The organism is Pseudomonas parafulva, from assembly GCF_000800255.1.
Classification (GTDB): Bacteria; Pseudomonadota; Gammaproteobacteria; order Pseudomonadales; family Pseudomonadaceae; genus Aquipseudomonas; species Aquipseudomonas boreofloridensis.
Window position 1 is genome coordinate 4,109,270 of sequence record NZ_CP009747.1, and the last position, 55,571, is coordinate 4,164,840.

General features: G+C 60.4%; 56 protein-coding genes (2 of these 56 running past the window's edge). 16 read left to right on the top strand and 40 right to left on the bottom strand.

Translation table 11 applies throughout. The annotated features are described in order from the left end of the window. Positions 1 to 13, top strand: partial view of a beta family protein gene (locus tag NJ69_RS17925; RefSeq protein WP_039581786.1) — the end only. It extends 1,052 nt beyond the left edge of the window; only the last 13 of its 1,065 coding nucleotides appear in the window; its start codon lies off the left edge, out of view; the stop codon is at positions 11 to 13. Here NJ69_RS17925 and NJ69_RS17930 read toward each other — a convergent pair. Continuing rightward, complete coding sequence (locus NJ69_RS17930) at positions 10 to 555, bottom strand: sce7726 family protein (RefSeq protein WP_039581789.1); 546 nt, start codon at positions 553 to 555, stop codon at positions 10 to 12. The two genes, NJ69_RS17925 and NJ69_RS17930, sit on opposite strands and share 4 nt — an antisense overlap. Before the next feature lie 392 nt (positions 556 to 947). Between NJ69_RS17930 and NJ69_RS17935 the strand changes: the two genes are divergently transcribed. Both NJ69_RS17935 and NJ69_RS17940 read left to right on the top strand, forming a co-directional pair. Next, a complete protein-coding gene (locus NJ69_RS17935) occupies positions 948 to 2,546 on the top strand; it encodes an ATP-dependent nuclease (protein ID WP_039581791.1) in 1,599 nt (532 codons plus the stop codon). Beyond that, positions 2,539 to 3,636 carry a UvrD-helicase domain-containing protein gene (locus NJ69_RS17940; protein ID WP_039581794.1) on the top strand — a complete coding sequence of 366 codons (1,098 nt, stop codon included), beginning with the start codon at positions 2,539 to 2,541 and terminating at the stop codon, positions 3,634 to 3,636. The genes NJ69_RS17935 and NJ69_RS17940 overlap by 8 nt, the downstream gene beginning before the upstream one ends. Before the next feature lie 171 nt (positions 3,637 to 3,807). Here NJ69_RS17940 and NJ69_RS17945 read toward each other — a convergent pair whose 3' ends face one another. Then, positions 3,808 to 4,473 (bottom strand): hypothetical protein, encoded by a 666-nt coding sequence (locus NJ69_RS17945; RefSeq protein ID WP_052192141.1) that lies wholly within the window; start codon positions 4,471 to 4,473, stop codon positions 3,808 to 3,810. Between the two features lie 199 nt (positions 4,474 to 4,672). On the opposite strand from NJ69_RS17945, the gene NJ69_RS17950 reads away from it, so the two are divergent. From NJ69_RS17950 to NJ69_RS17960, 3 genes are all read left to right on the top strand, one after another. Then, complete coding sequence (locus tag NJ69_RS17950) at positions 4,673 to 4,939, top strand: hypothetical protein (protein ID WP_039581796.1); 267 nt, start codon at positions 4,673 to 4,675, stop codon at positions 4,937 to 4,939. After that, the gene (locus NJ69_RS17955; protein ID WP_039581799.1) at positions 4,936 to 5,115 is read left to right on the top strand and encodes a hypothetical protein; all 180 of its coding nucleotides are present in this window, start codon (positions 4,936 to 4,938) and stop codon (positions 5,113 to 5,115) included. Before NJ69_RS17950 ends, NJ69_RS17955 begins: the two co-directional genes overlap by 4 nt. Positions 5,116 to 5,348: 233 nt before the next feature. After that, positions 5,349 to 5,879 (top strand): hypothetical protein, encoded by a 531-nt coding sequence (locus NJ69_RS17960; RefSeq protein ID WP_052192143.1) that lies wholly within the window; start codon positions 5,349 to 5,351, stop codon positions 5,877 to 5,879. Positions 5,880 to 6,271: 392 nt separating this feature from the next. On the opposite strand, the gene NJ69_RS17965 is transcribed toward NJ69_RS17960, so the two are convergent. The 4 genes from NJ69_RS17965 to NJ69_RS17985 form a co-directional block, all read right to left on the bottom strand. Continuing rightward, positions 6,272 to 6,985 (bottom strand): hypothetical protein, encoded by a 714-nt coding sequence (locus NJ69_RS17965; RefSeq protein WP_039581801.1) that lies wholly within the window; start codon positions 6,983 to 6,985, stop codon positions 6,272 to 6,274. Positions 6,986 to 7,523: 538 nt separating this feature from the next. After that, positions 7,524 to 8,081 (bottom strand): phosphoribosyltransferase, encoded by a 558-nt coding sequence (locus NJ69_RS17970; RefSeq protein ID WP_245219475.1) that lies wholly within the window; start codon positions 8,079 to 8,081, stop codon positions 7,524 to 7,526. Between the two features lie 419 nt (positions 8,082 to 8,500). After that, entirely contained in the window at positions 8,501 to 9,307 is an 807-nt protein-coding gene (locus tag NJ69_RS17980) for an AbiJ-NTD4 domain-containing protein (protein WP_039581808.1), read from the bottom strand. A gap of 187 nt (positions 9,308 to 9,494) precedes the next feature. Beyond that, positions 9,495 to 10,619 carry an HNH endonuclease gene (locus tag NJ69_RS17985; protein WP_155290547.1) on the bottom strand — a complete coding sequence of 375 codons (1,125 nt, stop codon included), beginning with the start codon at positions 10,617 to 10,619 and terminating at the stop codon, positions 9,495 to 9,497. 265 nt (positions 10,620 to 10,884) lie between these two features. Between NJ69_RS17985 and NJ69_RS17990 the strand changes: the two genes are divergently transcribed. Then, positions 10,885 to 11,748: a hypothetical protein gene (locus NJ69_RS17990; protein WP_039581815.1), complete on the top strand. Its 864-nt coding sequence runs from the start codon at positions 10,885 to 10,887 to the stop codon at positions 11,746 to 11,748. A gap of 1,388 nt (positions 11,749 to 13,136) precedes the next feature. Here the strand turns inward: NJ69_RS17990 and NJ69_RS17995 are convergent. From NJ69_RS17995 to NJ69_RS18010, 4 genes are all read right to left on the bottom strand, one after another. Then, positions 13,137 to 13,766 carry an HAD family hydrolase gene (locus tag NJ69_RS17995; RefSeq protein ID WP_039581820.1) on the bottom strand — a complete coding sequence of 210 codons (630 nt, stop codon included), beginning with the start codon at positions 13,764 to 13,766 and terminating at the stop codon, positions 13,137 to 13,139. A gap of 80 nt (positions 13,767 to 13,846) precedes the next feature. Next, positions 13,847 to 14,344 carry a hypothetical protein gene (locus tag NJ69_RS18000; RefSeq protein WP_039581823.1) on the bottom strand — a complete coding sequence of 166 codons (498 nt, stop codon included), beginning with the start codon at positions 14,342 to 14,344 and terminating at the stop codon, positions 13,847 to 13,849. Positions 14,345 to 14,443: 99 nt separating this feature from the next. Continuing rightward, positions 14,444 to 14,761: a hypothetical protein gene (locus NJ69_RS18005; RefSeq protein ID WP_052192144.1), complete on the bottom strand. Its 318-nt coding sequence runs from the start codon at positions 14,759 to 14,761 to the stop codon at positions 14,444 to 14,446. 76 nt (positions 14,762 to 14,837) lie between these two features. Further along, a complete protein-coding gene (locus NJ69_RS18010; RefSeq protein ID WP_039581825.1) occupies positions 14,838 to 15,572 on the bottom strand; it encodes a metallophosphoesterase in 735 nt (244 codons plus the stop codon). Positions 15,573 to 15,749: 177 nt separating this feature from the next. Here NJ69_RS18010 and NJ69_RS18015 point away from each other — a divergent pair, with 177 nt between their 5' ends. Continuing rightward, entirely contained in the window at positions 15,750 to 16,220 is a 471-nt protein-coding gene (locus NJ69_RS18015) for a helix-turn-helix domain-containing protein (protein WP_039581827.1), read from the top strand. A 50-nt stretch (positions 16,221 to 16,270) separates the two neighbouring features. Here the strand turns inward: NJ69_RS18015 and NJ69_RS22955 are convergent, their stop codons facing one another. The 9 genes from NJ69_RS22955 to NJ69_RS18060 form a co-directional block, all read right to left on the bottom strand. Then, a complete protein-coding gene (locus tag NJ69_RS22955; RefSeq protein ID WP_245219478.1) occupies positions 16,271 to 17,467 on the bottom strand; it encodes a hypothetical protein in 1,197 nt (398 codons plus the stop codon). A 133-nt stretch (positions 17,468 to 17,600) separates the two neighbouring features. Next, complete coding sequence (locus NJ69_RS18025; RefSeq protein ID WP_039581828.1) at positions 17,601 to 18,434, bottom strand: thymidylate synthase; 834 nt, start codon at positions 18,432 to 18,434, stop codon at positions 17,601 to 17,603. Beyond that, positions 18,431 to 18,937, bottom strand: a complete 507-nt coding sequence (locus tag NJ69_RS18030; protein ID WP_039581832.1) for a hypothetical protein — start codon at positions 18,935 to 18,937, stop codon at positions 18,431 to 18,433. Before NJ69_RS18030 ends, NJ69_RS18025 begins: the two co-directional genes overlap by 4 nt. Continuing rightward, on the bottom strand, positions 18,934 to 21,015 hold the full coding sequence (locus NJ69_RS18035) for a tyrosine-type recombinase/integrase (RefSeq protein ID WP_039581838.1): 2,082 nt from the start codon (positions 21,013 to 21,015) through the stop codon (positions 18,934 to 18,936). Before NJ69_RS18035 ends, NJ69_RS18030 begins: the two co-directional genes overlap by 4 nt. Continuing rightward, the gene (locus tag NJ69_RS18040) at positions 21,012 to 23,360 is read right to left on the bottom strand and encodes a site-specific integrase (RefSeq protein WP_039581839.1); all 2,349 of its coding nucleotides are present in this window, start codon (positions 23,358 to 23,360) and stop codon (positions 21,012 to 21,014) included. The genes NJ69_RS18035 and NJ69_RS18040 overlap by 4 nt, the downstream gene beginning before the upstream one ends. Further along, complete coding sequence (locus tag NJ69_RS18045) at positions 23,357 to 24,508, bottom strand: tyrosine-type recombinase/integrase (protein ID WP_226303270.1); 1,152 nt, start codon at positions 24,506 to 24,508, stop codon at positions 23,357 to 23,359. The genes NJ69_RS18040 and NJ69_RS18045 overlap by 4 nt, the downstream gene beginning before the upstream one ends. 185 nt (positions 24,509 to 24,693) lie before the next feature. Next, positions 24,694 to 25,398 (bottom strand): thymidylate synthase, encoded by a 705-nt coding sequence (gene thyA / locus NJ69_RS18050; RefSeq protein WP_080754775.1) that lies wholly within the window; start codon positions 25,396 to 25,398, stop codon positions 24,694 to 24,696. Positions 25,399 to 25,447: 49 nt separating this feature from the next. Beyond that, positions 25,448 to 26,257, bottom strand: coding sequence for a prolipoprotein diacylglyceryl transferase (gene lgt / locus NJ69_RS18055; RefSeq protein ID WP_039581842.1), 810 nt, complete (start codon positions 26,255 to 26,257; stop codon positions 25,448 to 25,450). Positions 26,258 to 26,267: 10 nt separating this feature from the next. Next, positions 26,268 to 27,050, bottom strand: a complete 783-nt coding sequence (locus NJ69_RS18060) for a sulfite exporter TauE/SafE family protein (RefSeq protein WP_039581843.1) — start codon at positions 27,048 to 27,050, stop codon at positions 26,268 to 26,270. Positions 27,051 to 27,181: 131 nt separating this feature from the next. Between NJ69_RS18060 and NJ69_RS18065 the strand changes: the two genes are divergently transcribed. Then, positions 27,182 to 27,928, top strand: a complete 747-nt coding sequence (locus tag NJ69_RS18065; RefSeq protein WP_039581844.1) for an NRDE family protein — start codon at positions 27,182 to 27,184, stop codon at positions 27,926 to 27,928. A gap of 39 nt (positions 27,929 to 27,967) precedes the next feature. Here NJ69_RS18065 and ptsP read toward each other — a convergent pair whose 3' ends face one another. Together ptsP and NJ69_RS18075 are read right to left on the bottom strand one after the other, a co-directional pair. Then, positions 27,968 to 30,241 carry a phosphoenolpyruvate--protein phosphotransferase gene (gene ptsP / locus NJ69_RS18070; protein WP_029614756.1) on the bottom strand — a complete coding sequence of 758 codons (2,274 nt, stop codon included), beginning with the start codon at positions 30,239 to 30,241 and terminating at the stop codon, positions 27,968 to 27,970. A gap of 22 nt (positions 30,242 to 30,263) precedes the next feature. Continuing rightward, complete coding sequence (locus tag NJ69_RS18075; RefSeq protein WP_029614755.1) at positions 30,264 to 30,743, bottom strand: RNA pyrophosphohydrolase; 480 nt, start codon at positions 30,741 to 30,743, stop codon at positions 30,264 to 30,266. A gap of 145 nt (positions 30,744 to 30,888) precedes the next feature. On the opposite strand from NJ69_RS18075, the gene NJ69_RS18080 reads away from it, so the two are divergent. Next, a complete protein-coding gene (locus tag NJ69_RS18080) occupies positions 30,889 to 31,545 on the top strand; it encodes an HAD family hydrolase (protein ID WP_029614754.1) in 657 nt (218 codons plus the stop codon). Between the two features lie 7 nt (positions 31,546 to 31,552). On the opposite strand, the gene NJ69_RS18085 is transcribed toward NJ69_RS18080, so the two are convergent. Together NJ69_RS18085 and ilvA are read right to left on the bottom strand one after the other, a co-directional pair. Beyond that, entirely contained in the window at positions 31,553 to 31,978 is a 426-nt protein-coding gene (locus tag NJ69_RS18085) for a DUF2269 family protein (RefSeq protein WP_039581848.1), read from the bottom strand. Positions 31,979 to 32,063: 85 nt separating this feature from the next. Beyond that, positions 32,064 to 33,578, bottom strand: a complete 1,515-nt coding sequence (ilvA, locus tag NJ69_RS18090; RefSeq protein ID WP_039581850.1) for a threonine ammonia-lyase, biosynthetic — start codon at positions 33,576 to 33,578, stop codon at positions 32,064 to 32,066. A 133-nt stretch (positions 33,579 to 33,711) separates the two neighbouring features. Between ilvA and rpiA the strand changes: the two genes are divergently transcribed. Next, entirely contained in the window at positions 33,712 to 34,386 is a 675-nt protein-coding gene (gene rpiA, locus NJ69_RS18095) for a ribose-5-phosphate isomerase RpiA (RefSeq protein ID WP_039581854.1), read from the top strand. An 11-nt stretch (positions 34,387 to 34,397) separates the two neighbouring features. Here rpiA and NJ69_RS18100 read toward each other — a convergent pair whose 3' ends face one another. The 4 genes from NJ69_RS18100 to NJ69_RS18115 form a co-directional block, all read right to left on the bottom strand. Beyond that, positions 34,398 to 35,303, bottom strand: coding sequence for an SdiA-regulated domain-containing protein (locus tag NJ69_RS18100; RefSeq protein WP_039581857.1), 906 nt, complete (start codon positions 35,301 to 35,303; stop codon positions 34,398 to 34,400). Positions 35,304 to 35,386: 83 nt separating this feature from the next. Continuing rightward, positions 35,387 to 36,307, bottom strand: a complete 921-nt coding sequence (locus tag NJ69_RS18105; protein WP_039581859.1) for an SdiA-regulated domain-containing protein — start codon at positions 36,305 to 36,307, stop codon at positions 35,387 to 35,389. A gap of 120 nt (positions 36,308 to 36,427) precedes the next feature. Next, positions 36,428 to 37,093 carry a fumarylacetoacetate hydrolase family protein gene (locus NJ69_RS18110; protein ID WP_029614749.1) on the bottom strand — a complete coding sequence of 222 codons (666 nt, stop codon included), beginning with the start codon at positions 37,091 to 37,093 and terminating at the stop codon, positions 36,428 to 36,430. A gap of 23 nt (positions 37,094 to 37,116) precedes the next feature. Beyond that, positions 37,117 to 38,514, bottom strand: a complete 1,398-nt coding sequence (locus NJ69_RS18115) for an FAD-binding oxidoreductase (protein ID WP_039581862.1) — start codon at positions 38,512 to 38,514, stop codon at positions 37,117 to 37,119. A 184-nt stretch (positions 38,515 to 38,698) separates the two neighbouring features. Here NJ69_RS18115 and serA point away from each other — a divergent pair, with 184 nt between their 5' ends. Beyond that, a complete protein-coding gene (serA, locus tag NJ69_RS18120; RefSeq protein ID WP_039581865.1) occupies positions 38,699 to 39,928 on the top strand; it encodes a phosphoglycerate dehydrogenase in 1,230 nt (409 codons plus the stop codon). 205 nt (positions 39,929 to 40,133) lie between these two features. Further along, entirely contained in the window at positions 40,134 to 40,667 is a 534-nt protein-coding gene (locus NJ69_RS18125) for a substrate-binding periplasmic protein (protein ID WP_052192146.1), read from the top strand. On the opposite strand, the gene NJ69_RS18130 is transcribed toward NJ69_RS18125, so the two are convergent. Then, a complete protein-coding gene (locus NJ69_RS18130; protein ID WP_039581868.1) occupies positions 40,624 to 41,115 on the bottom strand; it encodes a DUF523 domain-containing protein in 492 nt (163 codons plus the stop codon). The genes NJ69_RS18125 and NJ69_RS18130 overlap by 44 nt on opposite strands. Continuing rightward, a complete protein-coding gene (locus NJ69_RS18135) occupies positions 41,102 to 41,734 on the bottom strand; it encodes a 2OG-Fe(II) oxygenase (RefSeq protein WP_039583307.1) in 633 nt (210 codons plus the stop codon). The genes NJ69_RS18130 and NJ69_RS18135 overlap by 14 nt, the downstream gene beginning before the upstream one ends. 112 nt (positions 41,735 to 41,846) lie before the next feature. On the opposite strand from NJ69_RS18135, the gene NJ69_RS18140 reads away from it, so the two are divergent. Continuing rightward, complete coding sequence (locus NJ69_RS18140; protein WP_039581871.1) at positions 41,847 to 42,599, top strand: DUF2059 domain-containing protein; 753 nt, start codon at positions 41,847 to 41,849, stop codon at positions 42,597 to 42,599. Here the strand turns inward: NJ69_RS18140 and NJ69_RS18145 are convergent. Further along, a complete protein-coding gene (locus tag NJ69_RS18145) occupies positions 42,592 to 43,521 on the bottom strand; it encodes an alpha/beta hydrolase (protein ID WP_039581872.1) in 930 nt (309 codons plus the stop codon). The two genes, NJ69_RS18140 and NJ69_RS18145, sit on opposite strands and share 8 nt — an antisense overlap. 122 nt (positions 43,522 to 43,643) lie before the next feature. On the opposite strand from NJ69_RS18145, the gene NJ69_RS18150 reads away from it, so the two are divergent. Beyond that, positions 43,644 to 44,198, top strand: a complete 555-nt coding sequence (locus NJ69_RS18150) for a DUF6436 domain-containing protein (protein WP_039581874.1) — start codon at positions 43,644 to 43,646, stop codon at positions 44,196 to 44,198. Here NJ69_RS18150 and NJ69_RS18155 read toward each other — a convergent pair whose 3' ends face one another. Then, a complete protein-coding gene (locus tag NJ69_RS18155) occupies positions 44,199 to 44,750 on the bottom strand; it encodes a sugar O-acetyltransferase (RefSeq protein WP_039581876.1) in 552 nt (183 codons plus the stop codon). A gap of 86 nt (positions 44,751 to 44,836) precedes the next feature. Here NJ69_RS18155 and NJ69_RS18160 point away from each other — a divergent pair, with 86 nt between their 5' ends. Next, positions 44,837 to 47,200, top strand: coding sequence for a penicillin acylase family protein (locus NJ69_RS18160; RefSeq protein ID WP_039581877.1), 2,364 nt, complete (start codon positions 44,837 to 44,839; stop codon positions 47,198 to 47,200). A gap of 16 nt (positions 47,201 to 47,216) precedes the next feature. Here the strand turns inward: NJ69_RS18160 and NJ69_RS18165 are convergent, their stop codons facing one another. From NJ69_RS18165 to amaB, 9 genes are all read right to left on the bottom strand, one after another. After that, complete coding sequence (locus tag NJ69_RS18165) at positions 47,217 to 48,089, bottom strand: transporter substrate-binding domain-containing protein (RefSeq protein ID WP_039581880.1); 873 nt, start codon at positions 48,087 to 48,089, stop codon at positions 47,217 to 47,219. After that, positions 48,086 to 48,859: an amino acid ABC transporter ATP-binding protein gene (locus NJ69_RS18170; RefSeq protein ID WP_029614741.1), complete on the bottom strand. Its 774-nt coding sequence runs from the start codon at positions 48,857 to 48,859 to the stop codon at positions 48,086 to 48,088. Before NJ69_RS18170 ends, NJ69_RS18165 begins: the two co-directional genes overlap by 4 nt. After that, positions 48,856 to 49,515, bottom strand: a complete 660-nt coding sequence (locus NJ69_RS18175; RefSeq protein ID WP_029614740.1) for an amino acid ABC transporter permease — start codon at positions 49,513 to 49,515, stop codon at positions 48,856 to 48,858. The genes NJ69_RS18170 and NJ69_RS18175 overlap by 4 nt, the downstream gene beginning before the upstream one ends. Then, positions 49,496 to 50,161 carry an amino acid ABC transporter permease gene (locus NJ69_RS18180; protein ID WP_039581882.1) on the bottom strand — a complete coding sequence of 222 codons (666 nt, stop codon included), beginning with the start codon at positions 50,159 to 50,161 and terminating at the stop codon, positions 49,496 to 49,498. The genes NJ69_RS18175 and NJ69_RS18180 overlap by 20 nt, the downstream gene beginning before the upstream one ends. A gap of 447 nt (positions 50,162 to 50,608) precedes the next feature. Continuing rightward, entirely contained in the window at positions 50,609 to 51,394 is a 786-nt protein-coding gene (locus NJ69_RS18185; protein WP_029614738.1) for a MetQ/NlpA family ABC transporter substrate-binding protein, read from the bottom strand. A gap of 184 nt (positions 51,395 to 51,578) precedes the next feature. Next, on the bottom strand, positions 51,579 to 52,526 hold the full coding sequence (locus NJ69_RS18190; protein ID WP_039581885.1) for a sigma 54-interacting transcriptional regulator: 948 nt from the start codon (positions 52,524 to 52,526) through the stop codon (positions 51,579 to 51,581). Between the two features lie 47 nt (positions 52,527 to 52,573). Further along, entirely contained in the window at positions 52,574 to 53,155 is a 582-nt protein-coding gene (locus NJ69_RS18195; RefSeq protein ID WP_039581886.1) for an alpha/beta hydrolase, read from the bottom strand. Positions 53,156 to 53,263: 108 nt separating this feature from the next. Next, positions 53,264 to 54,550 (bottom strand): L-pipecolate oxidase, encoded by a 1,287-nt coding sequence (gene amaA, locus NJ69_RS18200; protein WP_039581890.1) that lies wholly within the window; start codon positions 54,548 to 54,550, stop codon positions 53,264 to 53,266. Positions 54,551 to 54,628: 78 nt separating this feature from the next. Then, positions 54,629 to 55,571, bottom strand: the 3' portion of a protein-coding gene (gene amaB, locus NJ69_RS18205) for an L-piperidine-6-carboxylate dehydrogenase (RefSeq protein ID WP_039581893.1). The gene runs 548 nt beyond the window's last position; only the last 943 of its 1,491 coding nucleotides appear in the window; its start codon lies beyond the right edge, outside the window; the stop codon is at positions 54,629 to 54,631.

Genomic DNA, 55,571 nt, shown 5'->3' on the forward strand with positions numbered 1-55,571 from the left:
TGACTTACTCTAACGATAACGTTGTTTCAGGCTGACCAATACATGTGACCTGATCACATCCATGGGAAGGGCGTCGCTGAGCTGGCGGCGCACTTCTTTTATGAGGTCGCGACTTTTCGTTGGCACCCCATGCTGGTTAGCGAGTGCATCCAACTCACTACGCCACAAAAATCCCGTAAGGTGGAATTTATCCTGGAGCTTGTTGGGCTTCGCCTTTCGAATCATCGCCATGCCGGAATAGTCATCGACGACGAGTACGCCAACATGCGGAAGACATGACTCAAGAGCCTTCATTAAGTGCTTTGAATGGCAGCATAGCCAGACTTCGTCAAAGCACGCCATATAGGCCTGCTGCTGACCCTCCCAGCGAGTCAACGTGTCAGCATGGGACTTGATTTCGAAAGCGGTCAGCTTCCCATTGGCGTGAACGAGATCGGCGCGTCTGGCCTTATCGATGAAGCACAGCTCCTCGATGAAGACGTCACTCTCTTCATGGGACATCGCTTTCGCGACCCACTGCTTGAGGATTGGGCGGATTTCGGTTGGATTCAACATGCGCGGATTATAGACAGACAGTTGACGCTTCTCACGCTAAAAAAGCGCCCAGTCGTCGACGACCACAGAGTCCGTACCTGCATGATAAATATGTTGCACGAGGCTGGTGGTACGCCCGATAGCAGCTTGGGCCAAGGTTTCCTGTCCTCACCTGCTCATCCCTGGCCGACCTCATTCCGTGATGCTGCGCCCGGCGAGGCATGGGACGTTCGCGCAGACCTATAGTGCGGACGATCGTTTATCCCAGCGATCGTAGCCGAAACTGCTGGCTTCATAGCGGCCATTGATTCGAAATTATCTGCCATCATAATGGCACTGCCTCCGGGAGCAGCTCAGAGGCCTGCTTTTACTTGCTGTTGTGCCCGCCATCTACCCACACCTAAGGACAGCAGATGATCACGAAGATCAAAATCCAGGGCTATCGGATCTACGGCGATTTCACGCTGCTGCCCAACAAGGATCTGAACATCCTTGTGGGCGGTAACGACGCGGGGAAGTCGACCCTGATGGAGGCAATTGGTCTCGCGCTCAACGGGCGTATCGGTGGTCGCTCCGCTCAGGAGGAACTGAACCCGTATTGGTTCAACAAACAGCTGGTTAATCAATTTCTGGAAGACTGCGACTGGGATGAAAAACCAGCGCTACCAGAGATCCTGATTGAGCTATTTCTAGAAAATCGGCCAGAGCTGCAGTTTCTCTGCGGAGCGATCAACAGCGATAGGAAGACGAATGCCTGCCCTGGCATCTCGTTCAAGGTCATCCCCAATCCTGAGTATGACGAGGAGTTGACCCAATGGCGTACCAAACCCAGCGCACTGATACCCGTTGAGTACTACAAGATTGAATGGCGTACTTTTGGGGATGAGGTACTGACTCGACGCCCCCGTCAGCTTGCCGTTGCGACTATCGATTCCCGTACCGTCCGCTCGACGTCAGGCATCGACTATCACCTTCGCCAAATCCTCAGTGACCATTTGGAGCCGGTCGAGAAAGCCAAGATCTCCCAGCATTACCGCGAGATCAAAGAGTCCATGACCTCTAACTCCCTGGGAGACGTGAACAAACGCTTGAAGGATATTCGAGCGCCACTGGATAACCAGGTGATGGCCTTGGCCATGGATCAAAGCGCTCAATCCTCCTGGGAGGGGTCGGTTACGCCACATGTGGATCATGTGCCTTTTGCGTTGGCAGGCCAAGGGCAACAGGCTTCGATCAAGATTTCGCTGGCCATGCAGCGCCTGTCCGAGCACACCAGCATCGTGATGATTGAAGAGCCAGAGAATCATCTGTCCCATACGAGCTTGACCACGCTGCTGTCGCGCATCGAGGAAGCTGCAGGCGAGCGTCAGCTGTTCATCTCCACTCACAGCGCCTATGTGCTGAATCGCCTAGGCCTGAGCTCCTTGCTCCTCCTGCATCGCGGCAAGGCATCTCACATCGAGACGCTTGATCCGGACACGGTCGGCTATTTCCAAAAGCTCCCAGGCTTCGACACGTTGCGGATGGTGCTGGCTCACAAGCTCGTCCTGGTGGAAGGCCCTTCGGACGAGATCTTGTTTGAGCGCTTCTTCAAAGACCTCTACGGTAAGCACCCGATGGAGCTGGGGATTGATGTGATGAGCATGCACGGGCTGACGTTGAGGCGCTGCCTGGAACTATGTACTGCCATCGATCGCCCAGTTGCAGTTCTTCGAGACAACGACGGGGAAGACCCAGACACCCTTAAGGAAACTGTCAGCGAACTGCTCGAAACAGGAAAGCGCGAGCTCTTCATTGGTGCAAAGGAAGCGGGCAGGACATTGGAGCCACAATTGAGGGCGTGCAACAACGAAGAGTCTCTGCGCAAGATTCTCGGGGCCACTGATCGGGCCAGCCTTGAGAAATGGATGTCGAGAGAGAAAACGGAAGCAGCACTTCTCATCGCCAAATCCAAGGAGGCTGTCACACCGCCACCGTATATGGCTGCAGCTGCGGCGTTCATTCATGGCTAACAATTACCTGACCCTGGCGGTTGCGGGCGCTCGCAAGACACAAGGCCTGGTGGAGCATTGCAAGGCGTTACCAGCCGATCGCAAAGTTCTGCTCATCACCTTCGCACAGGCGAACCAAATCGAGCTGCGCGAGCGTGTAAGGCGGTATGCCGGTGACCGACCCGGCTTGGAGGTCTCTGGCTGGTTCAGCTTCCTACTACGTCATTTCGTCAAACCCTTCGTCCCGTTCGCGTTCCCCGACAAGCGCTGCAGGGGCTTCAATTTCGAAGGTGATCCAGGACGATATGCCAGCGGTGAGAATCGATTTTTCGATTCGTCGGACAGTGTGTATGCGAAGGAGTTGGCACGCTTGGCCCACCAACTGATTGGCCAAAGCGGCGGGGCTTTGATTCAACGCCTCGAATGCCTCTACGACGAAATACTCATCGACGAGGTACAGGATCTTTCGGGTTACGACTGGGACATTCTGGAAGCTCTGTTCGGCACACGCATAGAGATACGGCTCGTTGGGGACGTCCGTCAGGCCGTCTTGTCCACCAATCCTCGTGGCCAAATGAAGAAGGCCTTCGCCTACTCGAAATCCATTGCATGGTTCAAAAAACAGCAGAAAGCTGGCCGGCTGGAAATCAACTTCAGCTCTGTCACGTGGAGGTGCTGCCAGACAATCGCTACCTTTTCCGACACTATCTTCGAGGCGAGCTGGGAGTTTCCGGAAACGACCTCACAGAATCACGTGATCACACCCCACGACGGCGTTTTCCTCGTGAGAAAGACTCACGTTCGTCAGTACGTTGAGACATTCCAACCTCAGTGCCTGCGCAATAGCATCAGCTCGGGCAAGGAGTTCGATCTCGACTACATGAACTTCGGGGTGTCCAAAGGACAGACCTTCAACCGCGTGCTGATTTATCCGACCGAGCCCATCGGCAAGTTCATCAGCAAAGGGGAGTATCTCCTGCCCCTTTCCGCAGCCGATTTCTATGTGGCGGTCACACGGGCCGAGCAAAGTGTAGCGATTGTCCTGGATAAGCCAGGGGCCTCACAGATCCCCTATTGGCACCCCGCTGTCACCACTTCACCGCCAGATTGATGCCCAGCTGTATAGCAAATGAACTTAGCTGGTGTCGGCGTCCTGTAGATTAAGGGTGGCCATACGCAGCCTCTTGCAGGGGCGCTTAACACACTAGGGAGACTCAATGCATCCTTGGCACGGGTACAAGCACGGCGCTGGCCAGGGACTTCTCGCGACACCAAACGACATCTAGCCTAAAGCCATCATCTGATCGAGGGTGCTTTCGTCGCGAAAACTCATCATCTCGTTGAACAGCTCCTCTGGCAGTACCCGAGACGCTGGAAGATGATCGATGAGGTAAAGCCGGATAGTCTGGGTAAAGTGAGAGGTAACCGCTGAGCGAATTCGATCTTCTAGCTCCTCTGCTTTGTACCCGCTGCCATAGTCGAATATGGCAGCTCTCCATCGGCTTTTGAGGAGATGGAAGCTCAGGACATTTCTTGAGGCCTTGGCGCTCGTTCTATGGTGGGGCTCTGCCGTGACTCTGTGGAAATAGGCTGAGTCGATGCGGAACATCTCCTTCAATCCCGACCCTGAGTCATCCCAAAACTCTGGGATGACAAAAATGAGCCGCTGCAAGAAATCGTCCGATAGCTCGCGGGGAGGGGTTACCGTCACCAGCATATTCCCGATGTGCTCAGGAAAAGCAACGTCACGCTCCTTCCATCGAAAATCGAAGCTGATATGAAATTTCTTCATGTCGGCTCTTTCCGCTTGCTGCAGCTTCTCCGTCACCAGGTAGCGAAGGCCGTCGCTCACGGCTACCCCCGCATCTTCGACCATAGCTGAGTAATTCGCATACTCCACTGGATCGAATCGGACGCTGATTGCCTTTTTGACCTTGCTTTCAGACACGTTTACACACCTCATTACGTTTACTTTTAAAAACAGGTGACAGATCCATGAGCAGCGATTATGGTTGCTTCACCCGCCGATGTCGAGCCCACGCCGCAAACGTGTCGCCGCACTGGCAGGGCACGCGAGCCAAGCTCCCATGGATTGGCTCACCCATTCAGCGAAAAACTGGGCCAAGCCCACATACAGGACTTCACGAATGACGACATTCAACCCCCACATCGCTGCAGATCCAGCAGCACAACAGGCAGCAGCGCCTGCCCCCGCTGCCGGCGAATACTCAGAGCAGTACACGATGAAGCGCCAGCAACGCCTGTCACTCACCCAGGAGGAAGCCGATTCGGTAAATCACCAACTTGATTTGATCGAGCGATGCACCGGCAAACGTATTTCCGTGAACAAGCTCATTAAGCAGGCGACTTTGCAGAAAGCAGAGCAGGTTTTGGAACAGGGGAAAAATGAATGAGCCGCAAATCCCCTCCACGCGCCATCGCTGGCAAACCCATTTTGGTTACCTTTGGGGTCAACCAGACCGACAAGGTCAACAAAGCGGCCAACATGCTGAATAAGACTCCGCGCCAATTCATACTCGACTCGACGATGGAGGCTTGCGAGTCAGCCCGCAAAGTACCTAAGCCTTAATGGCTATCGTGCTAGCACTGCTCGGCGGCCTCTGAGGTGTCCTCCCCTTGAGCCGTCGAGCCACCTGCACGATTCTACGGATCACCCCGGCTCAGCTTCTCCATCCGGAATACTCGCCGCAGACGCCCAATGACCATCGGCATCACTAAATTCTGTAAAATGAGAAAGTGCGGTTCTGACACGGCCAGTCGTGACGTGAGAATGGAGCCATCAGGTAGTTAAGGATTGCTGGCATGTCACGTTTCAAGGCGCCACCGCCTCAGGCGATACCGGTCGAATTCGACCATCACGAAGATTTCAACATTGCTCATCCCTCCACAGGCCTGGAATCCTGGGGATTGGTAAAGGTCACCAGCCAGTTGTTACAGCAGCCTGGCGGGAATATTTACCTCAGGGCGGGCAAGCACATCGGGCCCCATAAAGGCTTCGGTGTACGCCACATCTGGCAAGAGCGCGGCCATGACCTGGTAAAATGGGGCTACCCAACGGTCTATGACGTACCGCGATTTGTGTCCGACATCATCGTGCATGGCACGAACATCGTTTGTGAGTTCGACTCGATGAAGGGGAATGAGCGCTTGATCGTGCTTCGGGGTCGCAAGGGTTGCGCAGTATTGGCGGCTTGGCCTAGTGGCGATGACCAGCTCTATTACAGCGTGGTGACGGCTTATCGCAACCGTACGCCGAACGGGAAGGCCGTGGGCGTGATCGAGGGTTTTCAAATCCCAGAAACGCCAAAGGCGCCAGAGGGCGCCCTTGACTAAAGAAGATACGCGGGATGGTAGTCGCAGCGCTTGCTTAGCTAACCCCGAAGGGCTGGGTCACATGCCAACAGACCGAAGTCTGATGCCGCTACCACACGGATGGCGTCTCCGTGCAATCCACACTCCAGATCCAATTTCGCCTGATGATCTCGGAGCCCTGCTCTTATTTTCCCGCACACCCACTATAGCGTCACGACCTGCGTTACACAAGGTGAAATCCCATTATGGGAAGTGAGGACTGGCTATTTCAGATGAAGCGTATGCCAACAAAACAGAGACAAAACCACTTCAGTTGAGGCTCGAATCCCCTAGTGCTCCCGGCCCAAGCAGACCTGGTACGCGAGCGATTGCTCACATCGGCCAAAGCATCCTAGGCTGATGCTTGCTCGAATTTAGGGTGCCGGCCTCTCGGGCTGCCAAAAATTACAGCTGAAGTTATTCAGGCCCCCGCCGTAGGGACTAGGCCTCACCGCAAACACCTCTGGCACCGCATCACCATCGCCGCCATCGCGGAAAAACTCTCTCATAGAGAAGAGCGCCTGAGCCTTCAAGCGCTCCCATTCTCGGTAAAGGCTGTCTTCAAGATCCCTGGCTGCCTGCGCCGCGCTGGGCTTGCGCTTGGGCATCGGCAAGGTATAGCTGGGCTGAGGGGAGAATTCGTAGACGAATGTCAGGTGCCCGTGCTTCCAGTCCGAAGACGGTGACGCTCGCCAGCGGAACGACACGGGAACTGATAGTCGCTTGCTGAGAGAGAAAGGCGCCCTGATCTGATCATCGATGAAGAACAGCTCCCCCTCTTGGCGCTCAGTTTCGAGCCGGCCCTTCATTTGCTGCACCGCATGGATGAGGTCATTCCCAGCATACAGCGCATCCTGGCGAGTACGTTCGCGCTTGGCATGGGCCTTGGCCTTGCTGTACTCGGCGATCGCTTGTTGAAACGCATGAAGCTTGGCGCCCACGTAAGGGCCACAGTCATTGAGCCCAAGGCCATGAATCGGCCCTATACGCTCTTCATCCAGGCACTTGTGCACTGCTGCCCGGAGCACCGTCTCGTCGACGTCGCTGATTGCAGCTTGCTGATGACTGGGCAGGTTAATGTAGGTCATGACCAAAACTATCCTTGTGTAATGGGCCTTGCTACCGCCTTATCCAGGCCGACCCTGCTGGCAGGATGACACCATATAGCATGACTGAAGGACGTGGCGAAGCCCCTTTTTGAAAGGGGTCGCCAGTAGCTCGCGCCATACGCCGTGCAGGTAGATGAGTGTGACTGGCGCAGCCTTCTGCACGCCGGACGTAGGGCAGCGGAGCGCCAGCAGTCGAGCTCAAAACTTGATTTCGTGAGAGGTCGGACGGGCCTGGTAGAGTCCACATCTCAGGGCAACGTAGGTCTGAAGGCGCGTGTATAACGCCCAAGAAAAAGCCGAGCATGAGCTCGGCTTTGAAAGAGGTAGGGCCGGAGCCCTATGACGCTTCAACAACCTAGAAGGTTGAGGGGTTAGCCGCTGCCTAACCATCCCATTACTTGCCCTTTACGGACTGACCCTGGGAGGTGCTACGCGGGCCTCATCTGGATTTAACGAGCGGGGAGGCTCATGCACACTCGTAATTCATATTAGCGAAGGGGATATCCCTTGTAAAGCATCACACGTCGCTGAACAGACACACGGCTTCCACCGAAGTAACGCCATTCATCGCCTGGACGATCTCTTTGGCCACCGTGAGCGTTCGCCCCGTGGCCAGAAGGTCGTCAACCAATACGACGCGTCCGGTAACATTACCACGAAAAGCTGGGTTGAGTTGGAGCGGCGTGAACAAATGCCGATACTCCACCGGGATCACCTTGAGAGGAAAGCCGTCAGCCGTCTTCAGCCTGAACTGAAGCTTTTTGCGTTCTTCGACACTGATATCGCCGTTGTCCTCGGCTTTTCGGATCATGTCGAAGGCTTCTATTTTGGTCGACTTTACGAAGACATCATGGGCCAATTCAGCATTGAGCACCGAGGCGCAACGCGACGCTACGATGCGGCTCAAACTGTAGCCCGACGGCATATATACCACCGTGTCGGCTTGGGTTTGTGCGGCAATCACCGCCAGGATCTCGGTACCGCTCTGCGCCAGGCGCTTGATGGAAGTGATATTGGTCGTGAGGCCGTCTTTGCCTTTGAGGGCGTACAGGAGCGGGCAGTTATCGCCGATCACGCTAGCTTTCCGATCCCGACTCCTCTTTGCAGAGGATTTGATCCGCGTAAAGAGAGAAGTGACCTTTAGCCCGCACTCCCGAATGTCCGTTTTTGGGTTGCCATCCACAGTGGTGATCAAATGCTCCCTGACGGCGTGGTCAACCGTGACCAGGTTTTGCGTGACGACAAGTCCCAAAGGTCTACCCCGAACAAATGAACAGATGTTGGCGGCAAAGCCTGCCATCATAATGCCAGGCCAGCCTTGCAGCTAGCACGCAATGGCTTCGATCAATTGAGACGCCTGGCCCCTGGCCACCGCCTTTGCAACCGATGCTGGTCTTGCGGCGACGGTAAAAAATCGCGGCCACCTCCACCCAACATCCCCTCGATTCCGCCCAACTCGCTAGCGCCACCTGCCAGCAAGCCAAATGCCCAATCCTATGACTTCGATTTCTTGATCAGGTAGCTACTGACCGAGGCGCATAGGCCAACGACGAGCTCTGCGTCTTCGAAAGACGGCTCACGCCCTTCCTGGATGTGCCGCCCGAACTCCGAGGCATAAGCCCAGGTTTTGATGACAGCTTGATCCAATGGCGCAGGAATCAGCGCTCGCGAATCATTCATGATCTTCCCAAGAGTCGCTTGTTGGTCACCAGTAACCTGCCGAGCGACGCACTCCAGAGAGGCCATAGCGTGCTGTATGGCTCCCGTTGAGTCTGGCGAAGGTCGGCGTGAAAGATCAGTAATCGCCTGGTGCAATTCCTTGCTGGCCGTGACGTGCCCGTGTTGATGCTCAGTATCTTTCGCCGAGGTCAGAACCTGCTCAAAGGATTCAGAGCCACGCATTTCAATGCGGCCATCTAGCAGCTTCCAGCCAATGCCATGCTCGATGAAAAACTCATTCAGCTCAGTGGTGAAGTGCTCATACACGTCGCCATCGTAATTGTGGTTGCCGAAGTGCTCATCGAGTCGCTCGATGACGTCATACACCTTGAACCACTTGCACTGCTCAAGCCGCTGGACGTTCTCCTCATGGATATTGGGCGTCTCGCTCCAGTTTCGCTTGTCAGGCAACACCTTCAAGGTCTGGCAGATGATTTGGCGTAGGCCTGAGGGCTTGAGACCACATTCGTAGCTCAGCTGAATCAGGTATTCCTGCAGCGCTTGCGGCGCATCTTCTCGTACGGTGATTTCGGCCTCATCGGCCTGCGAGAAACCGTGACGCCTTGAAAATGAATCCTTCATCCTGATCCTCCGCCTGACCTATTCCACTGGCACATCGCCATAGCGAGCTAGCTCGATAATGCCTGACATTCCGGGCCTGAGATAGGACAGAGGCTTCGACACCTGGCCTGATCTGAAGCCAGCATGTTCAACTCGCAGCGATCGACTCAAGTCACAAGGGAAGGAGTGGACTCAGGTCATACCCGAGCTACGAGTAGAGGAAGTCGTCGTGTCTACCATCCTCATCGTTATCAGACCCGGAGCCTTCCAAGTCGTCGTCCTCAACCTCATGACCTATCAGGCCGCTTTGATAAAGGCCAATCTCATACATCCTCGACTTCAACTCTTCATGAGCGCTGCGAATCGCCAAGACGGTAGCCCCGAGATGCAACACACCGTTGAGATCCCGCTGTAGCTTGTTTACGCGCAACAGACAGCCCAAGGTATGCACGCCAAGAAGCCACTCGGTACGTGCTGAGCCGGACGTTCCTTCATTCCTATCGAAGACGAACGTGATTTCGACTTTGTTGACGCGTCGTCGCCCCCGAACCATGTCCGCGCCTGAGCCGTCAGGAGGCAAATCCGAGAAATGATAGGAGCCCTGTACGAACACCAAGTCACCAGGAGTGACCAGAATATCGAGCGTGCTCCGATCCAGGTCATCCGAGATATTCCTGACACAGGCATGATCCATGGCGGCCCGCAACATGTTGCTCATGTAACGGTGAAGGCTGTGCGATGGCGCCTGACCGACGTACAAAAGCCCCTCTCTGGTGCAAAGGTAACCGTCCTCGTCGCAAACCCCATTGCGCAGAGCCGCTTGATATCCTTGAAGCTTCGTAACATCCACTTCGACGTGTTCGGCAATTTCGAAAACCCGGAGGTGATTGAAGTACCACCACTGGCAACTCATTAGCTGAGTGGCTTTGAATATGGCCAAAGGATCGAGCCGGCTCACCTCCTGTTCCCACGCCGCCTTTTCCGCCTTGAGCCGATCAGCGGTGAGCGTAAGCTCCAGAGCGTGCGTGGAGTGCGCCTCACCATGATGGATAGAGCAGAGGACTGCGAGGTTGGACGGCGAGTGGTCTCGGCTTTCCGCCCATGATTTGATGTGGTGAACGATGACCGGGCGCTCAGCGTTTCGACAGACACAGCAAACCCAGCGATTGTCGTAAAGGGTCTTGATGAGAATATCCAGTGGTATCGGCGGCCTGCCTTTCCCGAGGATCTTTGGCACGACCGATTCACTGAGCCCCAGCTCCAGCAGTTTCTCCGGACGCTGCAATTGAAGCTTCGCGAGTGTCCATTTCTCTTCCCTCAGCTTCCTGGCCAACCCACTGTCTACCCCTCGTGCCATGAGGGCCCGTTCAACTGGATTTCTAGTCACGAGCTCGATTCCGTTTTGAGATCAGTGGAAGATTAACCCATGGCAATGTAAGCGTCCGGCGAACACATCTTCAGAATCCCCAAATTAAGGCCCAAATCGTCAGTCCAGTTTTTCTTTCAAAGCCCTGAGCCGCTATGCTAGCTCCCCAACAACCCACCTGCAGGCTCAGCACTCCGCGCTGGCCAGCCCCCTCAGTACATAGGAGTTGGACATGGCGAAGGTGTTTGCTTTAGACCAAAATTTCTTCCGAAGCGGTGAACTCGAATCTTTAATTGCGGCTGATCCGACTGCAAAATTCGTAGTGCTGGACATCGCGCTGCTGGAGATGGCTAAAGGGGACGAGTGGATGAAAATCATGCGGCGCTCATTGGAGATTTTGAGCAAAAGGCCCGGACGTATTTTGGCTTCAATCTCTCTAGGGGAGGCGCTGCGGTACGAACTGGAAACGCTGGATCGCGCGCCCCTCAACATGATTTGCAAGGAGTCGACTCGTTACGTACGGGCCCTGGCGACCGAACTTGCGGCCAATGATCCCGCAGCGCCAACCATCAGGCAGTTCCGTGCCCGGCTTCCTGCTGTTCAGAATGACCTAAGCCACGACGAGCTTGATCACAGCAAAAACTTGAAGCGCTTGCAAGACATGACAGCTAAGGTGAAAGCGTTTTTGAAACCAGCGGGAATGAAGGTGGTCAAACAACCAGATTTTCCAACCATTGAACGGTTGGCATTGGTCTACCTCATCGCCTCGATTCTGGCCAAGGATGAGTTGGTTGCGCGAGGACACCTGCCAGTTCGCGTCAAACGGTTCTTGAAAGGTAATCCCCTATATTTCCGCTATTACCTCACTCTCGTCCGCCATGGCTTGGAGTGGGCAATAAAAGGAGGTATTGAGAACTACACCCCCCAGAAAGCGACTAACGATACCTTTGATCAGGAGTACGTAGTGGCAGGGTCTTTTTTTGACGACCTACTGTCGTGCGAAAAGCGGGTAATTGTAGCGAATCAAGAGCTGCGTTTCATGCTGTCCATCAAGAATCCGGGTGGTATCACCCTACCATTCAGTCGAGCCGAGTAGCTCATCCTATTAGACACCTAACTCGCGCCCGCGACAGGTTGGCAGCAGATCCGTGGAGGGCTGGCGGCAAAGATTACTCAGCTATGAGGGAGGGCTGGTCGCACGCGGTAAGCGGGTGATGAACACACCATGGCCTTCGGCGATCGCGTCGGGAAGATGTGTTGGCCGGACGGATACATAGCAATGTGCGCCACTGCTTGAGCTATCGGAGGTCATTAGCAGTACAAGAAAGTGCCCCCTCACACCCATGGAGTTCGCGGAGATGATTCGCGCCCAGTCGCTACCCCTTCGTAGCCTGGGATACCCATGCGCCAACCAAGCATTTCGATGCTTTGCACGCAAGAAGGCTGTGACGGGAGCTTACAGCCCCCTGTTGTCTGACACGGGTGGAATTGCAGACGGACTGATCCCAGTAAAAAAGCCTTGTTGGTTTGATGTCAAAGCGTAAGCAGCAGCCTGCGGCTGCAAAGGAAAGCGATTTCTCCTTGGCCCCCGGCCCACCCATTCCAACCTCAGCTTCACACCAGACCCTCAAACCGTGTGATCTAGAAGCCGTAAATATCAGATGTAAAAGCCGGTGGTAGTCCGTGGGAAGGCGGCGTCTGGGCCACTGCCGCTTTTCTCTTGTTCTCAAATATAAGAACTCCGTCTCGCTTAAAAAATTTCAAGAGGGGGGGGTGAAAATAAAATGGACATTGCCGACGAACGGTAACTGAATTGTTTTTTTGGCAATCTCGCACCCGGTGCGCAAAATCTTTGAAAAGATGCGATATTTGGACGATTACCTACCGAAAACGCTGAAATCTTACAGTTTTGAAACGAGATCTCTTGCATTGAGGTAATCCCTCGCGAGATAGCCGTGTAGATGTCGCCGCTTCGGAAACGAATTCTCCTACGCGACTTCGACCACAGGGAGGCAACGCTTCCGGCCCCGAACCCGAGCCACCGCCGACTACAGGGTTCCAAGTCTGCAACAGGCGCACCTGCTTAGGCATAAATGCCGTGATCCATTCGCAGTAGCTCACCATGGATATCTGCGTATCCTGTAGATGTACACAGCCCCCTGCAGGGTGCCTGACGGCCTACACCTACTACAGATCTTACGAGCCATCGCTCCGCCTTCTTTCGGCTTCCAAACACTTCAAGTGCGATTGAGAAGACCTGCTCGTAACGCGCTTCAAAACAGCGATGCCTAGCAGTCCAGCAGCCAATCGGGGAGCGAACGCATCGCCCGACAATCCTAAGCTCATTCATGCTTCACCCTTTGGTGATACTGGTCTGGTCGCCGCTCGTACCCTGTGCAGGGGGCATCCCGGCAGGGCCACCTTGTGGCGCGCCCCAGTAGCTCAGACACAACCCTTACCATCGAATTGAAGATCTGCTCCCAGCTACCTATCACTCAGCACTGATTGTGCAAAATGGGAAAGATTGGAAGACCCGCTTCCATTCCTGCGCAACAGGTAACCCTTGATACCAACCTGGCCAGGCCCATCCCGATCACACCTTTCTGAGTCGCCAATCATGACAATCCGCCTCTGACCACTGAGCTCATTTCCTGGCCGAACATCAAGTAGATCGCAGGTGTGCTGGTAGATGGCCGCTTGCGGTTTCATAACACCAATGCAATAGCTGAAACCATAGGCCCCAAGGTGCGGGAAAATCCTTTCCACTACGGGGCCGTAAGGCATGGCCAGGTTTGAACACACAGCCAGTCTCAGCCCTGCAGCTTGCAGTAGCCCAACAGCCTCAACCGCGTCTGGATAAGGCCGAATGCTTGCCAGTTCCTCCTCCAGGCATTGATCGAGAAATGCCAGTTGGGAGGGCGAGATCCTGATGCCAAAGGACAGCGCAGCCTCGCTTAGAGAAAGGCAACGGGTCATGATCGTTCGAATGTCATCAGCGCGAGGCAGACGGCCCTGGCGTCGCCCCTCTCGAAGCAACTGTCGAAATGGATGTGTCGGCTGCTGAATCTCGACCAGCGTTCCGAAGGCGTCAAAGATAACGGCATTGGTCTTCATCTGAGTTTCCTTCGCTGGTCACCGTCCGCAAGACATCCAGCCACTCTAACGAGAATCAAGCTCAACAACCAAAAACTAAGCTATCGGAGAGTAACGCCAAATTTTGAAAAATCATCCACCAGCGTTTTTCGGCCCAGCATTTTCGGAAGCTTGAAGACGTTCCTGTACCCATACCACAAAAACATAGGAATAATGACAAGCCCAACTCCAAAGGTGGCCGTTGCAGCAATAATTCCAGCTGGAACCGCTGCTAGCGAAATAACCACACCCTTTATTAAAGTCGACCTTGCAATAAGTCGCAGATCATCCAAGTCGCACTCAACTTTCCCGCCAGCCTTCTCAAAAGCGACAACAATTATCGATTTCTTTGAGGCATGCTTATAGTACCAAGTTCGCGGAACATCAGTCGCCAAAGCACCATGCTTCGCAAGGTACTTCAGCATCACAACCTCTTTGAAATAGAGCGTAGCGCCGTGCTCGCCTTCATATCTAACACGTCGATAGAGAGCGTCTAGATCACCGCTCGCTTGAACATCATAGTTCTTAACAGTCAATGTCAGTTTCTTTAACTCGGACATGTTTCTTCCCTTAAACACACATTAACTATTAATGGATTAGATGACGGTGAGGCCTAATGAAGCAGGCTGAGACAGCGGCCTCGCCGACGCGGGGGGCACTCAAGCGGCGGCAGGCAATCGGCTGACCAGGACGTAATGATCGTTGCCTGACACTGTCCGCAATAACGCCATGCCTTCGACCTCCGCTATTACCTCACTAGGGGGTGTGACAATTGTCATCCCATCAACCAGTTGCCCTGAAAGATCGCCATACACATACGCAACGAAACGATCGCCAACTTCAGCTGCATCTACCAGATACGCGTCCACTAGCGCACCCCAATCATGAGCCTGCGCAATCGCCAACTTAGCTGACACCAGACTAGGCAGTCGTATCCCGCCCTCAGCCGTCCAATCCTGGGAATTCAGACAATTCATGGACTCTCCATCACGTTCGAATTTGAAACCTACTCACTTACTGAAAAAAGCTAAACGCCGGCAGTCCTGTCAGTCTTCATACACTGATAACTAGGTCTGGCCGAAAGCCAGTTTGTTCAGAGGGGTAACCACGAGGATTACTCACAAACCGGACGCCATTAACCACCTCATCCACGGCTTCGTGGGTATGGCCAAAGATCCATAGATCGATCTTAAAATCCATCAGGCCATCCCAATTGTTGCCATAGGCTGCTCGCAAGTGAGGATCGGCTCCTTGGTCACTCACGAACTTCATAAGGGGCGGATGGTGAGTCACAACTACACGCTTACCGTTGAATGGCACCGACAACTGGCCCTCCAACCACTCCTTCGTCGCTCGATTTCTCGCGATCAGATCATCAGGGCGCAAACGCCGATATTGTTCACCGACACGGATTGCGCGAAAGTCATTCAGTGAGTTACGAGCGCACCAAGAAGCAGCTACAGGGTCTCCGGTCGCGGCCAGGCTCGTCCAACCCGTAGCGCAGAGAAACTGCACGTCACGGTGTTCTAAAACCTGATTTTCCAAGACGTGGACGTGCGCCTCAGCAGCTTCAAGCAGCTTGCTGTGGGTTCGATCTATATTCCCGCTGTAGTGCTCATGATTGCCCATGGCATATATGACAGGCGTGCTGAAGGTCAGGCTGGCCCATCTAGCCCCCCTGGACTTCACGTGGATGTCGCCGGCTAGTACGACCACGTCACAGTCCACTACAGGGGGGACGAAATCGGCGAACTCACAATGTAGATCAGACAGTATATGAAGCTTCATCCCAAGCCTGCTGACGTCGACTTTCTAATAAATTGATCATTCCCTGGCCCGGTCGCTCGGACGCGGCGAAGCTGCCATCAGTAGGCCCACGATAAACGATGACCGCCATTATTGCCAGCTTTCGATATTTATCGACGCATGGCGCTGTGGCCCTATTCTTCGTTTTGAGCGCTCAGCATGCAGAACGAGATAGCAGCAGTAGTCCGAGCTTTGCGCCACCTGAGAGGATCGGCCCAGGAGGAGCTTGCCGAGATCAGCTCCCAAGCCAATCTGTCGCGATTGGAGCAGGGGAAAACGCAGGTCTCTTTGGTCAAGCTGAGCAAGATTGCGCGCACCCTAGATTTCGATCTCGTGGCTCTCGTCGCGCTGTGTCAGGCCCTTCAGGATGGGTCATCACCTATCGATGTCATGGCGAAGGCTGCAAAGGATTTGGAGGGCTTCATAAACCAGGGAGGCTTGCAGGGCCTGAGGAGGCACTGGGACGCTGGGCTGGTGAAGCGCACGCGAGGCAAACCCAGCAGCCCAGATCGAATCCGGGCGGTACTAGAGCTCAAGGCCAGTGGCATGTCGAAGGCGGAGGTGTGTCGAGCGCTGGGGTTGCCTGAAGCGACTGTCAGGCGTTATTGGCTCAAAGAGCTGCCTGGCTAGCAAGGGAGTTGTGGGGTACGAGCAGAGAAGCTCCACTTATCCAAGTCGATTTAGCGCGGCGGCAGATCCGTGAAGCGCAGCCTGGGATAGATCCGCCTTTCCTCAGCGCATTTGGAAATCTGGAAGAACGCTGACAGCAGTGCATCTTCCGAAGGGCAGTGGCGAGTCATCACCTCGAACTCGTTGTAATCGAACGCTAGGACGCGGACACCGACCTCATCCATGAACTTCAAAATCATGGTGGTGTATTCATCGTAGTTGTCGATAAAAAGCTCTCTGACCACGACAACTCCCACCAGGGGGCGTGCAGCAAGATCAATGTCCAAGGGCGTGCCGTCCACAAGCGCCAAAGCTGGATTGCCTTCTCGCCTGATCGTTGAGATAGCGCCACGTAGTTGCTGAAGGCCGTTTTTCAACTGACCTATGGCCTTCTTTCGCTTTCTCTCAAGCGTTGTGTTCATCATTGCTGGGGTATTGGGACTGTCCTTCGCCTGCAGCAGTAAAGTCACTTCATCGCCCATTACCACTACGTCAGCCAGCTCCTCGCCATCGGAGACCTTCAAGGGGCCATGGATGATCCGCTCGGAGGTATATGCCCGCTGGAGCAGATAGATGATATCCAGCTCCTGAAACGTACCCGGCTCAGTGCGCTCCAACTGCGTATTGGAGAAGCCTTTCGAGCCTTGAAAGTCCTGGCGGGTAAGGTCGGTGATCAAATAGTCCGAGGGGAACAGATCCTCCCCTAGTAACACCGTTGTGGCACGAGCGTCGTCCTCATAGGTCGTGAGGCTGAACCATCTGTCCGCCTGTTCATACATCTTGGGCCAGTGATCTGCTCCAATGGGGCTGAGTTTACCGAGCTCCTTGCGGAGCTGACCTAGCTTGGCCTGGGCCTTACAACTGAACAGCTCACGGTTGTGCTCGTCGAAAAAGCACACACTGAACTCGTCAGGGAAGCTCTGCAGTGCCTCGGTGAGAGGGTCACCAAGGATTAGTGGGGTTTTGATCAATAGCGGGCTTTGTGGGTCATCAAAGCAGGCTGTGAGAAGCGTAAGCCCCGTCGTTTCGTCTGCCTTGTATGGCGCGAGATAAAGCTTCAATTCACGCCTTTGCTGAGCGGCCAGGATCAGCTCTTTCCCTGCCTTGATTACCAGCACGAAGCCTTCAGGGCCTTCAACGATCCATAATCCACGAGCTAAGACAGCGATTTGCTGAAGCGCTTGTGGCTTCATGATCGTGAGGTACATGTGAACTCCTTGGCGGTTGCCTGATTGCGTCCTGCAAAACCGGAAGCCTAAAGCGATGAGGTGAGGCCTAGACCTGCCATTCGAAATCCCCATCCTGGCCAACCAAGATTTGGCTAGCCAGGCATCGACTCAGTTAGATCGATACAGGAGCAGGAATATGAGGATGCGGGTCATAGCCCACAATCTCAAAATCTTCAAACTTGTAGTCGTAGATGCTCTCTGGCTTACGCTTGAATACTAACTTAGGCAGAGGGCGAGGATCACGAGTCAGTTGCAGCTTAACTTGCTCAATATGATTCAAGTAAATATGCGCATCACCCATGGTAACTACAACTTCACCAACTCCCAAATCGCACTGCTGGGCGAGCATATGAGTTAGAAAACTAACTCCAGCCAAATTATAGGGATTTCCGAGCAGTAGATCTGACGACCGAATATATAGATGCGCCGACAATTTATTGTTAGCCACATAGAATTGATAGAGCAAATGGCATGGTGGCAATGCCATCTTCCCGTTCCGAGCATTCTCTTGCGGGCTCACCGACTCATCGGGAAGGTACTCGACGTTCCACCCGTGGAAGAGAATGCGACGGCTATTCGGGTTAGTCTTGAGTGTGTTGACGACGTAGTCGATCTGATTGATGGTCTTGCCGTCCTGGGTCGGCCAGGCCGTCCACTGCTTGCCGTAGATCGGGCCGAGGTCACCGTCTTCAGTCGCCCACTCATCCCAGATGCTGACACCGTGCTCCTTGAGCCATTTGGTGTTGGTGTCACCGTTCAGGAACCAAATCATCTCGTTGATGATGCTCTTGAAATGGAGCTTCTTGGTGGTAAGGAGCGGGAAGCCATCCTCCAGGTTATGGCGGAATTGGCGACCAAAGACACTCAGCGTGCCTGTGCCGGTGCGATCGCCTTTCTCGACGCCATTCTCTAGCACGTCGGCCAGCAAATCGTGGTACATCTTCATTTCGGTTCCTCAAGGTTCGCGCTGACCAAATCCAGTGCGTCACGCAATTTCAAAATTTCAGTATCTTGCTCTTTGATCTTCTGACGTAGCTCATCAGCGAGCTGGACGTAGTAGTCCCTGGACTCGCGGACAGTGTCCAATCTCTTGTCGAGCGTGGCACAAGAGTTCACAGATTCCTGATACCTATTGAACCAATAAAGCACTTCCAATCGACTCTTTTCAAGGCGTTGCATCAGAATCGTCTTGGGATCCTGCTTCTTCTCAGCCTTGACCCTCTGAGCGAGCACTGCAATGCGGCGGTTGTCCTTGATCGCCTCAAGCCGCTGCGCCGGGAAGTCACGCTGCCGGATAGTGTTGCGATGAATGCCCGTGATGCGGCTCAGCTCGGCCATCGTTGGCTTCAATTTCGGATCAGAGGCAATCTGCATAAGCCCCTGAGCCAGCAGCTCAGTGTTCCGGTCGTAGTCGAGCTTATTCTTGGCATCAAACGCCTGGCCTGTCATACCTCGACCTCCTCACCCAGATGCTCCAACACACCCTTGGCTTCCTCCATCGCCGCTCGCAATTCCTCCTCCGCACCTGCTGAGTTCGGAGAGCTCAAGGCCAAGCTGTTCTGCACATAGATCTCCCGCCATTTAGGAGCGTGAGCCTTGGTGACCACGGCGTTTTTGCACCGATTCGGATTGCAACGCAGCGATCCGATGCAGGGCAGAGACTCGTCAAATACCTCGCGCTGACCGCCATAGCAGAAGCCTTGTCCCACGTTGATGATCGCCATGCGCTTCTTGGCCATCTGGGCGATGATTTGCTCTTTGGTGTAGCCAGCCGCCATGTACCCGCTGAACACCTTCTTCATCCGCGCCTTGTGGCTCTCTGCATTGGGGCCGGCGTAGTTCCCGTCAGGATCGCAGTAGCTCAGGATGTACTCCTCCTCCGCCATTTGCGTCGGCGTCTTGCTAGATGAACGACCACCCTTGGACAAGATCTCAGCGATCGCTCCGTACCCAAGCGTCACGGCACTGAACGCCTTATTCTGGCCAGCACCACCAATGAGGTCACCAAAGTGCTTCAACTGGTGGGAGATGAATGGAAGCCCAAGCTCAGCCCTGGCCATCTGGTAAGCCAGGGTGTGTCGCAACGTGTAAGGCGAGAACTCCAGCGACTCGAACTCCTCGTCCGTCAAAATATCCTCGAAGAAAGCTCTGAACTGATGAGTGATTCCAGGCGAGGACATTGAGTTCGGTTCGGCGTCCTGCGCGACGGTATCCACATTGGAGAACAGGTAAGGATTCTGCTTTACCTTAGCGATGAGGCACGCCGCACGGATAGCGTCACGCACAATTGGGATTGCGATCCACTTGTCGTCGAACAGCTTGGCCAGGCCTTGGCGATGTTTGATCACGTTGCTGATCAGCAGCCAGTAATCGCTCTCCTGCTCCATGCACGACTCGACCAGAATCTCTGAAAGCTCTGAAGGCCGCATGCCGGTGTACTGCGCCACGAGATAGCAGGCACTGTACGAGACGAAATTGATGTACCTGCGGAAATCATCGTCCAGTTTGGAATCTGAGAGCTTGAGTAACGTTTCGGTCGCCTTAAAATCATGTCGACCAGAGCCAGATTGGAACGTAGATGGAATGCAGCCAAAAGCTGCGGACAGTGCATTCGCCATCGCACTGGAGTCATAGCCCTTTCTCCGCAGCCTCAGCGCTACGTACAACTCGAAATTGTAACGCGACAGTTCTTGAGCATCGGCCAGCGAGTAACCGCTGGCGTTTTGGCGGGTCAGGGCTACCAAGTCATCTACAGGCTCCCCTAGAGTGCTTAGGAAATCGACGACTGCGAACGACGCCTCGCGGGAAGCCTTCTCGAACACATCGTTTGGCAGAATACGGTATGTGCGCTCGGAATCAGGGACGTGCTTGATTACCTTGGCCCAGGCGAGTGATTCCAGCTGAACGTAAGGTAGTGGCTCCTCAAAAATCTGCTCCTCGAAAAATGGCGACCTGACCAAGGTAAAGAACTTCTTAAGATCAGGGCCAAAGGCGTAGGGATGAATGAGCGCTGCCTCCCGATACATACCCGCGTCGAAGTACGTGAGGCCATGGTGCCCAACCTCGAAGAACTCATCCGTCATCAGCTGGCGCGCCTGCCCTGACATCGTATCCAGGAAGCTTAATCCAGCCTTCATGCATGAAATGGCGGTGTTGGCCTTGATGTTCCTTGGCGAGGCAAACGAGCGCGTTGCCGCCGGCATCTTCAGCCAGCAATACAGGGCCACCTTGACCTCCAAGACCGCCGACTGATTGAGCAATGGATACGAATCGAAATTCAGTCGTAGCTTGGCTCCTTTGACGTTCCTAGCGGCGTTCGGGTGATCGTCATTGAAGTCCCAAACGGGGTCACCCAGGACGGATGTCTTACTGACAGGCAACGCCATCAGAGCCTGGTACCAAGAGAGCGCTTCCAGCGACACCGGGGTCGGAACGGCGATGTTCTTGCGCAACTCAACCAGCAGGGTGTGAGCAGCTTTCCGCCACTGTTTGTAAGCGCCGAGCTCAGGGATCAGAGCGTGGTTCATAGCGTTACCCCCTCGGTCAAAATAATGACCTGCAGGTTTTCAGAGAGGCGCCCAGCCTTGGTCAGCTCTTCCACGGAAAAGTCGGACGTTTCCGGGTCGAGGATGTTGTTGAGCACATCAAGGTTGTCCAGGATGACGGCTCCGTAGGGCGTATCGAGCACCCGATTGACCTCAATCATCCGTTGGTAGTCCCGCCTCATGGCGAAGAGCTCCGGCAGGTGCGATACCGTGATGATGCTGTTGCTGCATGAAAGGCACATGTTGAACAGCGTGCAGGGCTTGCCGGGGTCATAACTTGCCAGAGCCTTGATGAATGCTGGTGGATCAAAGACGTTCATGCAGGTCGCCAGGCCAGAACGCAGCGGCATAGCTTCAGGCGCGGACTCGATAGTCGTGGTCGGGATGAGCTTCGGTGCCTCCTCCAGCGTGTCTTGCTGCATTTCATGGAGAACCTTATTGAGCATCCGGCGAGCCATGGGGTTGAAGTCCATCTGATCCAGGTAGGCCATGGTGGTGCTGAGGTTCTTATGTCCTAGGAGCACCTGAATCTCACGCGGGGAGACCCCGCGCTCGATCAGCTCGCTCACGAAGCTTGGTCGGAAACGTGACGGTGAGAGCTTGAGAGGATTGCCGTCTTCGTCCAGCAGACCGTGATCCTGGGAGAACTTCTCCAGGCTTCTAATGAGCTGGTTGCCACCAGAGTTCTCAAAGGAATCCACAACCCCGTATTTCCTGGGAGAGCTTGAGCGGTAGATGAAGAGCTTGTTTTGAGCCTTGACAGGCGCATTCAGGCGGATTTCACGGGTCAGATGCCTCACATCGTTAAAGATCTGCTTGACTACACGGCCTTGAGAGGTGGTCAGCCAAGAGATCTCCGCATGGAAAATATCGAGATGAAGCATCTTCGCGCCTTCAGAACGCTCTTTCCAATACAGCAAGCAAGGCCGATCGGTTAAGTCATGGCGTTCAATGAAATCATCCAGCTCCAATCCCAGTAGCGAGTCAGCATTCATACCGGTAACTTGGGCAAGCCGAGCAATGTACGGCGCAATGACTCGACCATCGATCTGATACTGCACGCCCCAGCTTTTATAAACCTCGAAGATCGAAATTGACGAAGTCGAAATAATCGACATAAACGCCCGTTGATAAGGGTCGTTTTTATCTACGGATTCAAAGTTCAGGGGCTTGCAGTCGAGTTTGTTCTCAAAAATCCACCGAGCGTTATCCATGGTTTTGAGGCCTCTGCGCATGCTCCCGTCAGGGTTTAGCGGATCTTCCCCTGCGCGGCTTAGGACGTACGGCTGGGCCAAGCGATTGGTTTCCTCAATCTCTTGCTCAATGACTTGCGAGATTCGGTTTCGCACAGCCTGGGGGTAAGGCTTGTATTGGTCAGTTCCACGCTCAGCATCGAACCCTACAGCGGCGACGTAGCTAGTCAGCCCGAGCCCCTCAATCTGGACTGCACGGGCCATCATTTTCCGAGCAGAGCTCATCATCGAACTGCTGTGGCTGGTCGACAGCGAACGCTCAAGGATCTTTTCCTGGAGATATCCCCTGAACTTGGGGAGGGAATACGGGGTTACGAGCTCCCGAATGTCCTCTAAGCCTGTGTAGTTGGCATCCTTGAGATAGGCTCGGAAGTATTTAAAAGCCTCGATGAAGTTGTTTTGACCAGACGTACTACTGCTCTTCATTGATGAAGCGCTGAAGAGGTGCAGCAAGTGCTGGAAGGGATGCTCCGCTTCCGGGCTTGCGAGGTCAGACAGGCGATGGATGCGGACTGAGCGCAAAGCGCTGAAGGCGTCTCGCAAAGATGAAGTGGGTTTGCTCTCTGTTTTCGAGGCAATCCGCTGCTCAACGGTTTGGTAGTCAGGATTGAGTACGCCGAGCTTTCGAAGGTCATCAAGGATCTCGTCGACGGTCATCCTCACGAGCTCATATTTCGTCCTCACCCCACTGAAGCCTGCTAACTCAGGAATCTCGCTAAGGTAGCCCCGATCCTTGATGCTATTGCCATACACCGGAATGGCCAGTCTCTCCTCCATAGACATACCTTCGTACCAGGCAAGGATCCGGCGACGCCATTCGCAGGCGCCCGACGGATGACCTGGGATGATGATGCCTTCGGCGCGCATCGCATCGAAGATCGGTTCAAAGTATGAAATGCGCTTAGAGATCGCCATTGGGCTGAGGTTGGTCTGCTCAATGACGTAGTTAGGGGCTACGGCCAAGTCCTCCCCCCTACTGAGGCATACCCTGAGCAACGATTCACGATCATCAGTGACGCGGGCCACAAACGATTCAATGACAGCATCTACCTGAGCGCTAGTCAGCCGACTCATTTCATATCTCCCGCATCAATTTTCAGGCGCGTCTGTTGGGAAAGCTCAGCCATCTCGCCTGCTTTCGTCTTGGTTTCAGTTCCGGGGCGTACGAGCTTCTGGTAGAGGTCGTAAGGGATCTGGGTATAGGTTTCCGACGTGCTGAGGCGCGAGTGACCCAGCGTCTTTTGCACGCTCACTAGCCGGTCAAGGTAATCAGTACCAATGTCTGGCGTCCTCAACAGGGCATAGGCGTTCCCGTGCCTCAACTTGTGGGGAGAGATCATCCTGTCGATTTTCAGCAGGTTCAGCGCTCGCTCGGACGTCCGCTCCAAGAGCTTGGAGATCGAACGAGGGGTGTACTCACCCCCCTCCGCATTCAGGAAAGCAGGGGTGTTCTCAGCCCCCTGGAATTGACGCTTAGTCATTTTGTACAGCGGCGAAGCATGGTACTTCTTGATGCGCAGCAGCGTGGCGCGGCTGACTAACGTCTGGCGGGGCTTGAAGGAGTCCGCAGGGCCTTTACTTCCATCAACGTGCAGCGGGCAGTAGTCCGCGTTCACCGGCTCTGAGACGCCAGGCGAGATGAACAACGTTTCCTGGAATCGAAGGGCATCATCAATGGCCTTGAGAGTCACTCGCGGGACTTCTGAGCGGCGCACGCCTGAGTCGTACATGAACTGGAGCAAGCAGCGTTCACGCTCACTCTGCGTAGCCAGGATGAGCTCTCTGAGGTCATTCAGGGAACAGGCCACCACCAGATTCTTGTTAGGACGGGGTGATAGGTACCCCTCAGTGTAGGGGTTAGGCGCGGTACGAGGCGCGGGTACGTCGTCCACTCCCCGGCATAGAGAATCGTTGAAAAACGCCATCAAAGACGAATCCCGGTTGCGCACCGTCGTCTTGGAAAGACCTTCTGCCTCGCGTAGGTGAGCGAAGTACTCCTCGATCACGTGGGTACGGATTTCCAAGAACGCTGAGTCACGCTCGCAATCACGGAACTCACGGCGGTTCATCAGGTACTCGCAGGTGTACCCGAGGTTGCGACCATAGGTGATGGCCGTCTGCTGGGATATATCGGCTTCCCTGAGCGCGTAGGATAGGTAACCCGAAATCAAAGGCATTAGGCGCTCATCATCATCAAAGACGGCTGTCCCTGTGACGTTCACGGCTTCCTGAATTGGGGATTCTTCGAATAGGTCGTCCCGCCTGGTTGGGGACTCTCTGAAATCTAGGGGGGCGCCCCTAACTGCGATGACCTTCACTGCTTCCGTACTCCTCAAAGCGGCCCGTACTATACACAATGTGCATTTCGTACCGGGGCACAATAAATGAGCTTGGAAGGTAGAGCGTGTTACGCAGCCATTGCGTACTGTGCGGGTTCTTCGAGGGGGTATAATAGGCCCAGGTCGTTGGAGCGGATGTACAGCGTCAGGGAGATTTCCCGGGTCTGGACATTGGGGTGGAACTGGTACAGCAGGTGGCACGGCGGCAAGGCCATTTCGTCGAGCTGGGCGCAGTTCCAGCCGTGGAACAGGATGCGTCGGCTGCCCGGATCGTTGGCGATGGTATCCAGGCACTGACGCACCTGGTCGATGGCCTTGTACAGGATGACGAACGCCTGGCCGTCTTCTTCGTCCTGGGCGATCTGACGGAATCCGGCCTGCTGCGCCTTTTCGATGGCGGCCGGGTTGCTCAGCGCGATGCGCTTGTAACCCGGCCACTGACGCCATTGCACACCGTAGATTTCGCCGAGATCGTCATGGCCCTGACGGAACGGGTTGGCCAACCACTGGGCGTTTTCGTTGGCGTTCTGATCCCAGACCTTGCAGCCCAGCTCGCGGAACTCGCCGGCGTTCCTCACGCCGCGCAGGAAACCGACCATTTCGCCGATCGCCGACTTGAACGCCAGTTTGCGCGTGGTGATGGCCGGAAAGCCTTTCTGCAGATCGAAGCGCAGCATGGCGCCGGGCAGGCTGATGGTGCGGATGCCGGTGCGATTGCCCTGCAGCGTGCCGTTGTCGATGACGTCGCGGACCAGGTCTAGATACTGTTTCATGGCCTACCTGTGGCAAGCACGGCAGGGGGATCGCCCCTGCCGTGGGATTTCAGTGGGCGGGTGTCGCCGTGGGTTTGCGATTATAAGCCCACCAGATCAGGCCGAGGCCAGCGACGATCATCGGCACGCAGAGAATCTGACCCATGGTCAGCCAGCCCCAGGCCAGGTAGCCGAGCTGGGCGTCCGGCACGCGGACGAATTCGACGATGAAGCGGAAGATCCCGTAGAACAGCGCGAACATGCCGGAGACCGCCATGGTCGGACGCGGCTTGCGCGAGAACAGCCAGAGGATCGCGAACAGCGCCACGCCTTCGAGGGCGAACTGGTACAGCTGCGACGGGTGGCGCGGCAACTGCGCCGGGTCGCTGAACGGCGGGAAGATCATCGCCCACGGCACGTCGGTGGGCTTGCCCCACAGCTCGGCGTTGATGAAGTTGCCGATGCGCCCGGCCCCCAGGCCGATCGGCACCAGCGGCGCGACGAAGTCCATCAGCTCGAAGAACGACTTGTTGTTGCGCTTGCCGAACCACAAGGCCGCCAACATCACGCCGATGAAGCCGCCGTGGAACGACATGCCGCCCCTCCACACCTCGAAGATCAGGGTCGGGTTGGCCAGGTACTGGTGCAAGTCGTAGAACAGCACATAGCCCAGGCGCCCACCGACGATCACCCCCATCGACAGCCAGAACACCAGGTCGGACAGCTTTTCCCGGCTCCAGGTGGGATCGAAGCGGTTGAGTCGGCGGGTGGCGAGCAGCCAGGCGCCGCCAATGCCGATCAGGTACATCAGGCCGTACCAGTGGATTTTCAGCGGCCCGAGTGACAGGGCCACGGGGTCGATCTGCGGGTAAGGCAGCATGGAGGTTCCTCTAGATCAGAAAACTTAAGCCGACGCAGAACAGCAACGCGGCGAACAGACGCTTGAGCAGACGCGGCGACAACCGATGCGCCAGACGTGCGCCGAAGCGGGCGAAAAACATACTGGTGACGGCGATACCCATCAGCGCAGGCAGATACACATAACCCAGACTGTGCGCGGGCAGGTGCGGTTCGCTCCAGCCCAGCACCATGAAGCTCAGGGTGCTGGCCAGGGCGATCGGCAGACCGCAGGCCGACGAGGTGGCCACGGCCTGTTGCATGGACAGGCTGCGCCAGGTGAGGAAGGGTACGGTCAGCGAGCCGCCGCCGATGCCGAAGATCGCCGAGGCCCAGCCGATCACTCCGCCCGCACCGATCAGCCCAGGTTTGCCGGGGACACCGCGACGGCCCTTGGGCTTGAGGTCGAGCGTCATCTGCAGCGCCACCAGCAAGGCGAACACGCCGATGATCTTCTGCAGCAGCGGGCCCTGGATCAACGAGGCAGTCTTGGCGCCGATCGCGGCACCGATGAGGATGCCGACCGTCATCCACAGGAACACCGGCCACTGCACGGCGCCCTTGCGATGATGCTCGAGCACGGCGTTGATCGAAGTGAAGACGATGGTGGCCAAGGAGGTGCCGACGGCCAGATGGGTGAGAATCGACGCATCGAAGCCTTGCAGGGTGAAACTGAACACCAGCACCGGCACGATGATGATGCCGCCGCCCACGCCGAAGAGGCCGGCGAGCACACCGGCGCAGGCGCCCAACAGCAGATAGAGTACGAATTCCATTCGCAGGCCCAGAGAATGCGATCCGGCATGGTAACGGAAGCCGGGGCCACGGCTCTAGTGAACTCTGCGTCAGGTTGATGCGCGAGCGCCAGGCAGCCGCTACAGTGGCAGACTCAGCCAGAGGCCCCAGCATGTGCCTGATTCTATTCGCCTGGCGGCCGGGTCATGCCCAGCCGCTGATCGTCGCGGCCAACCGTGACGAGTTCTACGCCCGCCCTGCCCAGTCGTTGAGCGCCTGGGAAGACGCCCCAGGCGTGTATGCCGGTCGCGACCTGGAGGCCGGCGGCACGTGGCTGGGCATCGGTCCGGGCGGGCGCTTCGCGGCGCTGACCAATATTCGCGATCCGCGTCAGCCGCTGGGGTCGCGCTCGCGTGGCGAGTTGGTGGCGGCGTTTCTGCGTGGCGAGATGGCAGTGACGACGTACCTGCAGCAGGTCGCCGAACGCAGCAGCCACTATTCAGGGTTCAACCTGCTGGCCGGCGACGGCCAGGTGCTGGGCTATGTGAACGCGCACGAGGCGCTACCACGGCTATTGCAGCCAGGCGTCTATGGGCTTTCCAACGCTGCGCTGGATACGCCGTGGCCGAAGCTGCTGAAGGCGCGGCAGGCGTTCGCGGCGGCGTTGGAGACGCCCAGCGCGCAGTATTTTTTGGCGATGTTGGCCGATGACGCGACGGCGCCCGACGAGGCGTTGCCGGAGACGGGCGTCGGCCTCGCGACCGAGCGGCTGCTGTCGAGCGTGTTCATTGCCAGCCAGAACTACGGGACACGGGCGAGCACCGTGTTGATCGTCGACGATCAGGGCAGAAGACGGATGATCGAGCGCAGCTATGGGCCGTTCGGCGGGCACTTGGGCGAAGTCGAAGTCAGCGCCTGACGCATCGGCGCCAGCCCGCGCTATCAGGGCGCTTTTCGCTCACAGGGTCTTGTTCGGCCCGATCATCCGCGCCAGACCGAGATTCTTCAACGCCAACTGCAACGAGCTGTGGATGACCTGCGGGTTGTCGTGGCTCATGGCTTCGCTGAGCAGTTCGCTGGCCTTGCTCAAGTTCACCTGACGCAGCATCCATTTCACCTTCGGCAGGTTGGTGGCGTTCATCGACAGGCTGTCGAAGCCCATGGCCATCAGCAAGATGGCGGCTGCCGGATCACCGGCCATCTCGCCGCAAATGCTCACCGGTCGCCCTTCGGCATGGGCATCGCGCACCACCGTCTGCAAGGCTTGCAGCACTGCCGGGTGCAGGTAGTCATAGAGGTCGGCGACCCGTGGGTTGTTGCGGTCCACCGCCAGCAGGTACTGGGTCAGGTCGTTCGAGCCGACCGAGAGGAAATCGACCTGCCGGGCCAGTTCGCGGGTCTGGTAGACCGCGGCCGGAATTTCCACCATCACCCCGACCGGTGGCATCGGGACATCGGTGCCCTCGTCACGCACCTCGCCCCAGGCGCGGTGGATCAGGTGCAGCGCCTCTTCCAACTCATGGATGCCGGAGATCATCGGCAGCAGGATGCGCAGGTTGTTCAGGCCTTCGCTGGCCTTGAGCATGGCGCGGGTCTGCACCAGGAAGATTTCCGGGTGGTCGAGGGTGACGCGGATACCGCGCCAGCCGAGGAAGGGGTTCTCTTCCTTGATCGGGAAGTAGGACAGTGCCTTGTCGCCACCGATGTCCAGCGTGCGCATGGTCACCGGCAGTGGATGGAAGGCGGCCAGTTGCTCACGGTAGATCGCCAGCTGTTCCTTTTCGCTGGGAAAGCGCTGGTTGATCATGAACGGCACTTCGGTGCGATACAGGCCCACGCCCTCGGCGCCGCGCTGCTGAGCCCGGGCGACGTCGGCCAGCAGCCCAGTGTTGACCCACAGCGGCATGCGATGGCCATCGGGGGTGACGCAAGGCAGCTCGCGCAGGGCATCCAGGCCGCGGGCCAACTGGCGTTCTTCCTCGACCACGTCGCTGTACTGCTTGCGCAGCACTTCGCTGGGGTTGGTGTAGGCCTCGCCCTTGTAGCCGTCGAGAATCATCTCGATGCCATCGACCTTCGAATACGGTAGATCGACCAGGCCCATCACCGTCGGGATGCCCATGGCCCGGGCCAGAATGGCCACATGCGAGTTGCCCGAGCCCAGCACCGACACCAGGCCCACCAGCTTGCCTTCCGGCACTTCGCCGAGCATCGCCGGGGTGAGTTCCTCGCTCACCAGAATGGTGTTGTCGGGGTAGACCAGGGTCTGCGAGCGCGCTTGCTGCAGATACGCCAACAGGCGCCGGCCGAGGTCCTTGACGTCGGAGGCGCGCTCGCGCAGGTAATCGTCGTCCATCAGCTCGAAGCGGTTGACGTGCTCGCCGACCACTTGGCGCAGTGCGCCCTGGGCCCACTGACCAGTCTTGATGACCTCGGCCACTTCGCCGCCGAGCGCGGCGTCTTCGAGCATCATCAGGTACACATCGAACAGCGCCCGTTCTTCGGGGCGCAACTGGGTCGCCAGTTTGGCCGACAGCTTGCGCATGTCGGCGCGCACGCCTTCGAGGGCGTTCTCGAACAGTTTCAGTTCGCCGTCGATGTCTTCGACGGTCTTGTCCGGCACCACTTCCAGGTCGGCGGGCGGCAACATGACCACCGCACGCCCGACAGCGGCACCGGGCGAGCCCGGCACACCGACGAAACGCGCTTCCTGGATACCCTTGCCCTGACGGCCCAGGCCACGAATGGAGCCGGTGGCCTCGGCGTGGGCGATGACCCCGGCGAGCTGCGCGCTCATGGTCACCAGGAAGGCTTCCTCGCCCTCGTCGAACTGACGCCGTTCCTTCTGCTGGATGACCAGCACCCCGACCACGCGACGGTGGTGGATGATCGGTGCGCCGAGGAAGGAGGCGAAGCGCTCCTCGCCGGTCTCGGCGAAGTAGCGGTAGCGCGGGTGATCGGCGGCGTTTTCCAGGTTCAGCGGTTCCTCGCGGGTGCCGACCAGGCCCACCAGGCCCTCGTTGGGCGCCATGCTGACCTTGCCGATGGAGCGCTTGTTCAGGCCTTCGGTGGCCATCAGCACGAAGCGGTTGCTCTCCGGGTCGAGCAGGTAGACCGAGCAGACCTGGCTGCCCATGGCTTCCTTGACGCGCAAGACAATGATCCCCAACGCCGTCTTGAGATCTTTGGCGGAGTTCACTTCCTGGACGATCTTGCGCAGCGTATTGAGCATGGCTCGGGGTCGAACTCCGTCGTCAGTCGCGCGTCAGCAGGCGCGGGGCTAGCTCTTTCAGCGCGCGGCGATACACCTCGCGCTTGAATGTCACCACCTGGCCCAGCGGATACCAGTAGCTGACCCATCGCCAGCCATCGAACTCCGGTTTTCCGGTCAGGTCCATTCTCACCCGCTGTTCGTTGCTCACCAGGCGCAGCAGGAACCACTTCTGCTTCTGGCCGATGCACAGCGGCTGGCTGTGCGTACGCACCAGGCGCTGAGGCAGACGATAACGCAACCAGCCGCGGGTGCAGGCAAGTATTTCCACATCCTCGCGTTCCAGGCCAACTTCTTCGTTCAGCTCGCGGTACAGGGCATCTTCTGGGGTTTCGTCAGGGTTGATTCCGCCCTGGGGAAACTGCCAGGCATCCTGGTTGATCCGCCGAGCCCATAGCACCTGTCCGGCATCATTCGTGAGAATGATCCCGACATTGGGGCGAAAACCATCCGGGTCGATCACGGCAGCAACCTCGAAAACGCATGTCGCCGCATTGTTCCACAAAGCTTGCGAGCGCAGCAACGCGCCCGCCATCGCTTATGGGCAGCGCGCTAAAAACTCCGTATTCTGCGGGACTTCTTCCCGGAGGCTTCTGCGAGAAAACCCCATGCGTTTGGCTTTATTCGACCTGGACAATACCCTCCTCGGCGGTGACAGCGATCACGCCTGGGGCGACTACCTGTGTGAACGGGGCATTCTCGACCCCGTCGCCTACAAAGACCGCAACGACGCGTTCTATCAGGACTACCTGAACGGCACCCTGGACCTGCAGGCCTACCTGGCCTTCTCCATGGAAATCTTCGCCGCCACCGAGCCGGCCCAGCTCGATCAATGGCACCGCGAGTTCATGCGCGACTGCGTCGAAGCGCTGATCCAGCCCAAGGCCCTGGCCCTGCTGCAACAGCACCGCGACGCCGGCGATCACCTGGTGATCATCACCGCCACCAACCGCTTCGTCACCGCACCCATCGCTCGCCGCCTGGGCGTGCGCACCCTGCTGGCCACCGAATGCGAGCGCGACGGCGAGCGCTACACCGGGCGTAGCACCGATATACCCTGTTTCCGTGAAGGCAAGGTGACGCGCCTGCAGCGCTGGATGCTGGAGAACGGCTACGACCTGCAGGACAGCTACTTCTACAGCGACTCGCTCAACGACCTGCCGCTGCTCGAGCAAGTCACCCACCCGGTGGCAGTGGACCCCGATCCCAAGCTCAAGGCAGAAGCCGAACGCCGTGGCTGGCCGGTGATTTCGCTGCGCGACTGACGAGCCCTCAGACCGGCTTGGCACCCATCAAGCCGGCGATCGACAGAAAGCACACGCCACTGAACACCGCCAGCGCCAAGGTCAGCCGCAGCCCCACAGGCTCGGCCTTGCGCAGGCGGTTCAGGCGCACCAGCAGCCACCAGACGGCCAGCGCACCCAAGGTGTAGAGGATGCTCGAGGCCAGCACCCAGGTCTGCCCCAGCGGCCAGCCCACCAGGTGCACCAGCCACCAGCCCGTGAACGGCATGCTCAGCAGGCACACGCCCATCACCAACCAGACGAACACTAGCGGACGACGCAGCAGCTTGGCGTAAGCCTGGGCATCGCCCTGGCGACGGGCACGCCAGGTCAGGATCGCCAGCCCCAGTGCACCGAGCAGCAGCAGTGCAGTGGCGAGGACGTGCAGGGTCTTGAGGGCGGTCAGGTGTTCCATGTCATGTCCTTCGGGCACTGGAGTCCATGTGGCGGCAGCGATCCGCCGCCGCGATCAGGCGCGTTCTGCAACCAAGCGTAGCCGCTCAGCCCAGGAACAGCGTGTACGCCGGGTTATCGGTTTCGTCCCAGTAGGGGTAGCCGATCTTGGCCAAGGCATCGGGCAGCAGGTGACGCTCGTCTTCCGGCACCTGCAACCCCGCCACCACCCGACCATCGGCCGCCCCGTGATTGCGGTAGTGGAACATCGAGATGTTCCAGCGACCGCCCAGCTTGTCGAGGAAATTGAACAGCGCGCCGGGACGCTCGGGGAACTCGAAGCGCAGCACCCGCTCGTCGCTAGCGGCTGCCGAGTGGCCACCGACCATATGGCGGATGTGCAGCTTGGCCAGTTCGTTGTCGGTGAGGTCGGTGACCGGGAAACCTTGGTCGATCAGGTGCTGCACCAGCGCTGCGCGCGGGTCGGTCTCCGGGTGGGTCTGCACGCCGACGAAGATGTGCGCCTGCTTGTCGGCGTGGTAGCGATAGTTGAATTCGGTGATCTGGCGCTTGCCGATGGCCTCGCAGAAGGCCTTGAAGCTGCCCGGGCGCTCCGGGATGGTCACGGCGATGATCGCCTCGCGCTTCTCGCCCAGTTCGGCGCGCTCGGCCACATGCCGCAGGCGGTCGAAGTTGACGTTGGCGCCGGAGTCGATGGCCACCAGCGTCTGCCCGCTGACGCCGGTCAGCTCCACGTAGCGCTTGATGCCCGCCACGCCCAAGGCGCCAGCAGGTTCGGTGATCGAGCGGGTATCGTCGTAGATATCCTTGATGGCCGCACAGATTTCGTCGGTGCTGACGGTGATCACCTCGTCCACGTGGTGCCGGCAGATGTCGAAGGTGTGCTGGCCGATCTGCGCCACGGCCACCCCATCGGCGAACAGCCCGACCTGTGGCAGCACCACGCGCTCGCCAGCGGCCATGGCCGCCTGCAGGCAATTGGAGTCGTCTGGCTCCACGCCGATGACCTTGATCTCGGGACGCAGGTACTTCACGTAGGCGGCGATGCCGGCGATCAGGCCGCCGCCGCCGACCGGCACGAAGATCGCATCGAGTCGCCCAGGGTGCTGGCGCAGGATCTCCATGGCCACGGTGCCCTGCCCGGCGATGGTGTGGGGGTCGTCATAGGGGTGGATATAGACGAAGCCCTTTTCGTCGACCAGCTTCAGCGAGTAGGCCAGGGCTTCGGGGAAGGAATCGCCATGCAGCACCACCTTGCCGCCGCGCGAACGCACGCCCTCGATCTTGATTTCCGGGGTGGTCTTGGGCATCACGATGGTCGCTTTGATGCCCAGCTCGCGGGCCGCCAATGCCAGGCCCTGGGCATGGTTGCCCGCCGAGGCGGTGACCACGCCACGGGCCAGTTCCTCGGCGCTCAATTGCGCCAGCTTGTTGTACGCCCCGCGGATCTTGAAGGAGAACACCGGCTGCAGGTCTTCGCGCTTGAGCAGGACCTGGTTGCCCAGGCGCTTGCTCAGTTGCCCGGCGCTGTGCAGCGGGGTTTCGACCGCGACGTCGTAGACGCGCGAGGTGAGGATCTTCTTGACGTACTGTTCGAGCATGTTGAACACATCACTGGGCCGCGGGACAGGGGCTGGAAGTCTACCCCAGCGCCCGGTCGGGCGACCACAGCAAAGCCTGTGGAGTGGCTATACTAGCGCCCTTCAGAAAACCTCCTGCCCCTCCGGAGCCCGCATGACCCAGGACCAACTCAAACAGGCCGTCGCCCAGGCCGCCGTCGACTTCATTCTGCCGCGGCTGGATGACAAGAGCATCGTCGGCGTCGGCACCGGCTCGACCGCCAACTGCTTCATCGACGCCCTGGCCCAGCACAAAGGCGCCTTCGACGGTGCGGTCGCCAGCTCCGAGGCCACCGCCGAGCGCCTCAAGGGCCATGGCATCCCGGTCTATGAGCTGAACAGCGTGGGCGAACTGGAGTTCTACGTCGACGGTGCCGACGAGAGCGATGCGCACCTGAACCTGATCAAGGGCGGCGGTGCCGCGCTGACCCGCGAGAAGATCGTCGCGGCGGTGGCCCGCACCTTCATCTGCATCGCCGACGCCAGCAAGCTGGTGCCGGTACTCGGCGCCTTCCCGCTGCCGGTGGAAGTCATTCCCATGGCCCGCAGCCATGTCGCGCGCCAACTGGTCAAGCTGGGCGGCGATCCGGTCTACCGCGAGGGTGTGCTGACCGACAACGGCAACGTCATTCTCGACGTGCACAACTTGCAGATCACCAACCCGGTGCAGCTCGAGGCGCAAATCAACGCCATCGTCGGCGTGGTCACCAACGGCCTGTTCGCGGCGCGGCCCGCCGACCTGCTGCTGCTGGGCACCCCCGAAGGCGTCAAGAGCCTGAAGGCGGAGTAAGCAGCCCCTGCTCAGTCGGCGGCCGGCTTGAACACGTAGAACAGGTTCGGCTCGCTGACCAGGTACAGCGTCCCGGCATCGTCCATGGCGATGCCCTCGGCCTGCGGCACCGTGCGCTCAAGCCCTTGATAACCCTTGCGCAACGATAAGGTACTCAGCGGCCGCCCCTCCACGTCCAGCTCCAGCACCAGGCGCGACTCGTCTGACAGCGCCAGCAGGTGACCGCTGCGCTCGTCGAACTGCAAGCTGGACAGGTCGCGCACGAACAGCCGCCGATCCCGTTTACGGTCCTGCACCACCTGCACGGCGTAGGGTTGGTCGGGCTGGTCGTGAGGAAAACCGCGGACTTCGTAGATCAGCATCGGGTCACGCTCCTTGGCCACGAACAGCCGCTTGCCGGCCGAGTCGTAGGCCAGGCCCTCGAAGCCCTTGTTGCCGTTCAGGCCGATCCCCAGGGTCAATTGCTCGGCCTGGCTGGCGTCGAGCGTGCGCGTGTCATCGTCCAGGCGCACCCGGATCAGGCGCTGCTGGCGCTCATCGGTGATCACGTAGCTGTTGGGGCCGACGTACTCCACCGCCTCCGGATCACCGAAGCCGACCAGCGTCACGCGCCGCAGGATGCGCCCCGCCAGCGACAGCTCGATCAGCTCGGAGCGGGCGTTGGTGACGGTGAACAGGGTCTTGCGCTCGGGATCGAAGGTCAGCGCGGACACGTCGTCGTCCAGGCCATCGATAGGCTGAGCTTGAATCACCGCGCGATAGCGATCCAGGCCCATCCCCTGGTCGCTGGGCTGCCACCAGGTGCGCAGGTTGAACCAGCCGCGCTCGAACAGGCGAAACTCATGGGCCGCCGCCGCCAGCAGGGCCACGGATAGGAAAGCCACGAAAATCAAGGGAAGACGCAGGTGACGGCGCATGCTCAGGGCTCGACGAAAGGTGGCGAATCTAATCACGTCCAGCTGAAACAAAGCTTAATGCCATCATCGCCAGACGCGCGCTTTCAGGACTTCTTGAAGCGGTAGAACAGCGCCGGCTCACTGATGATGTACAGGTTCCCCTGGTCGTCCATGGTCACGCCTTCGGCACGTGGAATGCGACTTTTCAGCCCGTTGAAAGCCCCCAGCAGGCTGATGAAGCTGACCTGCTGGCCCTTCTCGTCCAGCTCCAGCAGCAGGTGAGAGTCCGCCGAGAGCACCAGCAGATGCCCGCTGCGCGGATCGACCGCCAGTGCCGAAAGATTGCGCAGGTCCAGTTGATCGTTGGGCAACGGCTGCTTGCTGCCCACCAGTGGGCCACGTCCATCGGTGTTCCAGGTATAGAGACGCGGCGGGCGCTCTTCGCCGATCACCAGACGCTGGCGTTTCGGGTCCCAGGCAATGGCCTCGAAGCCTTTGTTGCGCTCTTCTGATTCACCCAAGTCGTAATTCGGGAAGTCGGCGCGGGTGAGCGAGGTGGTGCCCGGATCGACCTTGACCACGGTCAGGTCATGGTTGCGCTCATCGACGATGGCGATCTGACCGTTATCGAGCACTGCCACGCCCTCAGGGTTGGCCCAGCCCAGCAGCGGGATCTGGCGCAACACATCACCCTCGAGGGTGAGCTCGACCAGGAAGGGGTTCTTGCCCATGACCGCGAACAGCGTGCGCGTCTGCGGGTTGAAGGACAGGTCCGAGGCCTCATCGTCCGCCATGCCTGGCAGGTGCTTGGCGTCGATGTCCACCCGGTAGTCCGGCAGCCACACGCTCTGCTGGCGTTCGGCCTTGCTCTCGAAGCGCTCCTTGATCCACAGCACCGCGCGGTCGTCCCAGTGCATGGCGATCGCCACGCCATAGGCGATGACCGCCATCGCGGCGAAGGCGAACGACCAGCGTCGGTAGAACGGACGTTTGCGGCGGGCGGAAGCGTGGGAGGCAGCGGGCATGCGCGGTTCCTGATGCGGGCGAGGACGCGCGCATTATCCGCACGGGGTGTGAAAAAATGGTCAATCGCCCAGGCTGGCTGCAGCCGCAAACGCGTGCGCAGCCCGCCTGGATGGGTCCGTTCAGAGCACGCGGCTTTCGAAACGGCTCGCGCCTGGCAGCTCCAGCACCAGTTCGTCACCAACGTTCAGCGGCCCGACCCCAGCGGGAGTGCCGGTGAGGATCACGTCGCCGGCCTGGAGCGAGAAATGCGCGGCGATGTGCTGGATGATCGGCACGATGGGGTTGAGCATCATCGCGCTGCTGCCATCCTGGCGCACCTCGCCGTTGATGGTCAGGCGCACCGGGATATCGGTCACGTCGGCGAAACTCGACGCCGCCACGAAGGGCGCCAGTACGCAGCCACCGTCGAAACTCTTGGCCAACTCCCACGGCAGGCCCTTTTCCTTGAGCTTGGCCTGCAGGTCGCGCAGGGTCAGGTCCAGCGCCGGGGCATAGCCGGAAATGGCATCGAGCACCTCCTCGACGGTGGGCTGAGTGGACAACGGCTTGCCCAGCAGCACCGCGATCTCGGCCTCGTAGTGCACCGAACCGCGCTCGGAGGGGATCTTGAAGCCGCCTTCCAGAGGCACCACGCAACTGCCCGGCTTGATGAACAGCAGCGGCTCGCTGGGGATGGGGTTGTCCAGTTCCTTGGCGTGCTCGGCGTAGTTGCGGCCGATGCACACCACCTTGCCCAGCGGGAAATGAATGCGCGTACCGTCTACGTACTGGTGCTGGTAACTCATGGCCGACTCCTCTGGAACTGCTTTTATTCGGGAGCGAAGATCTTACCCGGATTCATGATGCCGTTCGGATCGAACACCGCCTTTATCGCTTTCATGCAGGCGATTTCCGCCGCCGAGCGGCTGTAGCCCAGGTAATCGCGCTTGGTCATGCCCACACCATGCTCGGCGGAGATCGAGCCGTGGTAACGCTGGACGATCTCGAATACCCACTTGTTGACCGTGGCGCAGGAGGCGAAGAACGCGTCCTTGCTCATGTGTTCGGGCTTGAGGATGTTGAGGTGCAGGTTGCCGTCGCCGATATGGCCGTACCAGACCACTTCGTAATGCGGATAGTGCTCGGCCACCACCGCATCGATGTCGCGCAGAAACGCGGGCACCTTGGACACGGTCACCGAAATGTCGTTCTTGTACGGGGTCCAGTGGGAGATGGTCTCGGACAGGTACTCGCGCAGCTTCCACAAGTTCTTCAACTGCGTCTCGCTCTGGCTCATCACTCCGTCGAGCACCCAGCCCTGTTCCACGCAGTGCTCGAACGTGGCCAGTGCTTCGTTGGCCACCTCATCGGTGCTGGCTTCGAATTCCAGCAGGGCGTAGAACGGGCACGGCGTCTCGAACGGTGCAGGCACGTCGCCGCGCTCGAGGATTCTGGCCAGGCCCTTGTCGGAAAAGAACTCGAAGGCGGTGAGGTCGAGCTTGCCCTGGAAGGCATGCAGCACCGGCATGATCGAGTCGAAATCCGGCGTGCCCAGCACCATCGCCGTGAGGTTGCGCGGGGCGCGGTCCAGGCGCATGGTGGCCTCGACCACGAAGCCCAGGGTGCCCTCGGCGCCGATGAACAGTTGGCGCAGGTCGTAGCCGGTGGCGTTCTTTATCAGGTCGCGGTTGAGCTCCAGCAACTCGCCGGTGCCGGTCACCACCTTCAGTCCCGCCACCCAGTTGCGCGTCATGCCATAGCGGATGACTTTGATGCCGCCGGCGTTGGTGCCGATGTTGCCGCCGATCTGGCTCGACCCACTGGAGGCGAAGTCCACCGGGTAGTACAACCCCTGCTCTTCGGCGAACTGCTGGAGCTGGCGGGTGATCACGCCCGGCTCACACCGCACGGTGCGGTCGAAGGGGTTGAAGTCGAGAATGCGGTTCATGCCGTCGAACGCCACCACCACCTCGCCATTGGCCGCCACGGCAGCGCCGGACAGCCCGGTGCGGCCGCCCGAAGGCACCAGCGCGACCTGATGGCGATTGGCCCAACGGACGATGGCCTGGACCTGCTCGACGGTCTTGGGCAGCACGATGGCCGTGGGCGCGGGCGGGTAGTGCTGGGTCCAGTCCTTGCCGTAGGCCTCCAGCGAGGCGGGGTCGGTGAGGACCTTGCCAGGGTCTACCAGGGTCTTCAGCTCATCAATTACCGCGTGGTCGGTCATCGGCAGAACTCTCGAACGATTCATGGTCACCCTGAGCACTCTTCACCTGTCGGGATAAGCTCAGACGGTGTCGCGTATGCTAGCATAGCGCCCCCGCCGATCGTGCTAAGGCCCGTCCAAAGCCCGTCGCCGCGCCGCTTTGCCCCTCTTCGCCATTTTTTCTCCGGGATACAGGTTTACGCAGATGAGCAAGACTTCTCTCGACAAGAGCAAGATCAGGTTCCTTCTTCTCGAAGGTGTCCATCAGAACGCCGTGGACACCTTGAAAGCTGCTGGCTACACCAACATCGAGTACCTCACGGGCTCGCTGCCGGATGCCGAACTGAAGGAAAAGATCGCCGATGCCCACTTCATCGGCATCCGCTCGCGCACCCAGCTGACCGAAGAGGTCTTCGACTGTGCGAAGAAACTGGTCGCGGTCGGTTGCTTCTGCATCGGCACCAACCAGGTCGACCTGGGCGCGGCGCGCGAGCGCGGCATCGCGGTATTCAACGCGCCGTACTCCAACACCCGTTCGGTGGCCGAACTGGTGCTGGCCGAAGCCATCCTGCTGCTGCGCGGCATCCCCGAGAAGAATGCCTCCTGCCACCGTGGCGGCTGGATCAAGAGCGCGGCCAACTCCTTCGAGATCCGTGGCAAGAAGCTGGGCATCGTCGGCTACGGCTCGATCGGCACCCAGTTGTCGGTCCTGGCCGAGAGCGTGGGCATGCAGGTGTATTTCTACGACCCGCTGACCAAATTGCCGCTGGGCAACGCCACCCAGGTCACCAGCCTGAACGAATTGCTCGGCCTGGCCGACATCGTCTCGCTGCACGTGCCTGAGCTGCCCTCCACCCAGTGGATGATCGGCGAGAAAGAAATTCGCGCGATGAAGAAGGGCTCGATCCTGATCAACGCCGCGCGCGGCACCGTGGTCGAGCTCGACCACCTGGCCAACGCGATCAAGGACAAGCACCTGATCGGCGCCGCCATCGACGTCTTCCCGGTGGAGCCGCGCTCCAACGACGAAGAATTCGAAAGCCCGCTGCGTGGCCTGGACAACGTGATCCTGACCCCGCACATCGGCGGCTCCACCGCCGAGGCGCAGGCCAACATCGGCCTGGAAGTGGCCGAGAAGCTGGTCAAGTACAGCGACAACGGCACCTCGGTGTCCTCGGTCAACTTCCCTGAAGTGGCCCTGCCGGCGCACCCGGGCAAGCACCGTCTGCTGCACATCCACGAGAACATTCCGGGCGTGCTCAGCGAGATCAACAAGGTGTTCGCCGAAAACGGTATCAACATCTCCGGCCAGTTCCTGCAGACCGACGAGAAAGTCGGCTATGTGGTGATCGACGTCGACGCCGAGTACTCGGACCTGGCGCAAGAGAAGCTGCAACAGGTCAAAGGCACCATCCGCTCGCGCGTACTGTTCTGATCGACAGGACCGGTCCGGGAAACCGGACCGGTCGCAAACAGGCTGCGCACTCGCCTACCGCCTGTTCAGAAATATCCCTACTGAAAAATTCCCCGCCTGCCTCAAACATACGCCCGATATCGGGGTCATAGGCAGCGTTCGACCCTGGCCGACCCAAAAGCCTTGGCGAGCTGACTTCATCTGCCGAGAATCAGAAGGGAATTCCATGCGTTTGACCACTGGCCTGCTGCTGGCAGCCCTCATCAGCCCACTGGCCCAGGCCGAGCTGATCGACGAAATCAACGACCGGGGCGAGTTGCGCATCGCCGTGCAGACCGACAACGCCCCTTACGCGTTCAAGAAAGACGAGCAGTTGACCGGCTTCGATATCGAGTTCGGCCAGGAACTGGCGCGTGAACTCGACGTGCGCGCGCAGTTCGTCGAAGCGCCGGCCGACGAGGTGCTGCCCGGCGTGCAAAGCGGCATGTACGATATCGCCCTGACACCGGTAGCAAGTCAGTCCGCCAGCCAAGGCGCGCTCGACCTGAGTCAGCCGTTCGCCGAAAAGACCTTGGTCATCCCCTTCCAGAAAGACAACCCTGCGTTCCAGAGCGCGTTGAACAATGCATTGCAGCGGCTCGAGGACAGCGGACGAACCGCCGAGCTGGAACACAAGTGGCTCGACCCCGAGACGAAGGCCGAGACGGCGCCGTCCGTCACTCCAGCGCCTGCCGAGCCTCCTCCAGCTCCAGCTCACTGAACACCCGCACGCCCTCACGGCGCAACAGCGCAGCCACCACCCCTTCGCCCGGCACCTTCACACCGCTGAAGGTGCCATCGTAGGTCAGTTGGTTGCCGCAGGACGGGCTGCCGGACTTGAGCACCGCTACCCTGATCGCATGCCGTCGCACCAGCGCCAGCGCCTGTTGGGCGCCGCCGAGAAACGCCGCGCTGACATCCTCGCCGCTGACCGTGATCACCTGGGTCTGCCCGTCGAGCACCTGGCCACCTTGCCCCCCGCGAATCTCCGCCGCCGGCCGTGGCGTGGGCAGCCCGCCAGCCACTTCCGGACACAGCGGCACCACCCGGCCTTCGGCCTGCCAGCGCCTGAGCACCTGCGGATGGCCACTGGCGCGCCCGTCGTAGCGCACCGGCTGGCCCAGCAGGCAGGCGCTGACCAGGACCTTCGGCAAATCAGAACGGATCATTGCCACGCCGCCTGAACCAGCCGGTCAGCGACAGGCGTTCGCGCGTCGCTGGCAGCACTTCGTGGGGTATATCGCCGGACAGGAACACCACCAGGCTGCCCGCTTGCGGCTGCACGTCACGCTCGACGCCATCGGCGAGGAACATGCGCAACTGCCCGCCCTCGGTCGGTTGCCAGTCGTGGTTGAGGTAGAGCACCGCCGAGACCATGCGCCGATCGTCGTCGCGAAAGCGGTCCAGGTGCTTGAGGTAGAACGCCCCGGGCGGATACAGGGCGAAATGGCACTCGAAATCCTCGAGCCCGAGGAACAGGCCGCGATTGATGGCCAGGCGCAGGGTGTCCATCAGTTCCAGGTAGCGGTCGCACGGCTCGGCCTGGCCGGGATCGATCCACTGGATCTGGTCGCCGCGAATCGCTTCGCGCACTTCCTGGCTCGCGCCCCTGCCGACGCCGGCGGGATTGAGCTCGCCCTCGGCATGACGGCGACGGCATTCGGCCGCCAGCGCACGGGCCAGCGCGTCGGGCAGGAAAAGCGGCTGTTGCGACCAGCCACGGGTGGCCAGGTCGTCGACCACGGCCGACAGCAGGGGATGTTCAAGGGGATTAGGCATGGCGCGCATCATATCCATTCGCCCCGAGCGCGCACAGCGCCGCTTGGCCGAGAAGCGCGCGGATATCTCGACAAGGCCTGCCGCCCCACGGACAATGGCGACCTGCCGACAGGAGTCCTGAATGCGCCGTCTGTTTTCCCTGCTTCTGCTGATGATCTGCACCATGCCTGTCTGGGCAGACAGCCTCGACCAGTTGTACAAGGCCGCGGGTTGGCCTGAGCAACGCGCCCATTTCAACGACGCCCTCGGCGCCGCCCAGTTGCGCTACCGCAACAGCCTGCCTCCAGCGCTGTTCCAGGCCCTGGTCAACAACAGCAATCAGCGCTTCCAGGCCCAGGCCATGGACACCCGCGCCCAGGCCCAACTGCGCGCCAAGCTGAAGAACCCGGCGCCCGCGCTGGCGTTCTTCCAGTCCTCGGTCGGGCGCAAGGTGGTCGCCGCCGAGTTGCTGGCCACCCGCAAGGATCAGTTGGCCAAGAACGCCAAGGGCCTGCCCAGGATCGAAGCCAGCGACAACCGCCTGCTGGCCATCGGTCACCTGGCCCAGGCGCTTCCGGCCCGCGAAGCCGGCGCGGAAGTGAGCCTGGCCATCGCCGGGGTCGCCGCCGACAGCCTCAGCTCGATGATTCCCGGCCTGCTCGGCAACGGTCAGGCGCAAGGTTTGCTCGACAGCCAGCGCCAGCGCCTGATGAACGAAATCGGCGAAGACCTCAACAACACGCTGCTGTATGTCTACCGCGACCTGAGCGACGACGAGCTGGAGCGCTTCGTCGAATTCGCCGAGTCGGCGCCAGGCAAGGCCTACTATCAAGCCGCCCTGGCCGCCGTGCGCGCGGGCCTGGCCGTGGGGCAGAGCAGCGCCGAGCTCAACTGAGCAGGCGCTGGTCGAGAAAGGCGAAGTAGCACTGGCGGATGTCCGGCAGCTCATTGGCCAGGTGATGCCGAGCCTGGGGCAGCAGCAGGATGTCCGGTTCGTCGAACTTGTCCTTGAGCACCTTGAGGTTGTACGGCCAGTCCACCGTGCCGTCGGCCTCGCCCTGCACGACCAGCAGCCGACGCCCACTGTGCGGCGCCGCCTCGATGCGCCGGACCCAGGCCATCAAGGCGCCGACCCACGCCGTGGGCAAACGCCGGGGCTGTAGCGGGTCGTCCTGCAGGAAGGCGAGAAACGCCGGATCGTTGGTGTTGGCGGTGAAGCGCCGCTCGATGCCATCGACGAAATGACGCAGCACCCGGTAACTCAACTTCGACCAGCCCCAGGCCCGTGGCCGCACCAAGGGTGCCAGCAGAATCACCTGGCCGTCGGCCGGGCTCTGCTCGGCGCAATGCAGCAGGTGATCGATCACGATGGCGCCGCCAGTGCTCTGTCCACAGAGATGCCAAGGCCGCGGCAGGTCGAGCAGACGCGCCTGCTCGAACAGCGCGTGGAGCACCTGCTGATACACAGCGAAGTCGGCGATGCTGGCGCGTGCGCCGCTGGACAGGCCGTGCCCGGGCAGGTCGCAGGCGATCACTGCGAAGCCTTGGCCCAGCGCCCAGTCGATCACGTGGCGGTACAGGCCCATGTGGTCGTAGTAGCCATGCAGCAGGAACAGCGTCGCCACCGGCGCCTGCGGCACCCACACCTGCCCTGCCAGGTCGAAGCCCGCCACGCTGAAGCCGCCCAGCCATGACATCACCGGCAGGTCGAGTCCGTAGAAGCGCTGGTAGTCCTGGGCCTGCGGCGACAGCGGCGGGCGAGTGGCCAAGGGGGCGAAGCTGGCGCGCAGCAGGTCGGGGTGAAAGGTCGGCAGCATCGAAAAGTCCGCAGTCGCGCAAGTATTGATCTGCGATATTCAGCTCTGCGTCCGGCCATGGCAAGCTGACGACTTCGTCCGGTGCTCGATCCAGAGTGCCGCCGCCCCATCGCGGACACTCCATGAAGACCCTCAGTACCCTGCTTGCCGCCCTGCTCTGCGCCGCCGCCCTGTGGTGGGCCTACGACAGCTTCCAGTCTCGCTACCTGCGCACCTTCGACGATTCCGCCACGCTGTTCGAGGGCGGCACACTGCGCCTGCCGGCCGGGCTCGCCGGGCCGGGAGCGATCCGGGTGGTGCACTTCTGGGACCCGGCCTGCCCGTGCAACGTCGGTAACCAGCAGCACCTGGCCGAGCTGGTCGAGCACTTCGCGCCCCAGGGCGTGACCTTCCATGTGCTGCGCAAGCCCGGCAGCCATGGCCAGCTTCCGGCCAACCTCGACGCCCTGCAACCCCTGGCCGAGCTGCCCGGCAGCGAACAGCTTCCCGCCTCGCCTGCCGTGGCCATCTGGGACCGCGAAGGCCGGCTCGCCTACTTCGGCCCCTACAGTGCAGGGGCGGTGTGCAATTCGAGCAACAGCTTCATCGAACCGGTACTGCGCGCGCTGCTGCAAGGCCGCCATGTCGATGCCTCCAACGCCCTGGCCAGCGGCTGCTACTGCCCCTGGCGGTCCTGATCAATCACGCACCCGCGCCGGATTACCCACCACCACCGCGCCGGCCGGCACATCGCGGGTGACCACACTACCGGCGCCGACCACGGCGTCGTCGCCGATGGTGACGCCCGGCAGGATGATCGCCCCACCGCCGATCCACACGTTGTTGCCGATCGTCACCGGCCGCCCGCTTTCCAGGCCCGTGCGGCGCATGGCCGGATCCAGCGGATGGTCAGCGGTATAGATCTGCACCGAGGGCGCGATCTGGCAGTCGTCGCCGATGCGCACCGGCAGCACGTCGAGAATCACCACGCTGAAGTTGATGAACGTGTTGCTGCCCACGCTGATGTTGTAGCCGTAGTCGCAATAGAACGGCGGGCGGATCACCACGCCCTCGCCGACCTCGGCGAAATGCGCTTGCAGCAAGGCATGGCGCGCCTCCTTGGGCAGCAAGGCGCTTTCGCTGTAGCGCTGCATCCAGCGCTTGTTGGCCATCTGCTCGGCCTGAAGCTCGGGACAGCCAGCGTGATAGAGCTGCCCGGCCAGCATCTTCTGTTTTTCGCTCAGGGACATGGAAACTCCTGCAGGGGTCTGTTCTTCGAGGCGCCTTTGCGCTGATCATCTGACCTCGCACACCGCGCAAAATCACAGGGAGTCCCATGAAACGTCGTCTGATGCTGCTGACGGTGGTCGTGGCCAGCGCCGCGGGTGCCGGCTACTGGTACGTGCACGCCAAGCTGCCACAACGTGCCGGCGAAGCGACCGTGCCCGGCCTGAGCGCACCGGTGGCCGTGCGCTACGACGGACGCGGCGTGCCGCACCTGCAGGCCGCCAACGAAACCGACCTGTATCGCGCCCTAGGCTACGTACACGCCCAGGACCGACTGTTCCAGATGGAGCTGATACGGCGCCTGGCCCGTGGCGAGCTGGCCGAGGTGCTGGGCAGCAAGCTGGTGCCCACCGACACGCTGTTTCGCAGCCTGCGCATTCGCGAGCAGGCGGCCCGCATGGCCGCACGCGCAGACCCTCAATCGCGGTCCTGGCAGGCGTTGCAGGCTTACCTCGACGGTGTGAACAGCTGGCAAAGCAGCCATCCGCGGCCAGTGGAGTTCGACCTGCTGGGCATCGCCGAACGCCCCTTCACCGCCGAAGACACCCTGAGCGTCGCCGGCTACCTGGCCTACAGCTTCGCCGCCGCATTCCGCACCGAACCGGCATTGACCTACATCCGCGACCAACTCGGCCCCGACTACCTGAAGATCTTCGACCTCGACTGGCATCCGGACGGCGCGCTGCGCCCGGCCCTGGCCGCCAGCGACTGGCGCAGCCTGGAAAACCTGGCGCGGCTGAGCCACGAAGCATTGGGCGATGCGGGTGTGGCCCAGTTCGAAGGCAGCAACGCCTGGGCCGTGGCCGGCAGCCGCACGCGCAGCGGCCGAGCGCTGTTGGCCGGCGATCCGCACATTGGCTTCGCGGTGCCGGCGGTGTGGTACGAGGCCGAACTGTCGGCCCCCGGCTTCAACCTGTACGGTCACTTCCAGGCGCTGAACCCGTTCGCCCTGCTGGGGCACAACCGCGACTTCGGCTGGAGCCTGACCATGTTCCAGAACGACGACGTCGACCTGATCGCCGAAAAGACCCATCCGGACGACGCCAATCAGGTGCTGGTCGACGGCCAGTGGCACAGACTCGAACGCACCGAGCAGCAGATCGCGGTCAAGGGCGAGGCGCCGGTGAGCATCACCCTGCGCCGCTCGCCCCACGGCCCTATCGTCAACGACGTGCTCGGCGACACCGCTGGCGCTACGCCGGTCGCCCTGTGGTGGGCCTTCCTGGAGACCGATAATCCGATTCTGGAGGCCTTCTACCAGATCAATCGCGCCGACAGCCTGGACAAGATGCGCGCCGCCGCCGCGCAGATCCACGCACCGGGCTTGAACCTGGTGTGGGCCAACGCCGCGGGCGACATCGGCTGGTGGGCAGCCGCGCAATTGCCGATCCGTCCACAGGGCGTCAATCCCACGTTCATCCTCGACGGCAGCAGCGCCCAGGCCGACAAGCTTGGCTTCTATCCCTTCAGCGCCAACCCCCAGCAAGAGAATCCGGCCAGCGGCTACATCGTCTCGGCCAACTATCAACCCCCGGCGGCGATGCCCATTCCCGGCTACTACAACCTGCCAGACCGTGGTCGACAACTGGAGCGCCAACTGTCCGCTGCGCACGTCAAATGGGACCTGGACAACAGCCAGGCCCTGCAGCTCGATACGCGTACCGACTACGGCCCACGCACTCTCGCGCCGCTGCTGAATACCCTGCGGCAGGTGGCCGAAGGCGTCGAGCAGCAGGAGTTGGTCGAGCAACTGGCCGCTTGGGGTGGCGACTATCCGCTGGAGTCCACCAGCGCCACGCTGTTCAACCAGTTCCTCTACGAGCTGGCCTACGCTGCGCTGCACGACGAACTGGGCGATACCTGGTTCCAGGCATTGATCAACACCCGCGCCATCGATGCCGCGCTACCACGCCTGGCCGCCGAGGTGGACTCGCCCTGGTGGACGCTGCGCGGTAGCCCGCAACCCACCGACCGCACCGCCATCGTACGCCTGGCCTGGCAGCGCAGCCTGGCGCATCTGCGCGAGCTGTACGGCGACGATCCGGGCCTCTGGCAATGGGGCAAGGCCCACACCCTCAGCCACAATCACCCGCTGGGGCAGCAGAAGCCGTTGAACCTGCTGTTGAACGTCGGCCCCTTCGCCGCGCCCGGCAGCCATGAAGTGCCGAACAACCTCTCGGCGAAGATCGGCCCGGCGCCCTGGCCAGTGAACTACGGGCCTTCGACCCGGCGCCTGATCGACTTCGCCGACCCGGCCCAGGCCCTGACCATCAACCCCGTGGGCCAGAGCGGCGTGCCGTTCGACCGGCACTACGCCGACCAGGCCGAGGATTACGTGCAAGGGCGCTACCGCAAGGTGCAGATGGGCGTGATCCCGGCGCAGAGCACCTTGCGCCTGGTGCCGGCGCGCTAGGGGCTTGAATGGGCGATCAGCCCTGCCACTTGCCGCCTTCGACGATCACGCTTTCAGGTGGGGTATCGTCGCTCAGCTCCTTGCGCACGTACTGGTCATAGAGCTTGAGCAGGAATTTCTCCTCGCCGAGCCTGGCCAGCTCGGCATTGACCCAGTCGCGCAGCTCGGTGTTGCCCTTCTTCACCGCCGGCGCGATGGGCGCTTCCTCGCCCAGCAATTGCGGCAACACGCGATAGCCGGGGTTCTGCTTGGCCCAGCTGAACAGGATCAGGTTGTCCTGGGCATAGGCATCGCCGCGCCCATTGGCCAAGGCCTGCAGCGATTCGCTGTTTTTCTCGAACTTGAGCAGCTTCCAGTCGGGGTGGTTTTTGCTCAGCCAGATATCGGCAGTGGTACCGGTGGTGACGATGATGGTCTTGTCCGCCAGGTCGTCGAGGGCCTTTACCGGGCTGCCGTCGGCGACGATGGCCTGCACCGCCACCCGCAGGTTGGGGTTGGTGAAATCCACCGCTTCCTTGCGCTCCGGGGTGACGGTCATGTTGGCCAGGATCAGGTCGACTTTATCGCTCTGCAGAAATGGAATGCGGCTAGCTGGCTCCACGGCCACGAACTCGACCTTGTTCTCGTCACCGAGCAGGTCCTTGGCGAAGCGGCGGCCGATGTCGGTATCGAAGCCCACATAGCGGCCTTTTTCATCGACGAAGCCGAACGGCGGCTTGTCGGTGAAGACCCCGACGATCAGCTTGTCGCGGGCCTTGATGGTGTCCAGGTAGCTGGCCGAGGCAGCGGGTTTGGCTGGCGCCGAGGAATCGGTCGGCTTGTCGCAGCCGGCCAGCAGCGCCAGGCCGAACAGCGGTGCCAGCAGCTTGGTGAGGTGGGCAGTTTTCATGACAGCTCCTTGTGCGTTGTCTTCGGCAGGCTTTCGACGAAGGAGAACTTGTCCAGGAACTGCTGCGCGCGTGCGGTTTGCGGTCGACTGAAAAAACTCTCGGGGTCGTTCTGTTCAAGGATCCTGCCGGCCTCCATGAACAGGATGCGATCGGCCACCGCGCGGGCGAAGGCCATTTCGTGGGTGACGATGAGTAGGGTCATGCCGTCGCGGGCCAGGCCCTGGATCACTTGCAGCACTTCCTTGACCATTTCCGGGTCGAGGGCAGCGGTGACCTCGTCGAACAGCATCACCTGGGGATTCATGCACAGCGCGCGAACGATGGCGATGCGCTGCTGCTGGCCGCCTGAGAGCTGGCGCGCGAAGGCATCGCGCTTGTCCAGCAAGCCGACCCGCGCCAGCAGCGTCTCGGCCTGGGCCTGGGCTTCGGCGCGCGGACGTTTCTGCACCTTGAGCGGGCCGAGCAACAGGTTGTCGATCACGCTCATGTGACCGAACAGGTGGTAACTCTGAAACACCATGCCGACCCGCTGACGCACTTGGCGCCAGTCGGTGCCGGGCTGCAACAACTCCTTCCCGTCCAGGCGCAAACTGCCACTGTGCGCAGCTTCAAGACCATTCAGGCAACGCAGCAGCGTGCTTTTGCCGCAGCCGCTGGGGCCGAGAATCACCACCACTTCGCCGGCCTGAACCTGCAGGTCGATGTCCTTGAGCACCTGGTGCTCGCCGAAAAACTTGTTGAAACCCTGGAATTCGATCAATGCATTCATGAATGTGCCCAGCGGCGCTCCAGCGCGCGCGAGGCGGCCGAAAGCGGATAGCAGACGAAGAAGAAGAACAGGAACAGAGCGCCGTAGATCAATACCGATTCGTAAGTGCGCTCGATGATCTGCTGGCCGGCCTTGATCACCTCGACCACGCCGATCAGCACGGCCAGCGAACTGGTCTTGACGATGCGGGTGTAGAGGTTGATGGTCGGCGGCGTCATGCGCTTGAGCGCCTGGGGCAGCAACACGTAGCCATACAGCTGCAGCCCGGACAGGCCGATCGACAGCCCTGCCTCACGCTGTCCGCGCGGCAGCGAGGTAAGCGCACCGCGCACCACCTCGCCGATCTCGCTGGCGCCCCACAGTCCCAGCACCAGCACGGCGCACCAGAAGCTGGGAATGCTTACGGAAAAGACGATCGGCAGACCGAAGAACACCAGGTACAGCCAGACCAGTACCGGAATGGCGCGAAACAGCTCCAGGTAGACCTGCAGGGCGATGTTCAGCGTACGTCTACCGAGCGTGGCCAGCACGCCATACAACACCCCGCCCACGGTCGCGAAAACGATGCCCAGCCCCGAGATGGCCAAGGTCTGCGCCGCGCCCCTGGTCAGTTGCGGCAAGGACACCAGCAACAGCTCAATTGCCGAACTGGCCATGTTGCAGCCTCCTTTCCAGTGCCCGTAGCAGCAGCGACAGGGGCAGGAACAGCAGCACGCACAGCAGCGTCAGCACCGTGAGCATCTCGTAGGTCTTGTAGTACAAAGCGATGTAGTTCTTGGTGGTGTAGAGGATTTCCGGCACCGCCACCGCCGACACCACAGTGGTCTCCTTGAGCAGGAAGATGAAGTTGGCGAACAGTGCCGGCAGGCTGAGAATGCTGGCCTGGGGCAGGATCACATGGCGCAGCAACTGGCCCTCGGACAGGCCGATGGCGCGCCCGGATTCCAGTTGCGCACGCGGCACCGCTTCGACGCCGGCACGCAGCACCTCGGTGAGGTAAGCGCCGCCCATGAAGGTCAGGGTGATGATCGCCGCCGCGAAACCGGAAACCTTCAGGCCCAGGCTCGGCAGTGCGAAGTAGACGAAGAACAGTTGGATGAGCAACGGCGTGTTGCGAGCCAATTCCACGTAGCCCTTGACCATGCGCCACAGGTAGGGCGTGCGCAGCACCAGAAGTGCGGCGTTGAACAGGGCCACCAGCAGCGACGTGGCGATGGCGATCAACCCGACCTGAAGGGTCACGCCGACGGCGCTGACGAAAGCGGGCAAGGTGCTGAGCAAGAAGGCGGTATCGAACGTCATGGACGACGTCTCGGTGCAGGTTCTACGGGGTACGACATGGCGAACATTCCCTGTGCGGCGCGAGGTTCGCTCAGCGGCGCGGGTCATCGTGGAGGGCGCCGGTGGGCACCATGGGTAGACTCTAAAGGCATAAGAAATTTTCTCTAAATACCTTTATTGCATATTGATATCACCCACTTACCGGCTTGGAAATTTCATCTGCCCTCTCCGGATCTTTCCTCGTCCCAAGCCCTCAAACAGCTCCCGGACGACAGGCACTTCGGCCTTGAGCGATGACCCCATGCCCCACACCACTCCCCCTGCCACCCCTGAACAACTGCAATGGCTGCTGGCCCTGTACAAGGCGCTGAACGGCGCGCGCTGAGTGTCACCCGCCCTGTCTTTCCACAAACGAAAACGCCGACGCAAAAGCGTCGGCGTTTTCCGGTGGAGCGCTGAAGCGGCGAATCAGAACGCTGGCAGCACCGCGCCTTGGTACTTCTTCTCGATGAAGGCTTTCACTTCCGGGCTGGTCAGGGCCTTGGCCAGCTTCTGCATGGCATCGCTGTCCTTGTTGTCAGGACGGGCGACCAGGAAGTTGACGTAAGGCGAGTCGCTGCCCTCGATCACCAGGGCGTCCTTGGCCGGATTCAAGCCCGCTTCCAGCGCATAGTTGGTGTTGATCATGTCCAGGTCGACCTGATCCAGCACACGCGGCAGCATGGCCGATTCGAGCTCGCGGAACTTGAGCTTCTTCGGGTTCTGGGCAATGTCCTTCGGTGTGGCCAGGGCGTTGCTCGGGTCTTTCAGGGTGATCAGCCCGGCCTTCTGCAGCAGCAGCAAAGCGCGGCCACTGTTGCTGCCCTCGTTGGGGATGGCGACGGTGGCGCCGTCTTTCAGCTCGGAGAGGCTCTTGACCTTTTTCGAGTAACCGCCGAAGGGCTCGACGTGCACACCGACCACGGTTTCCAGATGGGTGCCTTTGCCTTCGTTGAAGTTCTTCAGGTACGGCAGGGTCTGGAAGTAGTTGGCATCCAGGCGCTTCTGGTCCACCTGTACGTTCGGCTGCACATAGTCGGTGAAGACCTTGATCTCCAGATCCACCCCTTCCTTGGCCAGGGTCGGCTTGATCAGCTCGAGGATTTCGGCGTGGGGCACGGGCGTGGCCGCCACCACCAGTTTCTCGGCCGCCTGGGACAGGCCGGACAGGGACAGCGCAGCGGCGAACGCCGTGGTCAGCAGGGTCTTCTTCATGGTGATCCTTGTTCTTGAGCCTAGGCCATCGACGATGGCGAATTCAGGTGCCGCACCGCAAGCGGCGGGCGTGGGGCGGACAATACCGGTAATTTTTATGCCCTAACAATATCTTTTAATTCAATGCTTATTCCAAAAACAAAAAGCCATCATGGCTTTCGCTTCTGAGCACTCTGAATCCCCTCTAGCCCGCGCCAGGCTTGAGCTCGGTCAGATATTTCTGCAGCAGTGCACGCAATGCGGCGAGCGTCTGCGGCTCGCGGCTGCGGCCCAACTGGGACAGCCGCGTCTCCAGGCTGGCCAGAGGCGAACGGTCCGGCAGGTCCAGGTGCTGCGGCAGGATTTCCTCACCCTCGGCCTGCAGCAAGGCGAAGTGAATGACGTTCTCCAGCTCGCGGGTATTGCCCGGCCAACTGTGCGCCTCCAGCGCCTGCTGCGCGGCCTCGCTGATCAGCGCTACGCCCCGCTCCAGGCGGGCGCTGTAGATACCGACGAAATACTCGGCCAACGGCAGGATGTCACCGACCCGATCGCGCAGCGGCGGCAGCTCGAGCTCACCTTCGTGCAGGTAGAGGTACAGCCGTTCATTGAAGCGCCCGGCGCGTACCGCTTGGGCCAGGTCGATGCTGGAGGCGGCGACCAGGCGCACGTCCACCGCCTGCGGCTGCTGCGCGCCGACCCGCGTCACCTCGCGATTCTCCAAGGCGGCCAGCAGCTTGCCCTGGATCGTCAGTGGCAAATCGCCGATCTCGTCCAGGTACAAGGTGCCGCCGTTGGCCGAGCCGAACCAGCCGGCACGGCTGCTGGCGCTGCCGCCATGAATGCCGGCGCTGTAGCCGAACAGCTCGGCGTCGGCGTAGGTGTGGCTGATGCCTGCGCAGTTGACCGAAACGAACAGCCCGGCACGGTCGCTGGCGCGGTGAATCTGCCGCGCCAACAACTCCTTGCCGGTGCCGGTCTCACCGCGGATCAACACCGGCAGCGGCTGCGGCGCCAGGCGCTCCAGCGCCTCACGCAGCTGCTGCGAGCGCGGATCGACGAACACCAGCGCCTTGGCGCGGATGCTCAGTGGGCTCTTGTCCAGCTCGGGAAAGGTCAGCAACGGCTGGCCAAAAGGGTGATTGAAACTCATGGCAGACTCCCGCCCCGCAGCGCGCGGTGCAACGGTGAAAAGCGTGTTCAGGCGCGACGCAGGGCCTGCTGGTCGATACGCCCTTGCAGCCGGAAAAGATAGGCGAAGCCCTGCTCCCAGCGTTCGTGGCCGGACTTGACGTTGATGTGCCCGGCATTGCTCAGCAGCCCGACCTCCGCGCCCCAGGCGCTGGCCAAGGCGAGTGCGCGCGGCACACTCACGGCCGGGTCGTTGTCCGAGCTGACCACCTGGCTGGGGAACGGCAACGGCTGCGTGGAAATGGGTGCGAAATTGCGCAACGCCGCCGCGCAGGTCGGCCGCTCCACATCCGCCGGTGCGACCAGCAGGGCGCCGTGGACCTGACGTAGCGCGCTCGGGCTGGCCTGCGCCGCCCAATGGGCCACGGTGATGCAACCCAGGCTGTGGGCGATCAGGATCACCGGCGAACGCTCGGCGACGATGGCCTGGTCGAGCGCCGCCACCCAATCGCCGCGCTGCGGCGTCAGCCAATCCAGTTGCTCGACCCTGACGCTGTTGGGCAGGCTGCGCTGCCAATGGCTCTGCCAGTGATTGTCTGGCGATCCTTGCCAGCCCGGCACAATCAGGTAACGAATGGATGCACTGCGCATGGGGTCGCCTCCTTGGAACTGGGGTGTCTTGGAGCACCAGTATAAGGAGACAGTTATATTCTCAAAGGAATAAGAAGCTATTTATTAATAACCAAAATCATTATTCACCTACAGCACGACCCGCAGACACTGCCCCGCGTGATACAGCGAGAAGCCTGATTCGTAGAACAGCGTACGCAACGACGGCACGCTGACCGGCTTCATCGGCGAGAAGGGAATGGGCAGGTGTTGGTGGTCGCCCTTGAGCAGAAACTCGGCGAAGGCGCGCCCGATCACCGTGCCCGTGGTGTTGCCCCGGCCGTTGTAGCCGGTCACCGCTACCAGACCAGGCGCCGGCTCGAATAGGCGCATCAGGTGATCGGGAGTGAAGTCGATGCAGCCGGTCCAGTGCATCTCCCACGGCACCTGGCCCAGTTCCGGGAAGTAGTGACGCTGGATGCGGTCGGCCCAGCGGCGCACGAACCAGGCCGGCTTGTTGTCGACCCGCCCGAGGCTGCCGAGCAGCAGGCGGCCCTGGTCGTCGCGACGGATGCTGCTGAGCACGGTGCGGGTGTCCCACGAACCCTGACCGTGGGGCAGGATCTGGTCCGCCGCCGCCCCCTGCAGCGGTTTCGAAGCGATCTGGTAGTAGTAGCCGCGAAAGAACTGCTTGCGCAGCACGTTCCAGTCGCCTTCGGTGTAGGCGCCGGTCGAGATCACCACCTGCTGCGCCCGCACGCTACCGCCGGCAGTCGTCACCTGCCAGCCGTCGCCGTCACGCACCAGCGCCTGCACCGGCGACTGCTGCAACAGCACGCCGCCCAGCCGCTGCACGGCGTCGGCCAGCCCTTGGGTGTAGGCCGTGGGATTGAGAGTGCCGGCGCGGCGGTCGAGCAGCGCGGCGGCAATCTGCTCGGTGCCGCAGTATTCGCGGCAGGCGGCGCCGGTCAGCAGTTGCACATCGGCGCCGCGTCGCTGCCATTGCGCCTGGCGCGCCTGCAGATCGGCAATGCCGGCCGCGTTGTGCGCCATGTGCAGGGTGCCCTGGTGCCGGGCCTGGCACTCGATGCCCAGGCGCTGGATCAGGGCGAAGACCTCGGCCGGCGCCTGGCCGAGCACCTGGTTCAGCCGCCCGCCACGTTCGGCCCCCAGGGTCGCCTCGACATCGTCGGGACGAATCCACGTGCCCGCGTTGACCAGGCCGACATTGCGCCCGGAGCCGCCACGCCCGACTTCGTGCGCTTCCAGCACCACCACCGAACGGCCTTGCTCGAGCACGTGCAACGCCGCTGACAACCCGGTGATGCCAGCGCCGATCACGCAGACATCGGCCCGCCGCTCGCCGGCCAGAGGCTGGACGGCGACGCTTGGCCGGGTGATCGTTTCCCACAGACAGGCTTGACGCAGATCGGACATGGCCCGGCTCCTGCAATGTTGTTCTTGTCGTAGCCTTGCAGGGGCGCGGACCGACGCCGGGCCCCGTATTCAGATCGCTCAGTCGAAGACGATGCCCTGCGCCAGCGGCAACTCGCGGGAGTAGTTCACGGTGTTGGTCTGCCGGCGCATGTAGCCTTTCCAGGCATCCGAGCCGGACTCGCGTCCACCACCGGTTTCCTTCTCACCGCCGAAGGCGCCGCCAATCTCGGCGCCGCTGGTGCCGATGTTGACATTGGCGATGCCGCAATCGCTGCCGGAGGCGCTCTGGAAGCGCTCGGCCTCGCGCACGTCGGTGGTGAAGATGCACGACGACAGGCCCTGCGGCACGGCGTTGTTCAGGTGCAAGGCCTGGTCGAAATCGTCGTAGGCCAGCACGTAGAGAATCGGCGCGAAGGTTTCGTGACGCACCACCGCGCTCTGGGTCGGCATCTCGACGATGGCCGGCGCCACGTAGTAGGCATTCGGATAGCGCTCGGCCAGTTGCCGCTCGCCGCCGAACACGGCACCCCCCTCGTCACGGGCCTGGACCAACGCGCCCTGCATGGCGTCGAACGACTGCTGGTCGATCAGCGGACCGACCAGATTGTCCTGGCGGGGATCACCGATACGCACCTTGGCGTAAGCGGCCTTGAGGCGAGTGAGCACTTCGTCCTTGATCGAACGGTGGACGATCAGCCGGCGCAGGGTGGTGCAGCGTTGACCTGCGGTGCCCACGGCAGAGAACAGGATGCCGCGTACGGCCAGGTCCAGGTCGGCGCTGGGGGCGAGGATCATGGCATTGTTGCCACCGAGTTCCAGGATGCAGCGGCCGAAGCGCGCGGCCACCCGTGGCGCCACTTCGCGGCCCATGCGGGTGCTGCCCGTGGCGCTGATCAACGCGACACGCGGGTCGTCGACCAGGGCCTCGCCGGCTTCACGGGCGCCGATCACCAGTTGGCTCAGTCCCTGGGGCGCATCGGCGAAGGCGTCCAGCGCCTGGCCCAGCAGCGCCTGGCAGGCC

What these genes read in the sequence shown, in the direction of transcription:
- NJ69_RS17930 (WP_039581789.1), bottom strand. Translation starts at nt 555, where the DNA reads ATGTTGAATCCAACCGAAATCCGCCCAATCCTCAAGCAGTGGGTCGCG.
- NJ69_RS17935 (WP_039581791.1), top strand. Translation starts at nt 948, where the DNA reads ATGATCACGAAGATCAAAATCCAGGGCTATCGGATCTACGGCGATTTC.
- NJ69_RS17940 (WP_039581794.1), top strand. Translation starts at nt 2,539, where the DNA reads ATGGCTAACAATTACCTGACCCTGGCGGTTGCGGGCGCTCGCAAGACA.
- NJ69_RS17950 (WP_039581796.1), top strand. Translation starts at nt 4,673, where the DNA reads ATGACGACATTCAACCCCCACATCGCTGCAGATCCAGCAGCACAACAG.
- NJ69_RS17955 (WP_039581799.1), top strand. Translation starts at nt 4,936, where the DNA reads ATGAGCCGCAAATCCCCTCCACGCGCCATCGCTGGCAAACCCATTTTG.
- NJ69_RS17960 (WP_052192143.1), top strand. Translation starts at nt 5,349, where the DNA reads ATGTCACGTTTCAAGGCGCCACCGCCTCAGGCGATACCGGTCGAATTC.
- NJ69_RS17965 (WP_039581801.1), bottom strand. Translation starts at nt 6,985, where the DNA reads ATGACCTACATTAACCTGCCCAGTCATCAGCAAGCTGCAATCAGCGAC.
- NJ69_RS17980 (WP_039581808.1), bottom strand. Translation starts at nt 9,307, where the DNA reads ATGAAGGATTCATTTTCAAGGCGTCACGGTTTCTCGCAGGCCGATGAG.
- NJ69_RS17990 (WP_039581815.1), top strand. Translation starts at nt 10,885, where the DNA reads ATGGCGAAGGTGTTTGCTTTAGACCAAAATTTCTTCCGAAGCGGTGAA.
- NJ69_RS17995 (WP_039581820.1), bottom strand. Translation starts at nt 13,766, where the DNA reads ATGAAGACCAATGCCGTTATCTTTGACGCCTTCGGAACGCTGGTCGAG.
- NJ69_RS18000 (WP_039581823.1), bottom strand. Translation starts at nt 14,344, where the DNA reads ATGTCCGAGTTAAAGAAACTGACATTGACTGTTAAGAACTATGATGTT.
- NJ69_RS18005 (WP_052192144.1), bottom strand. Translation starts at nt 14,761, where the DNA reads ATGAATTGTCTGAATTCCCAGGATTGGACGGCTGAGGGCGGGATACGA.
- NJ69_RS18010 (WP_039581825.1), bottom strand. Translation starts at nt 15,572, where the DNA reads ATGAAGCTTCATATACTGTCTGATCTACATTGTGAGTTCGCCGATTTC.
- NJ69_RS18015 (WP_039581827.1), top strand. Translation starts at nt 15,750, where the DNA reads ATGCAGAACGAGATAGCAGCAGTAGTCCGAGCTTTGCGCCACCTGAGA.
- NJ69_RS22955 (WP_245219478.1), bottom strand. Translation starts at nt 17,467, where the DNA reads ATGTACCTCACGATCATGAAGCCACAAGCGCTTCAGCAAATCGCTGTC.
- NJ69_RS18025 (WP_039581828.1), bottom strand. Translation starts at nt 18,434, where the DNA reads ATGAAGATGTACCACGATTTGCTGGCCGACGTGCTAGAGAATGGCGTC.
- NJ69_RS18030 (WP_039581832.1), bottom strand. Translation starts at nt 18,937, where the DNA reads ATGACAGGCCAGGCGTTTGATGCCAAGAATAAGCTCGACTACGACCGG.
- NJ69_RS18035 (WP_039581838.1), bottom strand. Translation starts at nt 21,015, where the DNA reads ATGAACCACGCTCTGATCCCTGAGCTCGGCGCTTACAAACAGTGGCGG.
- NJ69_RS18040 (WP_039581839.1), bottom strand. Translation starts at nt 23,360, where the DNA reads ATGAGTCGGCTGACTAGCGCTCAGGTAGATGCTGTCATTGAATCGTTT.
- thyA (WP_080754775.1), bottom strand. Translation starts at nt 25,398, where the DNA reads ATGAAACAGTATCTAGACCTGGTCCGCGACGTCATCGACAACGGCACG.
- lgt (WP_039581842.1), bottom strand. Translation starts at nt 26,257, where the DNA reads ATGCTGCCTTACCCGCAGATCGACCCCGTGGCCCTGTCACTCGGGCCG.
- NJ69_RS18060 (WP_039581843.1), bottom strand. Translation starts at nt 27,050, where the DNA reads ATGGAATTCGTACTCTATCTGCTGTTGGGCGCCTGCGCCGGTGTGCTC.
- NJ69_RS18065 (WP_039581844.1), top strand. Translation starts at nt 27,182, where the DNA reads ATGTGCCTGATTCTATTCGCCTGGCGGCCGGGTCATGCCCAGCCGCTG.
- ptsP (WP_029614756.1), bottom strand. Translation starts at nt 30,241, where the DNA reads ATGCTCAATACGCTGCGCAAGATCGTCCAGGAAGTGAACTCCGCCAAA.
- NJ69_RS18080 (WP_029614754.1), top strand. Translation starts at nt 30,889, where the DNA reads ATGCGTTTGGCTTTATTCGACCTGGACAATACCCTCCTCGGCGGTGAC.
- NJ69_RS18085 (WP_039581848.1), bottom strand. Translation starts at nt 31,978, where the DNA reads ATGGAACACCTGACCGCCCTCAAGACCCTGCACGTCCTCGCCACTGCA.
- ilvA (WP_039581850.1), bottom strand. Translation starts at nt 33,578, where the DNA reads ATGCTCGAACAGTACGTCAAGAAGATCCTCACCTCGCGCGTCTACGAC.
- rpiA (WP_039581854.1), top strand. Translation starts at nt 33,712, where the DNA reads ATGACCCAGGACCAACTCAAACAGGCCGTCGCCCAGGCCGCCGTCGAC.
- NJ69_RS18100 (WP_039581857.1), bottom strand. Translation starts at nt 35,303, where the DNA reads ATGCGCCGTCACCTGCGTCTTCCCTTGATTTTCGTGGCTTTCCTATCC.
- NJ69_RS18105 (WP_039581859.1), bottom strand. Translation starts at nt 36,307, where the DNA reads ATGCCCGCTGCCTCCCACGCTTCCGCCCGCCGCAAACGTCCGTTCTAC.
- NJ69_RS18110 (WP_029614749.1), bottom strand. Translation starts at nt 37,093, where the DNA reads ATGAGTTACCAGCACCAGTACGTAGACGGTACGCGCATTCATTTCCCG.
- NJ69_RS18115 (WP_039581862.1), bottom strand. Translation starts at nt 38,514, where the DNA reads ATGACCGACCACGCGGTAATTGATGAGCTGAAGACCCTGGTAGACCCT.
- serA (WP_039581865.1), top strand. Translation starts at nt 38,699, where the DNA reads ATGAGCAAGACTTCTCTCGACAAGAGCAAGATCAGGTTCCTTCTTCTC.
- NJ69_RS18125 (WP_052192146.1), top strand. Translation starts at nt 40,134, where the DNA reads ATGCGTTTGACCACTGGCCTGCTGCTGGCAGCCCTCATCAGCCCACTG.
- NJ69_RS18130 (WP_039581868.1), bottom strand. Translation starts at nt 41,115, where the DNA reads ATGATCCGTTCTGATTTGCCGAAGGTCCTGGTCAGCGCCTGCCTGCTG.
- NJ69_RS18135 (WP_039583307.1), bottom strand. Translation starts at nt 41,734, where the DNA reads ATGCGCGCCATGCCTAATCCCCTTGAACATCCCCTGCTGTCGGCCGTG.
- NJ69_RS18140 (WP_039581871.1), top strand. Translation starts at nt 41,847, where the DNA reads ATGCGCCGTCTGTTTTCCCTGCTTCTGCTGATGATCTGCACCATGCCT.
- NJ69_RS18145 (WP_039581872.1), bottom strand. Translation starts at nt 43,521, where the DNA reads ATGCTGCCGACCTTTCACCCCGACCTGCTGCGCGCCAGCTTCGCCCCC.
- NJ69_RS18150 (WP_039581874.1), top strand. Translation starts at nt 43,644, where the DNA reads ATGAAGACCCTCAGTACCCTGCTTGCCGCCCTGCTCTGCGCCGCCGCC.
- NJ69_RS18155 (WP_039581876.1), bottom strand. Translation starts at nt 44,750, where the DNA reads ATGTCCCTGAGCGAAAAACAGAAGATGCTGGCCGGGCAGCTCTATCAC.
- NJ69_RS18160 (WP_039581877.1), top strand. Translation starts at nt 44,837, where the DNA reads ATGAAACGTCGTCTGATGCTGCTGACGGTGGTCGTGGCCAGCGCCGCG.
- NJ69_RS18165 (WP_039581880.1), bottom strand. Translation starts at nt 48,089, where the DNA reads ATGAAAACTGCCCACCTCACCAAGCTGCTGGCACCGCTGTTCGGCCTG.
- NJ69_RS18170 (WP_029614741.1), bottom strand. Translation starts at nt 48,859, where the DNA reads ATGAATGCATTGATCGAATTCCAGGGTTTCAACAAGTTTTTCGGCGAG.
- NJ69_RS18175 (WP_029614740.1), bottom strand. Translation starts at nt 49,515, where the DNA reads ATGGCCAGTTCGGCAATTGAGCTGTTGCTGGTGTCCTTGCCGCAACTG.
- NJ69_RS18180 (WP_039581882.1), bottom strand. Translation starts at nt 50,161, where the DNA reads ATGACGTTCGATACCGCCTTCTTGCTCAGCACCTTGCCCGCTTTCGTC.
- NJ69_RS18185 (WP_029614738.1), bottom strand. Translation starts at nt 51,394, where the DNA reads ATGAAGAAGACCCTGCTGACCACGGCGTTCGCCGCTGCGCTGTCCCTG.
- NJ69_RS18190 (WP_039581885.1), bottom strand. Translation starts at nt 52,526, where the DNA reads ATGAGTTTCAATCACCCTTTTGGCCAGCCGTTGCTGACCTTTCCCGAG.
- NJ69_RS18195 (WP_039581886.1), bottom strand. Translation starts at nt 53,155, where the DNA reads ATGCGCAGTGCATCCATTCGTTACCTGATTGTGCCGGGCTGGCAAGGA.
- amaA (WP_039581890.1), bottom strand. Translation starts at nt 54,550, where the DNA reads ATGTCCGATCTGCGTCAAGCCTGTCTGTGGGAAACGATCACCCGGCCA.